Consider the following 57,253-nt stretch of genomic DNA (forward strand, 5'->3'; position numbering starts at 1 on the left):
GCTGATACAAGGCGTTGCGCATCGCCGCACTGGCGGTTTGCGGCAGAATTGCGGCGCTGATCACGGTCGAGCAGAGAATCCCCAGCGAGATCTCCAGCACGCGCCACACGGCGGCCATGAACGCGCCGTCCGGGTGCGCCAGCGCGGGCAACCCGACCATCGCGGCGGTGTAGCCGGCGAGGACAAAACCGTAGGCGCGGAAGTTACGGCAGCGCGCGGCGCCGGCCGAGCAGATCCCGACCCAGATCGCCAGCGCCCCCAGGAACAGTTCGGTGTTCTGCGCGAACAGCGCGATCAGCGTGACCATCATGGCCGACCCGGCCAGGGTGCCGAGGAAGCGATAGAAACTCTTGGCAAACACCTGCCCGCTCTGCGGCTGCATGACGATGAACACCGTAATCATCGCGGTGCGCGGCTGTGGCAGTTCCAGACGCATCGCCAGCCACAGCGTGAGGAACGCGGCGAGCAATACCTTGAAGATGTAGACCCAGGTCACGCCATCGCTGCGTGCCCAGTCGAAGAAACCCCGGCGCCATTCCAGGGAATAGAGCCAGCGCAAAGGTGCGGGCAAGGGAGTCATGAATTCTGCTCAGAAAAGTCGGGTCGGACCGGGATCCTGTGGGAGCGAGCTTGCTCGCGAATGCGGTGAGTCAGGCAACCAATGTGCTGGCTGACACTCCCTCTTCGCGAGCAAGCTCGCTCCCACAGGTTGTGTGTTCAACGCAGGAGAACCGGGGTTTTCGGGGCCTGGGTTTTCTCGGCAGTCGGTACATCGTTGCCAGCCCCGAGACCGCCACCCAGCGCCGTCACCAGCTCGGCATGCGCCGTTAACCGCGCCGCCTGCACCTGCTGCTGCACTTGCTGCTGCTTGAACAGCAACGTCTGCGCATTGAGCACGTTGAGGTAATCGGTGAGGCCACGCTGATAGGCAATCATCGCGATGTCGTAGGTCTTCTGCGCCGTGGCCACCGACTCGGCGGCAAAGCCTTGCTGCTTGTCCATCGACTCGCGGCGGATCAACTGGTCGGAAATGTTCTTCAGCGCATTCACCAGCGTCTGGTTGTAATGCGCCACGGCGATGTCATACCCGGCAGATGCCTCACCCAGTTCGGCACGCAGCCGCCCACCGTCGAAAATCGGCAAGGAGATCGCCGGGCCGACGTTGTAGTTGAGTTTCTTGCCGGTCAAAAACTCCAGTGCCCCGCCGCCGGTGGCCATGTAGCCGAGGCTGCCGACCAGATCGACGTTGGGATAAAACCCGGCATGCGCGACGTCGATCCCGCGCGCCTGCGCTGCCACCTGCCAGCGACTGGCAACCACGTCCGGGCGCTGCCCCAGCAACTCGGCGGGCAATGCCGACGGCAATTTCAACGCAGCCCCCAGCGACAGCGACGGCCGCTGCAACTGCGCGCCCTCGCCCGGGCCTTTACCCGCCAACGCAGCGATCTGGTTGCGGCTCAGGGCGATTGCTTCGTCCAGTGCATCGAGTTGCCGATGGGTTTCCGGCAACGGCGTTTGCGCCTGGCTGACTTCGAAGTGCGTACCGATGCCGCCATCCAGACGTTTCTGCGCGAGGTCGAGAATCTGTTGCTGCTGCTTGAGCGTCGCGGCGACGATGTCGCGCTGGGCGTAATGCAGCGACAACTCGATGTAGGCGCGCACGATGTTGTTCTGCAATTCCAGTTGCGCCAGCCGCGCTTCGGCCGCGCTCATGTGCGCCAGGTCGACAGCCCGCTCGCTGCTGTTGCTTTCACGGCCCCACAGATCGAGGGCGTAGCTGAAACCCAGCGCCGCGTTGTTGTCCCACGTCGTGGTATTGGCCAGCTCACCCGGCCCATAGAACTGATCGGTTGGCCAGTTGTGCCGTTTGAGGGTCGACTCACCCTTGATCTGTAGCGACTCGGCGGCTTCGGCGACACCGGCCATGGCTTTGGCCTGACGCACCCGCGCGGCGGCCATGGCCATGCTCGGGCTGCCTTGAACGGCAAGGTCGATCCAGCGGTTCAGTTGCGGGTCGCCGTAGGCTTGCCACCATTGTGCGGTGGGCCAGTGGGCGTCACGGGCGGCGTGGGCGATGGCGTCATCGGTGACCAGCGCACTGGCCTCCAGCGCCTTGTCCTGAGGGGCAATTCCTTCGGTTGAAATGCAGCCGCTGAGACCCAGGGAAAAAGCCAGAACACTGAGCGGTAAAAACGCTCTGTTGATGCGACGCGGCACAGCTGCGAATTCCTGAAAGAGGGGGAAAAACCAAAACCTGTGGGAGCGAGCTGGCTCGCAAAAGCGGCACCTCGATTGAACTGACCAACCGGCGTATGCGTCCCGATTCCCACAACGGCGCAATTCTAGGGGGGCGTCCCAACGGCGATAAGCTGGGAATCCTGTGAATCTTTGTTACCGTTAACGAGATAATCCCTTGGTCGGGGGTCTCAGCCCCTGAAACTTCGTGTCACAATTTGCCATCTCCCTTGAGAGCACCCCATGGACACTTTGCAAAACATGCGCGCCTTCAGTTGCGTGGCCGAAGCGGGCAGCTTCACCGCTGCCGCCGTGCAACTCGACACCACTACCGCCAACGTCTCGCGCGCGGTCTCCAACCTGGAAGCCCATCTGCAAACCCGCCTGCTCAACCGCACGACCCGGCGCATCGCCCTGACCGAAGCCGGCAAACGCTACCTGCTGCGCTGCGAACAGATCCTGGCCTATGTCGAAGAAGCCGAAGCGGAAGCCAGCGAAGCCCACGCGCGGCCGGCCGGGCAATTGAAAGTGCACACCATGACCGGTATCGGTCAGCACTTCGTCATCGACGCCATCGCCCGCTACCGCAAGACCCACCCGGACGTGACCTTCGATCTGACCATGGCCAACCGCGTGCCGGACCTGCTCGATGAAGGCTATGACGTGTCCATCGTGCTGGCCCGCGAACTGCCAGATTCAGGCTTCGTCTCGCAACGCCTGGGCATCACCTACAGCATCGTCTGCGCCTCGCCGGCCTACGTGAAAGCCAACGGCTGCGCGCAAAAGCCCAGCGACCTGCTCAACCACGCCTGCCTGCGCCTGGTCAGCCCGGTGATCCCCCTGGAAAAATGGGCCTTCGACGGCCCGGAAGGCCAGGAAATGGTCACCATCAACAGCTCGCCGTTTCTGGTGAACTCGGCCGACGCGATGAAAACCGCGATCACCAGCGGCATGGGCGTTGGCGTGTTGCCGGTGTACGCGGCGATCGAAGGTTTGCGTAACGGCACATTGGTGCGGGTCATGCCGAACTACCGCTCGCAAGAGCTGAACCTGTATGCGATCTACCCGTCACGGCAATATCTGGATGCGAAGATCAAGACGTGGGTTGAATACCTGCGCGGCTCGTTGCCGGAGATTCTGGCGGCGCATCAGGCTGAACTGGCGGCCTACGAATTAAGCGGCAGCCTCGCCGGCGCGCGTGTCGCCAACTGATTTTCAACACACCGCTTTCACTGCAGGCGCTGCCGCAGGCTGCGATTTTTTGTCCTTGATGTTTAATCGCAGCCTACGGCAGAGCCTACAGAAACGGCGATTTCGCGGATGTTTCCGACAGGTTTTGCAGGTTGTCCGTCGGAAGTGCGGTGGCTAGGATTTGGGTGTCGCTGACGCATCAGCGACCGGGTCTGGAAAACCCGCAGGATCACAGCACATGACATAATGCCGCGTTTTTTCGGCGCCGAAGTTTTGTTATGGCGGCTGTACGTGGGAGACCTTCGGGTCTGCCGGGTTTGATCCTTTGCCGGTTTTTCCAGTCCGCGTACAGCTGCCACCCCTTTCGCCTGGAAAACGAAACATGGCAGCTCCATTTTCTTAAAAGGATATTTGCCATGATCAAACACAGTCCCAATCCGCCCGAAACCGACGACACCACCCCCTACGAATTCCCCGGCTCAAAGAAATTCCACGAAGCCGCCGAACGCGCCCTCGACCACTACCTCAAACCCAACGCCCTCACCCTGCGCTTCCACAAACCCAGCACCATGTTCCAGGTCGCCCCCGATCAGGACAACGAAAGCCTGCTGGTCCACGCCTGCGAATCCCTGGCACAGGCCAGCCTGATGACCAGCGACATCGCCGCCTACATTGAGTTGCCGCAACGGCGGACGATTCTGGCGATCCAGCAAATCATCATGCTCGCCGAACTGGCCGTGAATCGGGTGCTGGATAACCACGAAATCCCCCAACCTCCGCCACACAGCTAAAAGCCCCTCACCCTAACCCTCTCCCGGAGGGAGAGGGAACTGACCGAGGTGTTTGGGAGAATGACGCCGACGTGCGATACCGAGTCGAATTCAGATCTTGAAAAGCCCACAAATCGGCCCCCTCTCCTAGGGGAGAGGGGACTGACCGAGGTGTTTGGGAGAATACGCCGACGTGCGATACCGAATCGAATTCAAGTCTTGAAAAGCCCACAAATCGGCCCCCTCTCCTAGGGGAGAGGGGACTGACCGAGGTGTTTGGGAGAATGACGCCGACGTGCGATACCGAATCGAATTCAGGTCTTGAAAAGCCCACAAATCGGCCCCCTCTCCTAGGGGAGAGGGCTGGGGTGAGGGGTAGATTCACCGCAAAATAAAAGCCCTCACCCTGTGCTCTCACAAGCCCAGCACGATGTTCCAGGTCGCACCGGGTCAAGACAACGAAAGCCTCCTCGTCCACGCCTGCGAATCACTGGCACAGGCCAGCCTCATGACCAGCGACATCGCCGCCTACATTGAGTTGCCGCAACGGCGGACGATCCTGGCGATCCAGCAAATCATCATGCTCGCCGAACTGGCCGTGAATCGGGTGCTGGATAACCACGAAATTCCCCAACCTCCGCCACACAGCTAAAAGCCCCTCACCCTAACCCTCTCCCGGAGGGAGAGGGGACTGACCGAGGTGTTTGGGAGAATGACGCCGACGTGCGGTACCGAATCGAATTCAGATCTTGAAAAGCCCACAAATCGGCCCCCTCTCCTAGGGGAGAGGGCTGGGGTGAGGGGTAGATTCACCGCAAAATAAAAGCCCTCACCCTGTGCTCTCACAAGCCCAGCACGATGTTCCCATCGCCAGCAGGCTGGCTCCTACAGTGGGATCGCATGCAGCCTGCAAAACATTGGTCGGCTGTCAGGCCGCCACCGCTGGCAAGCCAGCCCCAACAGTTGGATTGCGCACATTCAATTAGAAATTGATCGGCTGTCAGTTTTGATTTGTGTAAAACCCATGCGGCGCAGCCGCCCCACTCAACAGGATGAGCGCAAGCTCGGCTGCAGCTCTTGATCTTGATCCACGGGCGACATCGGAAGGCTGAGTGGAGGGATTCGTCCGGGGGTGGGAGCGCAGCGACCGTTTGGCGCAGCCAAACACATCGAGAGGAGGTGCAGCGAAGCAAACCGGAGGCGATGCGCCCGGATGGATCCCGGAGCGAAGGAACCCCGAGCCCCAGCGAGCGGGCCGCACGTAGGAGCAAGCGTTTTTGGTTACTTTTTAGGCGTTTTTAAAAAGTGACCCGCCGTAAGGGCGGAACCCTAATCAGCAACACCCGCAGCAACGGATCCCCCCCAAAAAACCCCAAGAACATGGTCGGCCCAGAGGCCGCCAAGACAACCCAAAACAGAAATGTTAGCTTGCTTGGCATCAAGCCCGAACAAGAGCCAAAAACGATGAAAAAGACTGTCCTGGCCTTCAGCCGCATCACCCAGCCCATGATCGAACACCTCCAGCAAGAGTTCGACGTCATCGTCCCCAACCCAAAGAACGGCGACATCAACGCCCGGTTCAACGAAGCCCTCCCCCACGCCCACGGCCTGATCGGCGTCGGCCGCAAACTCGGCAAAGCCCAGCTCGAAAACGCGACAAAACTGGAAGTGGTCTCAAGTGTGTCGGTGGGCTACGACAACTACGACCTCGACTACTTCAACGAACGCGGGATCATGCTCACCAACACCCCGGACGTGCTCACTGAAAGTACCGCCGACCTCGCCTTCACCCTGATCATGAGCAGCGCCCGCCGCGTCGCTGAACTCGATGCCTGGACCAAGGCCGGCCAATGGCAAGCCAGCGTCGGCGCGCCATTGTTCGGCTGCGACGTCCACGGCAAAACCCTCGGTATCGTCGGCATGGGCAACATCGGCGCGGCCGTCGCCCGCCGTGGCCGCTTCGGTTTCAACATGCCGATTCTCTACAGCGGCAACAGCCGCAAGACCGAACTGGAACAAGAACTCGGCGCGCAATTTCGTAGCCTCGACCAGTTACTGGCCGAAGCCGACTTCGTCTGCCTGGTGGTGCCGCTCAGCGACAAGACCCGTCACCTGATCAGCCACCGCGAACTGGCGCTGATGAAGCCGGGCGCGATCCTGGTCAACATCTCTCGCGGCCCGGTGGTCGATGAACCGGCCTTGATCGAAGCCCTGCAAAACAACCGCATCCGTGGCGCCGGCCTCGACGTCTACGAAAAAGAACCGCTGGCCGAATCGCCGCTGTTCCAGCTGAAAAATGCCGTGACCCTGCCGCACATCGGCTCTGCCACCCATGACACCCGCGAAGCCATGGCCAACCGCGCCCTCGCCAACCTGCGCAGCGCCTTGCTCGGCGAACGCCCGCAGGATCTGGTCAACCCGCAAGTCTGGCGCGGCTAAGCGCTGAAACCACAACGGGCAGGCGCTGCGAAACATCTGCCCGTTGTTCCCTTCCGTTGCCTCAGGCCAGTTTGCCAGCAGCGGATACCGGCGCCACCCGCGGTTTGCGAAACACCAACACGTTGCCCAGCATCACCAGCACCAGCCCGACCAGCGCCGGCGCGGTCCACTGGTAACCTTCTGCGAACGCCGAAACGTTCAGTGCCACCACCGGGAACAGCACCGTGCAGTACGCCGCACGCTCCGGGCCCATGCGCCCGACCAGCGTCAGATAGGCCGTGAAGCCGATCACCGAACCCGGAATCACCAGATACAGCAATGCGCCGACGTAGCGTGGCGACCAGTCCATGTCGAACGGAATGCCTTTGACCAGGCACCACACCGAGAGCATCGCCGCGCCATAGGCCATGCCCCAGGCGTTGGTGGTCAGCGGCTTGAGGCCGGCCTTCTGCTGCAGGCTCGAGAGCATGTTGCCCGCCGAGAAACACAAGGTGCCGCACAGCGCCAGACCGAGGCCGAGCAAGGTTTGCGGGCTGGCTTGATGGCCGGCCAGCTCCGGCCAGAACAACAGGCCCAGACCGAACAGCCCCAACGCCCCCCCCATCAGCACGTTACGTGCAATGCGCTGGCCGAAGAACACCCGCGCATTCAGGGCGTTCCACAACGTTGCGGTGGAAAACACCACGGCCACCAGACCGCTGGGAATCCACTGGCTGGCGGTCAGGAAGCACATGAAGTTGACGCAGAACAGGCACAGCCCCTGCGCCACGCAGATCAGATGCCCACGACGGTTCATCGGTTGCAGACGACGGCTGAGCAGCAACAATACAAACAGCACCAGTGCGGCGAGGCCGAAGCGATAGACGATCGACACCGGAATCGCGACCACGCCCAGTTGCCATTTCAGGGCAATCCAGGTGGTCCCCCAGATCAGCACGGTCAGCAGATACAACGACAGATTCATGGCAAATACTCCCTGATGCGACACAGCAAAACGCTTTTGCGTGGCGAGCGAGCTTGCTCGCCACAGGGTTTGCGCTTAATTGAGCGTCAGGGTGCTGCAACACGGGTCAAGGCACTTGCATAATCTTGCGCTTTTGTCTGGCGGCAGGCTGGCAGCGCGAAGGCTACGGAGTAGGATGCAAGGCGTTGAAGAGAACCGATCATGGCAGCCATTGATACCCTGCAAGTCTTTCAAGCACTAAACAGTTCGCCGAACGCACGCCTCGTGCACAGCGCCGAGCTCGGTGACGGCTTGTCTGCCGCTTTGTGGACCAACCACCACGATGCGCAGGATTATGAAGCGCCGAGCCACCACACGTTGTCCTGCTACATCGCCGGAGGCACCGGCACCTTTCGTCGTGATCAACCTGGTCAAAAAGGCGGGCCGGACAAATTGTGCATCCTGCCGGCCGACCATGAATCGGGCTGGGTGATCAATGGCGATATCCGCCTCGCGCATCTGTATTTCAGCGCCGAACAATTTGCCCTCGGTTGCGTGACCCTGCTTGATCGCGAGCCTCGGGAAATGCAACTGCGCGAGCAAACCTTTCTCGAAGACCCGCAACAGGCTCAACGCTTCCGGCAGTTGCTGACGCTGAACTGGGACGAGCCCGGCGAACGCTTATTGACCAGCAGCCTGGCCCATGAACTGATCAGCCATACCTTGCTCAGCCAGGTGGGGGCGCGTCAGGGCCTGCGTTTGAAGGGCGGACTGGCAGCGCATCAGCGTCGGCAACTGGTGGAGCTGATCGACAGTCAGTTGGCCGAGCCGATCAGCCTGGGGCAACTGGCCGGGTTATGTGCGCTGTCGGAATACCACTTTGCGCGGATGTTCCGCACCAGTTTCGGCCTGCCGCCGCATCAGTATGTGTTGGCGCGACGTTTGAGTCGGGCGCGGGAATTGTTGCGCGCGACGGCGTTGCCATTGGGCGAGATTGCGCTGGCGTGCGGGTTTGCTAGCGCGAGTCATTTCACCAATCGGTTCAGGCAGGTTCTGGGCGGGACACCGGGTGAGTATCGGCAGGCGTTTTTGCGTTGAACCCTCCTCCCCTCACCCCAGCCCTCTCCCGGAGGGAGAGGGAGCCGATTGGGGGACGCTCAAGCATTACACCGACCTGAAAGTGCTGTTCTGAATCCAGAATCGACTCGATGTTTCAGGTCGACGTATCGCGCAACACACCTCAGTCAGTCTCCTCTGAGGGAGAGGGGGCCGATTGGGGGAGGCTCAAGCATTACGCCGACCTGAAAGTGCTGTTCTGAATCCATAATCGACTCGATGTTTCAGGACGACGTATCACGCAACACACCTCCGTCAGTCCCCTCTGAGGGAGAGGGGGCCGATTGGGGGAGGATCAAGCATTACGCCGACCTGAAAGTGCTGTTCTGAATCCATAATCGACTCGATGTTTCAGGACGACGTATCACGCAACACACCTCCGTCAGTCCCCTCTGAGGGAGAGGGGGCCGATTGGGGGAGGATCAAGCATTACGCCGACCTGAAAGTGCTGTTCTGAATCCATAATCGACTCGATGTTTCAGGTCGACGTATCGCGCAACACACCTCGGTCAGTCCCCTCTGAGGGAGAGGGAGCCGATTGGGGGAGGCTCAAGCATTACGCCGACCTGAAAGTGCTGTTCTGAATCCATAACCGACTCGATGTTTCAGGTCGACGTATCGCGCAACACACCTCGGTCAGTCCCCTCTCCCTCCGGGAGAGGGTTAGGGTGAGGGGCTTTTGATCTTGCCTTAAAACTCCAGGGTGCTGGACAGCGAAACCTGCCGCGCATCCCCCATCGACACAAAGAACCGGCTCGCCGCCGAGGTGTAATAGGTGCGATCAAACAGGTTCTTCACGTTGAGCTGGAACTTGACCTTCTGCCCTTCGACCTTGGTGTCGTAAGTGGCGAACGCGTCAGCCACGGTATAGCTCGGCAGGTCGAAATCATTCACCGCATTGCCCGCGCGCTCGCCGACATACCGCGCCCCGGCGCCGACACGCAATTGATCGCCGCCGATCACGCTGCCGAAGTCATACACCGCCGACAACGAGCCGGAGTTCTTCGCCACGTTTTGCAGGCGCTTGCCTTTGTAGTCCGGGTCTTCGGTGACTTCGGCATCGGTATAGGCATAACTGCCGATCATGCTCCAGCGGTCGCTGAGCTGTCCGGTCAGGTCCAGCTCCAGACCGCGGGAACGCACTTCGCCGGCCGCGCTGTAGATCGTGGTCGGGCCTTCCGAGTTGGCCACCAGCACATTGCGTTTCTTGATGTCGAACAGGGCGATGTTGCCGGTCAGGCGCCCCGGTATATCCAGCCGCGCCCCCAGCTCCCACGACTTGGCTTCTTCTGGCGCAATGCTGCCGTCGAGCACGGTGCTGCTGCCGCTCAACGGGGCGATGGTCGAGTTGGGTTTAAACGACTCGGTATAGCTGCCGTAGAACGACAACTCGTCGGTGTAGCGATACACCAGACCGGCGCGCGGTACGAACTTCTGTCCATTGCTGTCAGTGTTGGCCTTGAACGGCACGCCTTTGCCGGCGTACTGGTCGTACTCCTGGAAGCGCCCGCCGGCGACCAGAATCCACTGATCATTAAGATGAATCGAGTCCTGCATGAACACCGAATCACTGCGCAGCAAATCAGTCTGGGCGCTGTCCGCCGGGCTGACCGTGGTGCCTTCCACTTCGCGGCCATACACCGGGTTGGTGTAGCTGAAGGTGCTCAGGCTTTTCTGGCGGATCAGGTCAGCACGATAGATCTTGCGGTACTCGTCATCGACACCGAACACCAGATCATGCTGCATGCCCAGCACATTGACCTTGCCTTCGAGGCTGGCAGTGGTGAAGCGGTCGGTGCTGATCGCGCCATGCGTGCCGTCCATGCTGCGGGTCAGCGTGCCTTTCTTGGTGTCGATCGCGGTCACGCGCACCTGACTGGCGTCGTAGGTTTCGCGGTTCCAGCTGTAGCCGAAGTGAGCTTTCCAGTCGTCGGTGAGCTCGTGGTCGGCTTCGAAATGATAAAGGTCCGAGCGGCCTTCCATGTCGTTGAACGGCTCGTCGAGGCGCTGCTTGCGCGAGATGTCCAGCGGGTGGTTGGTGCGCGGATCGATCAACGTGCCACGGTCGAACGGGGTGAGAAATTCGCGATGCTCGTAGCCGAACGACAGTTGGGTGCGCTCGCCGAACCAGGCCAGCGACGGCGCGATCAGGGTCTCGCGGTGGGTGCCGTAATTGCGCCAGTAATCTTCGTCTTCGTGATCGAGCACCAGCCGATAGGCCAGGCCGGATTCACCCAGCGCACCGGTGCTGTCGAAGGTACCGCCACTGCCATTCTTGCCGTCGCCGTAGGTCGAGCCGCGCAGGGTCAGGGCGTTGTATTGAGTCAGTTCGGGTTTCTTGCTGACCAGATTGACCACACCGCCCGGGTCCTGAATCCCGTACAACAACGAGGCCGGACCCTTGAGCACTTCGACCCGATCGACCGTGGCGTTCATGCCCCGCCCCTGAACGATCGGCATGCCGTCGCGCATGATCGAGCCATTGCGGTTATCGCCAAAGCCGCGAGTCATCACCGAATCCTGGGTGCTGCCCAGCGTGTTGCCTTGGGTGATGCCGCTGACATTCGCCAGGGCGTCGTCGAGATTGCGCGGGGTCTGATCGCGGATGACCTGCGCCGGGATGACGTTGACGGTCTGCGGGATTTCCTGCAGCGAGGCCGAGGAACGCATCACCGAACTGGTTTCCGGTGGCTGGTAGCTCAGCGGATCGTCGCGCATCGAGGTAATGGTAGTGGCGCCAAGGTTCAGCGCGCCGGCGGTGGGTTGTGGCTCCAGCGCCAGGGTGTGGCTGTCGGTACGACGGAAGTTCAGCCCGGAACCGGCGAGCAGCCGTTGCAGCGCTTGTTCGGCACTCATTTGGCCATTCACCGCCGGCGCATTGAAGCCATATGGTGCTTCGTCGGTGTACACCACGCTTTGCCCGGTGATACGGGTAAAGTCGCTCAAGGCTTGCGGCAGCGGTTTGGCAGCCAAGGCGAAAGTAAACGGCTGTTGCGCCGGGCTGCTGACGGCTTCAGCCGCCAGCGCCACGCTCATCGGCAACAACGCCAATGCGGAAAAACTCAACGCCGAAACGCCTAACCACTGTTTGACCGAACCCGATTTTGCCCTGGACTTCATTGCTCAATGACCTGTGTAGAACCGCAACGGATGCGAATGACTCGCAGTTTCAGTCACTACACGGATGGGCCTGTGGTTTACCTCACCCCCATTCTGAAAATATTTTCAAAAATTGTGTTGGCGGATCTGGCTTGCGCGCGACCAGACCGAAAGCCTCAGCGCAAAATAATCAGATGCCCCAGCACCTGATGCTGCTCAAACCCCAACACCCCTTGCAGCGAACTCAACACCGCCTGCGGGTCCTTGCTCGGAAAACTGCCGCTGATCTTGCGTGCCGCCAGCTCATCGTCGAGCAGCACAATCCGCCCCGGGTAATAGCGCCGCAAATCCTGCACCACATCGGCCAGCGTGGTTTTGTAATACGTCAGCCAGCCCTGACGCCAGGCCAGTTGCGCTTCGCTGTCCACCGCATGCCATTTTTGCGCAGCGCCCTGGCCATAGGCGACTTGCTGGCCGGCGGTGAGAATCTGTTGCTCGCCCTGACGCTGCGCCGTCACCCCGACTCGCCCGGACAACACCGTGACCTGCGCGCCGTGAGGTTGCAGACGCACTTCGAATTGCGTGCCAAGCACCCGCGCCTCGCCCTGCTCGGCCTCGACCACAAACGGAGCGCCCGTATGGGTGACGCTGAAAAAACCGGCACCACGGCGCAACTGCACATGCCGCTCGCCCTGGCTGAAATCCACGGCGATGGCGCTGTCGGCGTCCAGAGTCACTTGCGACTGATCGGCGAGGGTCACGGTGCGGATTTCGCCGGGCGCCGAGACATAGTCAGCGCCCAGATCAGCAACCCAGCGCTGCGGTTGCCAGCCGGTTCCAAGGCTGACCATCAACAACAGACTCGCCGCCAGCGCCAGCACGCCGGCCCCGCGAACGAGCGACTTGCGGCGCGGGCGATCCATCGCGTTGAGGTAACCCTGCAGTGCGAAAGCCTCTTCATCCGCCAGAGTGCGTGCCGGGCCTTCACTCAGTTCCCAGATCACCTGAGCCTGAGCATACGCCCGGGCGTGGGCCGGATCGGCGCGCAGCCATTGGCTGAACGTGAGTTGATCGCCAGCGCTCGGCCGGTCGTGCAACAGGCTCAGCCAGGCCAGCGCTTCCTGCTCCTGCGCGGGCGTCGGGGGAATCGAATCGGATCGGTTCACGGTGCTTTCCCTGGCAGGCGTGGCGCGGGTTCGCGCAGGCTGGCCTTGCAGGCCTCAAGGGCGCGCATCATATGTTTTTCAACAGCGCTTTGGGACAGGCCCATGGCTTTGGCGATGTCCGCGTACTTGCGGCCGTGGATGCGATTGAGCAAAAAAATCTGCCGGGTGCGCTCGGGCAAGGCGCGCAACGCCGCTTCAACGTGGCGCAGATCGTTGCCGGCTTCAAGTGCGGCTTGCGGTTCGCTGCCGTGGCTGTGCGGTTCCTCCGGTTGCCAGCCTTCGTTGACCCGCACCCGCGTGCCTTCGCTGCGCAAATGGTCGATGGCGATGTTGCCCGCGCAGCGCAACAGATAGGTGCTGAGTTCTTCGACCTGCACCAGCGGCCGCCGCCAGAAACGCAGAAACAGATCCTGCACCAGGTCCGCCGCCGTCGCCCGGCACCCGACGCGGCGGTTCACCAGCGCTTCCATTTGCGAACGCTGGGACAGAAACACCTGAAGGAAATGCGCACGGGCACCCTGCGGTTCGTCGTCGCGCGATTCCGGTGGATGACTGATCAGCATGTCAGACCAACGCCCATGCGGCGGCCGGGCTGGCCAACAGGCTCAGCCAGATCCTGCTGGGCAGCCAGGCCATCAACGGGTGCAAGCCCTCTTTCATGCGTAACCCAGGCCGCGCGCCGCGCCGGAGATGGTTGCGAGCATCACGCTCGGCACCAGCAAGCCGACCCACGCCGACCACGCCGTGCGGCAGGCAAAGCACCAGAGCACGGCAACCAGATAGACCAGGAAGGAAATGGTCATGCCGGTCACCACCGCTTCGGCACGGCTCAACGGCAGCCAGAGGGTCAGGGTGACACTGGCCAGTGCCGCGACCAGATAGCCGCCAAACACCGCGGCCAACACTCGCGAGGTGATAGCCAGACGATAGGACAATGGGAGTGCGGCGAGTTTGCCTTTCATGTTTCGACCCTGAAACGAAAAACGTTCGACCGATCGACCGAACCTACAGGCGAGCAATATTAATGATAAATATTCTCATACGCAAAAGCATCTGATTGCCGGCCGGCAGCTTGAACCCCTACAATGCGAACAGTTCTTGTTCTCTAACGCATGCTCTTTACCGCGTCCCCCAGGCGCCCGGAGTCATACCGTTGTCGTCCGCCCATCCTGTCGAATCGCTTTATCAGGCCCACCACCCCTGGCTGACCGGCTGGCTGCGGCGCAAACTCGGCTGCCCGGACAGCGCGGCGGACCTGGCACAAGATACTTTCATCAAGCTGCTCAGCGCCCGCGAACCGCCGTTGATCATCGAGCCAAGGGCCTTTCTCACCACGCTGGCCAAGCGAGTCCTGTTCAATCATTACCGTCGTCAGGACCTCGAGCGTGCCTACCTCGACACGCTGGCGCAGATGCCGGAAATGCTCGCGCCGTCGGAAGAAGACAAAGCGATCATCCTGCAAACCCTGATGGAGCTGGATCAGTTGCTCGACGGTTTGCCGCGCCCGGTCAAACGCGCCTTCCTGCTGGCGCAGGTCGATGGCCTGACGTATCCACAGATCGCTGGCGAATTGGGGATTTCCGTGGCCACGGTCAAACGCCATCTGAACAAAGCGGCAATGCGCTGCTATTTCGCCCTGTGAATCGCGTCCCGGATTTCTCTTCGCAGGTGGCCGAGCAGGCCGTGCACTGGCTGCTGGAAATGCAGCAAGGCACCTTTACCCCGCGCCAGCAGCAGGCGCTGCAACAATGGCTGGATGCACACAGCGAACACCGCCGCGCATGGGAACACATCCAGCGGGTCAACCAGCGCTTGCGCGGGGTGTCTTCGCCGCTGGCCCACGCGGCATTGAATGCGCCGCCATCCGCCGGCCGTCGTCAGGCGCTGAAACTGCTGGTGCTGCTCGGCGCCGGATCGGCACTCACCTGGGGGATGCGCGAGCACACGCCGCTGCCGGCGCTGCTCGCCGACTACCGCAGCCCGGTGGGGCAGCGGCGCAAGATTTCCCTGGGCACGGGGGATCAACTGCAACTCAACACCGCCAGTGCTGCCGATGTCGACGGTTCGCAGCGATTGATCCGTCTGCTCGAAGGGGAAATGCTGCTGAGCGCCGTGCAGGCATTCGAAGTGCGTACCGCGCAGGGCGTCCTGAAGACCCACGGCGCTCGACTCAACGTGCGCCAGTTTGCCGATCGCACCCAGGTGGCATTGTTTGAAGGCCGGGTCGAACTGACCAGCAACGATCGTGCGCCAATGTTGTTGCCGGTGGCCCGGCAACTGAGTTTCAGCGCGACTGCGGTCAGCGAGGCCACACCACTGGACGCCAACAGCGGCGCCTGGACCGACGGTATGTTGGTCGCGGCGCATATGCGCCTGGGCGACTTCCTCGATGAACTGAGCCGCTACCGTCGCGGGCAGCTGAACTGCGCGGCGACAGTTGCCGACCTGCTGATTTCCGGGACTTATCCCCTGGATGACAGCGAACGGATTCTGGATGTGCTGGAAATCAGTTTGCCGGTGAAAGTCAGGCGTTTTACCCGGTATTGGGTAACCGTAGAAGCCAAAGCCTGAAAAGCTCCCTCGCTGCAAAAACAGTCGAAAAAATGTTTGTAAACCATGAGCCGTTTTTCAGATCTGACGTGACAGAGAAGGAAAGCCCCTAGATTCAACCTTCTCAGGATCATCCGTCATGCACCCCACCCGCCTCACACCCCTGGCCCGCAGCCTGCGCAACCTTGTCCTCGGCGCCAGCCTGAGCTTAAGCGCCCTGCCCGCCCTGGCAGCCGAAACCAGGGTTTACCACATCGCCCCGGCGTCGCTGGAAAATGCCCTCAACCAGTTTGGCCGTGAAGCCGGCGTGCTGATTTCTTTCGGTTCGCAAGTCACCAGCGGTGTGCCAAGCCGTGGCCTGGAGGGCAGTTACACCGCCGCGCAAGGTCTTGATGCACTGCTCGAAGGCACCGGCCTGCAGGCCCGCGCCGAGGGCAACAATGCCTTCAGCCTGCAACCGGTGACCACCGGTGCTATTGAGCTGGACACGTCGAAAGTCGTCGGTGACTGGCTGGGCGATGCGGCGCAGGTCAACGTCTTCGAGCATCCGGGCGCCCGCGACGTGATCCGTCGCGAAGACTTCGAACGCCAGGGCGCGACGCAGGCGCGGGACGTGCTCAACCGCATACCCGGGGTCAACGCCCCGGAAAACAACGGCACCGGCAGCCACGACATGGCGCTGAACTTCGGCATTCGCGGCTTGAACCCACGACTGGCCGCGCGCTCGACCGTGTTGATGGACGGTATTCCCGTGCCCTTCGCACCGTATGGTCAACCGCAGTTGTCCTTCGCGCCGATCAGCATGGGCAACATGGATGCGGTGGACGTGGTACGGGGTGGTGGCGCGGTGCGTTACGGCCCACAGAACGTCGGCGGCGTGGTCAACTTTGTGACTCGTGCCATTCCTGATGAGCCGACGGTCAAGGGCGGTTTCCAGACCGAAACCAGCCCGTCGTCGAGCCATGACGGCTTCAAGACCAGCGCCAATCTGCTGGCCGGCGGCACCAACGCCAATGGTCTGGGTGGCGCTTTGCTGTACTCCGGCACCCGTGGCGGCGACTGGCGTGAACACAGCGACACCGAGATCGACGACCTGATTCTCAAGGGCAAATACCAGCTCGATGAGGCCAACAGTTTCAACGCCATGGCCCAGTATTACGAAGGCAAGGCGGACATGCCGGGTGGTTTGAGCGTCGCCGATTACGACGCCGATCCGTATCAGTCGACGCGGCTGAAAGACCAGTTCTGGGGCCGGCGGACGATGTTCAACTTCGGCTATCGCTATCAGGAAGATCGACGCGAATTCACCGCCAACACCTTCTTCACCAAGACCCTGCGCAGCGGTTATCTCGATCAGGGCAGCTTCCTCTCGCTGTCGCCACGTGAGTATTGGGTGCGCGGTTTCGAAACCCGTTTCGCCCAGGGCTTCGACCTCGGCCCGAGCAGCCATGAAGTCGGCGTTGGCTACCGCTACATCAACGAGGCCGGCCATGAGTTGCGCTATCGCACGCCGATCAGCAGCAACCAGTACCCGACCAGCAACAGCCGCAACGACCGCGACACTCGGGGCGGTACCGAGGCCAATGCGTTCTTCGTCGACGACCGCATCGACATCGGCAAATGGACCATCACCCCGGGCGTGCGCTACGAGATGATCGAGTCGCAGCAGACCAACAACCTGACCAACGCCAAATACCAGGGCGATTACAACACCGCGCTGCCGGCGCTGAACGTGCTGTATCACCTGACCGACAGCTGGAACCTGTACGCCAACACCGAAGGTTCGTTCGGCAGCGTGCAGTACAGCCAGATGCCCAACCGCGTGAGCAGCGGCGAAGTGAAGCCGGAAAAGGCCCGCACTTGGGAACTCGGCACCCGTTACGACAACGGCGCACTGCGTGCGGAAATCGGCGCGTTTTTGATCAACTTCGACAACCAGTATGAAAGCAACCAGACCAACGATTCGGTGATTGCCCGTGGCGAGACCCGCCATCAAGGCATCGAGACCAGCGTCAATTACGCGCTGGATGACGTGAGCCCGGCACTGGCCGGTTTCGATGTGTACGCCACTTACGCCTACGTCGACGCGACCATTCGCGAAGACGGGCCGAACAAGGGCAATCGCGTGCCGTTCTCCTCGAAACACAAAGGCACGATCGGCGTCGGTTACACCGAGGGACCGTGGAAACTCAACTTCGATAGCAGCTTCCAGAGCGACCAGTTCGCCGACAATGCCAACACCTCAAAAGAAAGCGCCGATGGCAGCACCGGCAAGATCCCGGGCTACATGCTGTTCAGCAGCCGTGCGGGTTATGACTTCGGCCCGCAACTGTCGGACCTGAATGTGGCGGTGGGAGTGAAGAACATCTTCAACACCCAGTACTTCACGCGTTCGTTCGATGACAACAACAAGGGCAAGTACGTGGGTGAGCCGCGCACGGTGTATGTGCAGACTTCTGTAGCGTTCTGACAGCGACACAAACAAAAACGGGCCTGCATTCGCAGGCCCGTTCTCATTCGGTGGCTTATGAAATCAGCGCATCAACTGTTGATCGCTGCCTGTTCATTCTCGTCAAACTCTTCTGCCAACAGCTTGTCGTTGGCCTTGGCGGTGAAGGGCACGATGGCGGCGCGGGGTTTGCCTCGCAGTTTGCCAAACAAGTGCTCCAGCGCGTGTTCCAGTTTTTCGGCTGCACCGTCGATCGCCTGTTCCAGCGAATCGGCTTTATGAGTGACGGAGATCGGTTGATGGCCTTTTGGCCGCGCTTCCAGCTGGCAGCGCATGTCATGGGGACCTGGTTTGTCACCGTTCTCGTCGGCCAGATGGACTTCGACGCGGGTCAGGTCTTCTTCATAACGTTCGAGCGTGCTCTCAATGGTTGTACGTACCCACTCCTCCAGTCGTTGACTACTTTGAATATGGTTATCGCTGTTGACTTGGATTTGCATAGTTCATCCCTTATTTCAGCTAGCTCGCAAGAGGCCTTGAACAGGATTTCGTGACCTCTTGATTACAACAATCGGCCCGACTGACGAACATTTCAACCCCTGGAAAAAGATAAATATTCATTCGCAAAAAAAGCCGGACAACCGAGCAAGTCACTGGTAAGGTCGGGAGTTGGGTCGCCTCGCAACCCTGCAAAATCTGCTCACAATTGCCCGTCGTTCAACGGGTGCAAACTGCGGAAAATCCCCGCCTCTTCCACCAGCCAGTCATGCACCGCACGCACGCCCGGATGGCTCAGCCCCCCCGGCGCGTAGAGCAACACGTAGCGTTTGTGATTGGGCACCGACAGCCCGAACGGCACGATCAAGGTGCCGCGTTCCAGCTCATCATTGAGCAGTGTGCGCCGGGCAATCGCCACGCCCATGCCGGCGATCGCGGCTTCGATCGTCAAGTGATTGCGATTGAAGGTATGGCCGCGCCGGACATCGGCGCCCTCGAAGCCGATCGCGTTCAGATAAAACTCCCATTCCGCATATTCGTAACTGCCGCGCCAGGCCGTGATGTCGTGCAGCAGCGGGAAATGCACCAGATCCGCCGGCCCATGCAGCGGCGGGCGTCCACGCAGCAGACTCGGCGCACACACGGGGAAAATCTGCTCATCGAGCAAGGCTGTGGATAACAGCCCGGGGTAGCTGCCGTCGTTCAGGTCAATCGCCAGATCAAAGTCGCCCTCGTGCAACGGCACGCTGCTGTCCTCGGCCACCAGGCGTAATTGGATGTCGGGATAGCGCTGCTGCAGGCGCGGCAGACGCGGGGTCAGCCATTTGCTGAGGAACGATGGAATCGAACGTACCCGCAGAATCCCGCTGATCATTCCGGCATCCAGTCGGCGCAGTTCGGCATCAATGCTGCCGTAGGCCTCATTGACCGTAATCGCCAGCCGCTGCCCTTCCGCGCTCAGCTCCACACCCCGCGCCCGACGATGGAACAGGCGAAAACCGAGGCGCTCTTCCAGTTGCCGGATCTGCTGGCTGACCGCCCCCGGGGTGATGTGCAGCTCTTCTGCACAGCGGGTGAACGACAGGTGCCGCGCGGCACAGGAAAACACCTGCAGCCAGACATAGGTCTGGGCATGCAATTGACGGCTCATCGTTTAGTCCTGCTAAAGGCTTTCTTAGGAAGTTTCGTTGGTCACGTAGTACCGAGGTAGGCAGTATCGCCGACATTGCGCTTGGCCTACAAAAAATGGCAGCGATTCCTACTCCATTGCTTGTAAGGCTTTAGCATGGCTATCAGTGTTTTCGATCTATTCAAAGTCGGCATCGGCCCGTCCAGCTCCCACACCGTCGGCCCGATGCGCGCCGCTGCGACCTTCGCCGAGGCGCTGATTGATCAGCGTGTGTTGAACGATGTCCGTCGTGTGGAAATCCGTTTGTACGGTTCGTTGTCGGCCACCGGCGTCGGTCACGCCACCGACCGCGCCACGGTCATGGGCCTGATGGGCGAATGGCCGGATCGTATCGATCCGTCGACCATCGACCCACGTATCCAGCAACTGCGCGAAACGGGCCGCCTGTCACTCGCCGGGCAAAGAGAAATTGCCTTCAACTGGCAGACCGATCTCCTGCTGCTCGACGAGAGCCTGCCCTACCACCCCAACGCCATGTCGCTGACAGCCTTCGGCGAAACCGCCGAGCTGTTCGCACAAACCTACTACTCGGTCGGCGGCGGTTTCATCATCGAGGCCGCAGAGGCGGAATCCGGTGTGGCGCCGGCTGGCGATGTGGTGTTGCCGTACGATTTTTCCAGCGCCGCCGAACTGCTGAGCCTGTGCAGGCAGCACAACCTGCGTGTGTCCGAGCTGATGATGGCCAACGAACGCGCCTGGCGTAGCGACGACGAAATCCGCCAGGGCCTGTTGCACATCTGGTCGGTGATGCGCGAGTGCGTCGAACAAGGCCTGCGCCACGAAGGGATTCTGCCTGGCGGTCTGAACGTGCCGCGCCGGGCGGCGAAACTGCACCGCAGCCTGCTGGAAATCGGCAAGCCGAATGTGATCAGTTCGACGCTGTCGGCAATGGAATGGGTCAACCTGTTCGCCCTCGCCGTCAACGAAGAAAACGCTGCCGGCGGGCGCATGGTCACCGCGCCGACCAACGGTGCAGCCGGGATCATTCCGGCAGTTCTGCACTACTACATGAAATTCAACCCGGACGCGTCTGACGATGATGTGGTCGCGTTCTTTCTCGGTGCCGCCGCCGTCGGCATTCTGTGTAAGAAAAATGCCTCGATCTCCGGCGCCGAAGTCGGTTGCCAGGGCGAAGTCGGTTCGGCCTGCGCCATGGCCGCAGCGGGCCTGGCCGATGTGCTCGGCGCCACCCCGGAGCAACTGGAGAACGCCGCCGAAATCGGCCTGGAACACAACCTCGGCCTGACCTGCGACCCGGTCGGCGGCCTGGTGCAAGTGCCGTGCATCGAGCGCAACGCCATCGCGGCGGTGAAGGCGATCAACGCCACGCAAATGGCCCTGCGCGGCGACGGCAAACACTTCATTTCCCTCGACCGGGTGATCCGCACCATGCGCGATACCGGCGCCGACATGCATGACAAATACAAAGAGACTTCACGGGGCGGCCTGGCCGTGAGCTGGGTGGAGTGCTGACGCGCATTCCCTGACCGCCCCGGCAGACCGCGCACAACGGTCTGCCAAACGTGAGCCCGAGCAAAAATAATAACGAGGCAAAAACGATGACCGATGTACGCACACCTGCTGCCGAAAATCCCGCTGTAGATCGCACACACAACACCGAAACGGCCCACAAGGGCTGGAGCAAATCCGACACCACCTGGATGCTCGGCCTGTACGGCACCGCGATTGGTGCCGGCACCTTGTTCCTGCCGATCAACGCCGGTGTCGGTGGTTTCTGGCCGCTGCTGATTCTGGCCGTGCTGGCCTTCCCGATGACGTTTTTCGCCCACCGTGGTTTGACCCGTTTCGTGTTGTCCGGACGCTCCGGGGACATCACCGAAGTAGTTGAAGAACACTTCGGTATCGGTGCCGGCAAGCTGATCACGCTGCTGTATTTCTTCGCGATCTTCCCGATACTGCTGGTGTACAGCGTCGCGCTGACCAACACCCTGAGCAGTTTTCTCGAACACCAGTTGCACATCGCTCCACCACCCCGGGCCATCCTGTCGCTGGTGCTGATCCTCGGCCTGATGGCGATCGTGCGTTGCGGACAGAACGTGATCGTCAAAGCCATGAGCGTGCTGGTCTATCCGTTCGTTGCCGCCCTGTTGCTGCTCGGCCTGAGCCTGATCCCCAACTGGAACGGCGCGTTCTTCGCCAGCGCTCAAGAGGCGATGCCGCTGTCGGTGTTCCTCAAGACCTTGTGGCTGGCGATCCCGGTGATGGTGTTCTCGTTCAACCATTCGCCGATCATCTCGGCGTTCGCGGTCGACCAGAAACAGCGCTACGGCGCACAGGCCGAGCGCAAGAGCAGCGGCATCCTCGCCATGGCCCACGGCATGATGGTGGTGACGGTAATGTTCTTCTGCTTCAGCTGCGTGCTGGCGCTGTCGCCGACAGATCTGGCAGCGGCGAAGGCGCAGAACATTTCGATCCTGTCGTACCTGGCCAACCACTTCCAGACTCCGGTCATCGCTTACGCCGCGCCGCTGATTGCGCTGGTGGCGATCACCAAATCCTTCCTCGGCCACTACATCGGCGCCAGCGAAGGCTTTCAAGGCATGATCGTCAAAAGCCTGCGCAGCCGTGGCAAGGTGATGTCGGCGAGCTGGCTGAACCGGGCGACCGCGCTGTTCATGATCCTCAGCTGCTGGGCCGTCGCTACGTTCAACCCGAGCATTCTGGGCATGATCGAAACCCTCGGCGGCCCGGTGATTGCCTGCCTGCTGTTCCTGATGCCGATGTACGCCATCCGCCGTGTGCCAGCCTTGCGCCAGTATTCGGGACAGGTTTCGAACGTGTTTGTGGTGCTGATCGGCCTGATTGCACTGTCGGCGATCATCTACTCGGTTATGCCCTGAAACGGGCCATAAATGACAAAGGCGAGCCAAGTGCTCGCCTTTTTTATCCCGTATCCATTGTCCAACAATTTTCCCGGCACAGCCCTTGCTACATCCCTGCGGCAGCTCCTGCACAAAGCAACACACAGGCCACGGAATGGCCGATGGTCCGGTATGGCGAACCAACCCGATCACGGCCGGTCAACAACTGCACGTTCAATCAGGCGGTGACGCATCATGGACAATCCTTTTCAGATCATTACCGATGCCTTCGCGCCGGACTATCAGATCAACCTGAGCATTCAGGGCCTGGACGGCAGCATCATGCTGACCCTGTCGAACAGCGGCCGCATCGTGGCCAAACGCATGATCAGCAGCGAACAACGCAATGATCCACAACGCTTGCGACGGCTGGTGCAAAGTATTCAATTCGGCATCGCCATCGAACAGGGCCACAGCGCCATGGCGATCCTCGAAGCGATGACCAGCGGCGACGGGCTGCCGCCGCCACCGCAGCAAATCGACAGCCAGTCTCGACCGTCGGCGGGCCTTTAGAGTTCGCCTTTTTCGATCTCCGGGTGTTCACCGGAACCGGCGCCCAGCTTGCGCTGCGGTTTCTCGATCTTCACCGAAGGAAATTGTGACGAGGCGTAACGCACCACCAGAATCGAGAACGCCAGCAGCAGAATGCCGCCGCACAGGTAGATGATGCCCATGTCCGGCGGATTGTGGTGCGAGACGTTGGAGATCAGCAAACGGGTCAGCGCAGTGATCGCCACGTAGATCAGGAAGCGCACAGGCATGTGGTTGGTCTTGAAATAAATCCCGACCATCGCCCCCAGTTCGAGATAGATGAACAGCAAAAGAATGTCATCAATCTTGATGTGGCCTTCCTCGAGCATCCCGAGAAACTCCATCACTGCCGCCCACGCCGTGACCGCACCGATGGCGAACAGCGCCAGGTAGTGGAAGGTTTCGACGAACAGGTTGCCCAGGGACTCGGCCAGTTGATGCACGTTTTGCCGCAGTTTCTCGGCCCAGTTGATTTTCACGATGATGTTCCTTAGCCCGACTCGGGCGGATGATGCGTGTTGGACGTGACGGTTTTTCTGCACGCGCTCTGTTTCATGCAGAAACGAGGCCACGCCATCATGGCGAGCCCCCGCAAAAGCCGCGCCGTGGCGTTTGGTCGCACATGCCAGCCTGCACCGAAGCCTGTGGGAGCGAGCTTGCTCGCGAATGGCCACCACGCGGTCATCCCCTGACAAACCCCGAATCCGGTCTACATTAAAAAGCCACTACCCAAAGCGCAGGGATTCGCTTATCCTTTCGCTGTATATAAATACAGTAGTCGCTAAGACAACTAAATGTGAAGGCATGTGAGGTGGTGAATGGCCGTCGAAGTGGTATACCGCAGCAGCCGAGATCTGGAGCGCTTGTTCATGGATAAAGCCGAAGCTGACCGTCATGACAAAATGCTCGAACTGGCTGAGATGCTGTCCGAAGTGTTGCAGAAAGCCGTGCCGTCGCTGAACGAGCAGCAGGTTGAAGAAGTCGGGATCTACATGGCGAAGAACCGCGATGTGTTCGCCAAAGCCTTCAAGAGCCAGCCTGATGCGTTGTCGGAACTCATCAATGCACCGGCTGAGCCAGTGGCTGAAGTGGCTGATACGGCAGAGTCTGCTGAAGCACCGGCCAAACCCGCAAAAGCGGCGAAAGCTGCCAAGTAATCATCGCCTGATCAAAAGATCGCAGCCTTCGGCAGCGCCTGCAGGGAATACGTATTCCAATGCAGGCGCTGCCGAAGGCTGCGATCTTTTGCGTTTCAGCGATACAGAACCTTCTCCGCCAACTCATCGGCCACCCGCGCCGGCGAACGCTTCTCGGCCTGGGCATGGGCGAACACTTCGGTCAGTCGCGAGGAAATCTTCGACAGGTGCGCGGTGATCGTCCCCAGCTCTTCACCGCGATGCTTGAGCGAGACGTAGATCAGGCCACCGGCGTTGATTACATAATCCGGCGCATACAAAATCCCGCGCCGCTCCAGCTGATCGGCGACATCCAGGTGCGTCAGTTGATTGTTCGCGGAGCCCGCGACCGCCGAGCAACGCAATTGCGTCACCGTGTGACTGTTGAGCACCCCGCCGAGACCGCACGGGGCAAGGATGTCGCACGGCGTGCTGAGCAATGCATCGTTGGCAATCGGATGCGCATTGAGTTGCTCCATTGCCAGTTGCACCTTGCCATGGTCGATGTCGCTGACCAGCAATTCTGCTCCGGCCGCGTGCAGTTGTTCGGCCAGTGCATAACCGACATTACCCAGGCCCTGAATGGCGATGCGCAGACCTTCGAGGTTGTCGCTGCCCAAGCGCGCCATCGCCGTTGCCCGAATCCCGGTAAACACGCCCATCGCCGCATGCGGCGCCGGGTCACCGGCCGACGTGGTGCTGGTGACATGCTGAGTCTGCTGGGCGATGCAATCCATGTCGGCGACCGAAGTGCCGCTGTCGATCGCCGTGATGTAGCGGCCATCAAGCTGTTCGATGCAACGCCCAAAGGCTTCGAACAGTGCGCCACGGTTTTCCACATGGGCCGGGCGCACGATGACCGCCACCCCGCCACCCTGCGCCAGCCCCGCCAGCGCAGCCTTGTAGCTCATGCCCTGAGCCAGGCGAATGGCATCTTCGACCGCGGATTCATCATTGGGATAGGCAAGATAACGGCATCCACCCAAGGCTGGCCCGAGGCGACTGTTATGGATGGCAATGACCGCCTTCAACCCGGTAACCGGGTCAACGCTAAGGTGCAGCGATTCCAGGCGAGTGCTTTGCATGAGCGCAAACATCGTTGGGCTCCCGAATCACTTCTTGTAGAACGCCAGTATAGGCTCGCGCCCAAAAATTGCTGAAGCGCACCGGAATAAGCACCCGCGCAGACCGCGGCTTTGCGGCATAACCCGAGACTGGCATGGCCCGGCACTGGACGAATGCCACGGACGGGGCTAAAACGAGGCATGCCCCGGAGATTTCGATGAGTCCGCGCCAACGCTTTTTCGACTGCCTGCACCGTTCACCGCCCGCGCTGTTCGAAGCCGCGCTGTGGATCGCGGCCGAACACGAAAAAGAGCTCGACCCCGAGGCGCTGCTGCAGGATTTCAAGGAGCTGCAACAACGGGTCAGCTACGGGCTACCGATGCTGCCGGTCAATGAACTGGCCCAGCCCCTGTTGCGGCGAATGATTGAACTGGGGTTTGCCCAGGACGATTTCCTGCCGTTGCGCCCCCAGGCGGCGCTGCTGCACAAAGTGCTGCACACCCGACGCGGGCAGCCGCTGACACTGGCGCTGATTGCGCTGGAACTGGCACGCGGGCTGGAGATTCCCTTGGTCGGCGTCAACTTTCCCGGGCATTTCCTGCTGCGCGTGCCCGGCGCCGATCATTTGCTCGATCCCTGCGGTGGTCGACGTCTGTATCCGAATGACTGTCGCGAGCTGCTACAGCGTCAGTACGGGCCGAACATGCAACTCAACGGCGAGCATTTGCTGACGGCGACACCGGTGCAAATGCTCCAGCGCCTGTCGCGCAACCTGCGTCAGTTACACCTGGCCCACGATGACTTCATCGCCGCGCTGGTCGATGCCGAGCGCGTACTCGAACTGGGGAATGCGGCGGCCGCCGATTATCTGGCCCGGGCCAGTCTGTATCAGCGACTCGACTGCCCGAATGCCGAGCGTTTCGATCTGGAGCACGCGCTGCTGCTGAGCGACGACCCGATCCAGCGCCTGCGTCTGACGGAGCGGCTCGGACACCTGCCGCCGAACTCCGTGGTGCACTGAACGCCTTTGCGGAGCGCGCGCCTGCTCGCAAAGCAGGCACTTCCGTTTGTCCTGTCAGATCGCGTTATCGTTCTTTGCGAGCAGGCTCGCTCCCACAGGGGGCAGTGCGGCCTCTGCGGGCGATCGCACCTGAATGATCAACAACGCCGCCAGCACCGCCGGTATCGCGCAGAAGAAGAAAATCTGCGCCACTGGAATGTGCATCGCCAACAACAGACTGCCGAACAGCGGCCCGAGAATCGAACCGAAACGCCCCACGCCCAACGCCCAGCCGGTGCCCGTGGCGCGCACCTGTGCCGGGTAGAAATTACTGGCGAAGGCGTTCAGCGTCAGTTGCCCGCCGATGATGCAGAACCCGGCGGCAAACACGCAGGCCACCAGATAGCGCGGATTGTCGTGATTCAAGCCCAGCAGAATGGTGCACAGCGCCGCGCCGGCCAGCACGCCGGACAGCAACCGCACCTTGCGTTTCAGGCGGTCGGCGAACCAGGCCATGCAGATGGCGCCCAGGGTACCGGCGAAGAGGAACATCGACGTCACCAGGTTGGCCTCGTTGAGTTTCAGGCCACTTTCGAGCAGCAGCGACGGCAACCAGCTGATCATGAAATACAGCAGAATCAGGCTGACGAAAAACGTCGCCCAGATCAGTAAGGTCGGCCGTGCATAACCGTTGCGGAACAACTCGACCATGGTCAGTTTGCTGCCCTGCTCGCGCTCGTTCTGCGCGGCAGATGCAGGCGGTGGCTGCCAGTCCGGCAGCATCCGTGCGGTGACGTTGCGCAAGCGCGTATAGGGCGGCGCGTCGCGCAACAGCCGTGGCAGGGATTCCGGCAGCATCCACCAGAGAAACGGAAACAGCAGCAATGGCGTGACGCCACCGGCGAGGAACACCGCTTGCCAGCCAAACTGGTCAATGAAACCCGCCGCGACGAAACCACCCGCCGCACCACCGAACGAGAACCCGCACGCGGCCAGCGTCACCATCAACGTACGCAGGCGTGGTGGCGAGTATTCCGACATCAGCGCCATCGCACTCGGCATCGCCCCGCCCATGCCGACACCGCAAATGAAGCGCGCGATCATCAGCGTATTGAGGGAGTCGGCGAACACCATCAGCACTGTCAGGCTGGCGTAGATCAGCACGCAGGCGAGCAGAATCCGCCGCACACCGAAACGGTCCGCCAGGGGAGTAACGGCAAGCGAACCGATAGTCAGGCCCAGCAGGTTGGCGCTGAAAACAGGCCCGAACGCGGCTTTCTCCAGGCCCCAGTCCTGAGCCAGTGCGGGCACGACGTAACCGAGCACCTGGGCGTCGTAGCCGTCGGTGACCAGCAACAAGGCGAGCAAGATCAAGAGCAACCACTGATAACGGGACACCGGACGGGCGTCGAGCGCCGCCCGGAAGCTGGCAATCTGGTTGTGCATCGCAAGGTACCTGTGTTGTTTTTATGATTTTCAGGCGTCGCCGAATCCCCACATTGGCATGGCTTGAAGCTTTACGGGGTATCTGGCTGGTTGGCCGGATGCGCCTTGATGAACGCCGGATGTTCAGCAGCCAGTGCGGCAACACGGCGGATTTTTGGATAGTCGTCCAGACTGACGTTGAACCGCTCGGCCGCATACAACTGCGGAATCAGGTACACATCCGCCACGCACGGCCACTCGCCGAAACAGAAACCGCTGTCGCCAATCAACTGTTCCACTGTTGCCAGCCCCTGGCTGATCCAGTGACTGATCCACTCCACCACCTGTGGTTCGTCGTACCCCGATTGGCGCAGACGGTTGAGCACGCTGACATTGTGCAGTGGATGCACATCGCAACCGATCACCGCCGCAACGCCACGCACATGCGCGCGAGCGGCGAGGTCGGCTGGCAACAGCGGCGGTTGTGGATAACGTTCTTCCAGATACTCGATGATCGCCGGCGACTGGATCAGCAACTCACCCTCGTCGGTACGCAAGGCCGGCACCCGGCCCTGTGGGTTGATCGCCAGATACGCCGTTTGCCGATGCTCGCCACCCGGCGGCGCGATCAGGTTGACCGGCAATGCCTGATAGTCGACGCCCTTCAGTGCCAGCGCGATGCGCACCCGGTACGACGAGGTCGAACGGTAATAGGTATAGAGATCCATCAATCGCTCCTGTCAGCGCGCCGCCAGCACGGTGCCGCGGCATTCGCCGAAACCGATGGAGGCGAAACCGTCACGGGCGCAACGGGCGCGCAGGATGATTTCGTCGCCGTCCTCAAGGAATTTGCGCACTTCGCCGGAGGCCAGTTCGATCGGCTTTTTGCCGCCCTCGGTGATTTCCAGCAAGCTGCCGAACTGACCGTTTTCAGGACCGGACAAGGTGCCCGAACCGAACAGGTCACCGGCCTGCAACTGGCAACCGTTGACGCTGTGGTGCGCGACCATTTGCGCCACGGTCCAGTACATGTAGCGGGTGTTGCTCAGGGTCAGGCGATGGGCCGGCAGATTCTGTTCGCGCATTTTTTCGGTGAGCAACAGCACTTCCAGTTCGATGTCGAACGCACCGCCCGCCTGATCGCGGTTGTCGAGCAAGTACGGCAGAGGTTGCGGGTCACCTTCCGGACGCGCCGGTTGTGGCGTGCGGAACGGCGCCAGCGCTTCGGCGGTGACGACCCACGGCGAGACGCTGGTGATGAAACTCTTCGACAGGAACGGACCCAGCGGCTGGTATTCCCAGGCCTGGATGTCACGGGCGGACCAATCGTTCAGCAGGCAGAACCCGGCGATGTGCTCGGCCGCGTCGCCAATGGCGATCGGCTCGCCCATCTCGTTGCCCTGGCCGATCCAGATGCCCAGTTCCAGCTCGTAGTCCAGACGCGCACACGGGCCAAAGATCGGCTCGCTGGCGCCGGCGGGCAAGGTCTGGCCTTTCGGACGACGCACGTCGGTACCGGACGCCCGCACAGTGGAGGCGCGACCGTGGTAACCGATCGGCACGTGCTTGTAGTTCGGCAGCAGCGGATTGTCGGGACGGAACAGTTTGCCGACGTTCTGTGCATGCTCGATTCCCACATAGAAGTCGGTGTAATCGCTGATACGGGCCGGCAGATGCAGCTGGCAATCGGCGGCCAGTGGCAGCAGTTTTGCGCCCTGGGCTTCGATGGCACCGCGATGGCTGCTGCCCTCGCTGAACAACTCCAGCAAGCGTTCGCGCAAGGCTACGCGAGCTTCGCGACCGAGTTCGAAGAAAGCATTCAACAGCCCGCCATGCATGGCTTCGACGGCACTGCGTGCGACGCCGTCGAACAGACCGGCCTCCAGCGCCACTTGCAGGTCGAAGATGTGCTCACCGATCGCCACGCCCGCGCGCGGTGCCGAACCGTTGAGGCTGAACACCCCCAACGGCAGGTTCTGCAACGGGAAATCAGCGTGGCCATTGGCCGAAGCGACCCAACTGCGATTAATCGAATTCTGAGTCATGGGTTATCTCCGGGTCGGGTCGAACGTGGCGGGCAGCGTGGCCCAGCAGGCGTCGTAATTGGATTGCAGTTGCGGGCAGTCGAGGGCGAAGCGGCTTGGGCGCAGCACCTGACTGGTCTCAAACATGAAGGCCATGGTGTTGTCGATCTTCGCAGGAGCAAGCTCGGCGTTGATCGCTTTGGTGCAGGTCTCACCGTCCGGGCCGTGGGCGCTCATGCAGCTGTGCAGCGACGCACCGCCGGGCACGAAACCTTCGGCCTTGGCGTCGTACTCGCCCTGGATCAGGCCCATGAATTCGTTCATCAGGTTGCGGTGGAACCACGGCGGGCGGAAGGTGTTCTCAGCCACCATCCAGCGTGGCGGGAAAATCACAAAGTCGAGGTTGGCCAGACCGTGGACGCTGGTCGGCGAAGTCAGCACGGTGAAGATCGACGGATCCGGGTGATCGAAACTGACCGTGCCGATGGTGTTGAAACGGCGCAAGTCGTATTTGTACGGCACGTTGTTGCCATGCCAGGCGACCACATTCAGCGGCGAGTGATTAAGCTCGGTGGCCCACAGCTGACCGAGGAATTTCTGCACCAGTGTCGTCGGTTGCTGCAGGTTTTCGTAAGCGGCGACCGGGGTCAGAAAATCGCGTGGATTGGCCAGGCCGTTGCTGCCGATCGGCCCCAGATCCGGCAGGCGCAGCGGCGCGCCGTGGTTCTCGGCGATGTAACCGCGGGCTTGCGCGTCGAGCAGCTCGACGCGGAATTTCAGGCCGCGTGGCAACACGGCGATTTCCAGCGGCGCGACTTCCAGCATGCCCAGCTCGGTAGCGATGCGCAGACGGCCGAGTTGCGGCACCAGCAGCCATTCACCATCGGCATTGAAGAACACGCGCTCCATCGAACGGTTGGCGGCGTAGCTGTAGATGCTGATGCCGGCGGGTTTATCCGCACCGGCATTGGCCGCCATGCTCACCAGACCGTCAATGAAATCGGTGGGCTCGGCCGGGATCTCCAGCGGGTTCCAGCGCAGCCGGTTGGGCGTCACTTCACCCAGCGGGCCGCCGGCCAGTTGCCGTTCCAGTTTGACGAAAGCCGGGTGATTGGCCGAAGGCTGAATCCGGTACATCCAGGTCCGCCGCGCTTCACTGCGGGTCATGGTGAATGCGGTGCCGGAAAACAATTCGGTGTAGAGACCGTAGGGGGCTTTTTGCGGAGAGTTCTGGCCGACAGGCAGCGCGCCGGGCAACGCTTCAGTACTGAATTCGTTGCCGAAACCGGACTGGTAAACCAGCGTCGACGCGGTTGAATCGAGGTTCATGGAGCCTCCTGAACAGGGAGTCGGCAGTGGCCCATCGCTCTGGCTCAGAGGTTTCGGCACGCCGGGGTTGTTATTATCGTAATTCGATTACGCATAACGTAATTTGCTCGCTATCCAGCGTCAAGCTATAAAGACGCCCATTCGTATCGGAACCCGGCCGCACCATGGAAAAAACCAGCGACAGCAACGGCAAACAGAAAGTCCGCTCCGCCGAAGTCGGCACCGACATCCTCAAGGCCCTCGCCGAGTTGTCGCCGTCCACGTCGCTGTCGCGCCTGGCCGAACATGTGCAGATGCCGGCCAGCAAGGTGCATCGCTATCTGCAAGCCTTGATCGCATCGGGATTTGCCGAGCAGAACACCGCCACCAACCATTACGGCCTGGGTCGTGAAGCACTGCGTGTGGGCCTGGCCGCCCTCAACAGTATGGACGTGCTGAAAGTCGCCGCCCTGCCGCTGGCCGAGTTGCGCGACGAGTTGAACGAAACCTGCTTCCTCGCGGTGTGGGGCAATCAGGGTGCGACCGTGGTGCATATCGAACCGGCGGTGCGCGCGGTGACGGTGGTGACACAATTGGGCTCGGTCTTGCCCTTGCTCAGTTCATCGACCGGACTGGTCTTCAGCGCGTATCTGCCACACCGGGAAACCGATGAGCTGCGTGAGCAGGAAACCACCGTTGCCGATCACCCGCTGGCGGATGAAAAGGCCTATGCGACGTTGTGTGAACAGATCCGCGAACGCGGTCTGCATCATGTGCATGGTTTATTGATGCCGGGTGTGGATGCCTTGTCTGCCCCGGTGTTCAACGCCGTCGGGCAGATCGCCGCCGTATTGACCATCGTCGGCCCGACCTCGCTGTTCCACGCCGACGAAAACGGCCCGGCGGCGCAGCGCTTATTGGCTGCGACGCGGGCCGTGAGTTGGCGGATGGGCTATGAGTCCGAACATGTCTGAACCGTGCCAACAGCACGAATGACCGAGAGCGGTGATTCGTGCTGTTTATCGCCTCAGTTGAGCAAGCGGGTCGTGCTATTCACCACCATAGGCGGCGCGGCCACAGCCGTGACATAGCTGATACTGACCTCAACGCCGGTCACTGCGCTCACCACGTCGGCAAAGTCTCTGACATTCGACAGTAAGGCAAGCGGATTCACGGGAGAACCAATGGCGCCGACCTTACCCACATACAGCATGATCGCGCCTCTCCAGGCCGATGCAAAATAAGCATTGGCCGCATCGTCGAGACCTTGGCTGGAGGCCACAATGCCTTGTACAACCGATGTCGTGATACGCAACACCGACGCTGCAAGACCAAGGGGCGGGATAAACATTGAAGCCACGTCCAGTGCGAATTCAGCAAGAATCCTCGCATCTTTCCAGAATGCTTCTGATGGGCTGGTCGTCTGGAAGTCCGTATCGGCAATAAGATGGCTGATCTTTGCCCGGTACTGTTGTCGGAAACTAAGTATCGGATAGCTATTTGTCAGATCAGGCGTCGATGTGACCAAGGGCTTCGCGTCCCAATAGTTATCAATCAGACTTTTGACAATCTGCTGGTGCTCCAGACGCACCAGACCCATGACAACCTTCCTGAAGGCAGAACCAGTCAATCGAGCAGCCAGCTGTTCAAGCGGGAAGAAGTCTTTGCCATCCGGAGTATTGGGCACGTAGACCATAAACTCGTCTCGGTTGTTGACTCTGCGCCCGAACACATAGGCGCCAGTCAGGGCCCGACCTTGGAGCGTGAACTCATAAACACCGATTCCCGGCTTGCCTCCCACAGCGATGACGTTTTCGCGAGGCAAATCATGATCAAAACCATCAATCAACCGCTGCAGCCAGTTGAACTGCTCTTGCGACAGCTCGCCCTTGATTTTCTGAATCAACGCGGCCCTGAGCATTTCATTCTGTTTTGTCTTTCGAAACAGCTTCACCTTCAAGTCGACATCAGATGGCTCAAGGAAGTTTTCTCTCAGATACTGAAGGTATTTTTCACCTGGCGTCAGACCGATCAGATCGTTGATGACTTTGGCATTCAACTGCTCGACAGGTTGGCCAGTAAACGTCCAGAAGCTTGCGGTTCTCAACTGTTCTGCGAGCGCAGTCAGATAGTTACCTGCGGGAGAAACCCAGGAAAAGAACTTCTGGAAGACGCTTACATCACTGCGCCACAGCTGCCACTGAACGAACAGTTCAGTAAGGCTGATTTTCGAATCCGCATGAAATTTCACCCAGACTTCATCTGGATTAATTTCAGCAACAGTCCCCGAACGACCTAAGTATCGGTTGAGCTCCTGGCTGACCAACTTCCTCGAAAACTCTTTGAAAGGCACGATTTCGAGCTTTTCTTTAGCATGGTGGTAAACAGCCTTGAAATCATAGTTCAAACGATTAAGCAGGCGCTGATCCGCGACTTTGGCTTTTACATACCATTGCGGTGTAGCAACTTCAGCCTGATCGGCATCCCAACTGATCTGATTCTGAACCGCGCCCTTCAACGGACCATCTTCGGAAAAGCTTTTCACCTCGATAGCCGACCACCACCATTCTTGAAGCATCTCATGAAGGCTATCGTGCAGGTAGTACCGCTCTATATTCGCGCTATCGCTTGCGTATGCCTGATCTTTCAAATAGGCCCAGCTTTCCTTGTTTACTACCCAGCGTGCAATCTGATGCTGTAAAGATTTCAGATCAGGAAACTGATACCACTCCTTCCCTGTGGTAAGTCCCGGCATATGAAGGACATGAAGGTTTCGTTCGGCATCGACACCTTTCCTGCGATACACCAGCAAATTCTTAAAGGGTTTAATCCAGCCCCGGAGTGACACGCCCATGGTTTCGATAGAGTCGTCACCAAAGTTATAACGCATTGCCAGATCCTGAGCGATCGAAGTCACATGTTTTTGCAATACAGCGGCAAACAATGTGAGTGCGGTCTTTCGCCCGAAAACTTCCCGCATGGATTCGACAACATCGGATTGCGAGTAAAGCAGGCGGCGCGCCGTGTTATAGGCCACACGGATGTTCAGCGTCTGAATCGCACGCATCAGATTCGTGGGTGTCATTTTTGGATTGTCAGTGAATACTCGCGGGATAATTTTATAACTCCCCGCATCATCATTGGCGCCGTGCATGAAAACCTGCGTCAGCGTTTTACGCTCAGTGAGCTCAATCTTCTGCCCGTTCACCAACGGTACGGTATGAATGATGTCTACGGGTACATTGTCCGGATTAACGCGCTCATCATCACCCGGGGATAAAAAATCCTCCACGGCCACACGAGAATAGTCCTTGAGCGACGTTATGCCATGGGTGGTCTGATGATGTTTTACTTCGGCTTCGAGAAGTCGCTGTTGCAGTGCAACGTACACTTCCTGATTGGTATCCGAAGTAGCTTTCAACCAGTCTGGCCATGCATTCCGCTCCACAACCTTCAGAAGACCGGCCTGCCTTTTTTTGGCGTGATGAGTAATTTCCGGCAAGGACTGCGTCGACTCCACGGTCGCCATGCACCCATCCAGATCCGAACTGCCCCTGTTGAGTCGATCCAGGTGGTATTCGACGTCTCTGTAGGCCTTGTGCAACGTCTGCTCTGCGTAACGTTCGAACAGATTCCCATGGACTTTCAAAAAGCGAACATCGTAACCATAGGCAAACCCTTCTCGCTCATCGAGCGGCAGCGCCTGCAGAAACTCCTCCCGCGTGTCCGTCCACTTCAATCGCGAGACCAGGGCTTGCTGAAGTATCAGCGAGGAGGCGAACTTCTCGATCCCTCGATCTGGCGAATAGAGAACAACGGCACCCTCGCTTGCTGGAATCAGTTGTTCGTGAACCGGATTAGTCAGTGGCACCACAAACATTGAGTTTTGCTCAACATAACTGCCATTCCGGCCTTCGATATGGACGCTGTAACCCATGCCTGTCAAACCCGCTTGAACAGTACTACTGATGCGCGCCCTTTCCTCCTGAGTAACTTCACCGTGCGCCGTCCATGAATCGAGCTCCCGCTCAAACAAGACCGATTGAAGAACAGCCAACGCAGACTTGCGCGAAAGTTTTGGATACGCGTAGCCACTTTGGGAAACCTCGTTAATTTCCCAGTATCTTTTTAACGCGGAAACGTAACGGGTCGCAATATTCCCCAACAAATCAGACAGTATATTTTCGACCGCCGTAACATCCAGGCCCTTGATGATATCCCGTGAATCGGTAGAGCCAGGATAATCGTAAATCGCATAGATAGCCGGAGAGTAAACAGGTACTTCGCCACGCTGCAAACACTCCAGAAAAACCTCAAGTAAACGTCCCATTGGCGCGTTTGCTTTTTGGCTGCCCCCCTCAAGAACATTGATATGAATTTTGCTAACCAATACTCCTGGCGCAATCTTCGCAACAGCTTCCCGCAAACAATCCTGCACGATCACTTTGAAAGCAGGTACCAGTTCCAACTCTTTCACAATATTGGACAATGCTTCGCCCTGGCGAGCAAGAGCCGTATTTTCAACTTTTTCAAAGTTCATCAATAAAAATCCCGATCAGTTTGATAATTGCAACGACTGCCTGTCGACTGCATTCGCAAATCAAACTAATACCGGCACACATACAAAAGATAGCTCGAAAACTTTTCCAAGCGTGTTTAACCCGACACGCCAATATACATCTGAATACAAAGCCACTCTGCCGTGTTTTATTTACAACTTAAAGCCAAGCAATCTCGCCTTGGCTACTGCGTGAGTCCGGCGTTCCACCGCCAACTTTGTATATATTCTTCGCACATGAGTTTTTACAGTATGCAACGAAAGGAAAAGTTTCTCCGCGATTTGCCGATTGGAATCACCCAATGCAACAAGCTCCAACACCTGTTGCTCTCGCCGACTGAGCACGCTGGCACACTCAAAACTTTCGGAACAGGCTAAAGAAACCTCTTTTTCTTCAGGAAAAAAATTCGAAGGAAGTAAAGAGAACTGATGCCGCACGCCATCCAGGTTCGCTCGTTGCACAATCCTGCAACCATGCTCCCGGTGTTCGATCAGCCGGAATGGCTGTTGCTGCAGCGATGCCACTTCGGCCAACGCAAAATGCAATTCCGCTTCCAGTGTCAAAGCTCCGCCGCTCTGCGCTTGTTTCAGTAGCGGCTCGAGCTGGCCCAATAGATCTTCTTCACAATGCATATAAGCCTTGGCCAGTATCAACAAGTATTGAATGCGCGGGATTAACTCCACAGTGGCGGGAGGCGCCTGCAGCGCCTCGGGTGGTTGATAGTGCCGCAATACCCGGCTCAACGCTTCTTGCGCCAACTGCGGCCGCCCCTGCTGCAACCAGAACTGGCTGCTGAGTTGCAAAAGCGCTCCGCGGTAGACCGTGTCCGGTATCTGCCGTTGCTGCATCACCCTCTCGGCCTCATGCAGACGTTCGAACGCCTGGGCATAGTCCATTCGATTGGCCGCCAGTTGTGCCTGGCCCAAATAGCCATACAACACGCGTTTGTCGTGACTGCGCAGGCAGTCCTCTATCCCCTTGCAAAAAAAATCTGCTGCCTGTTGCTCGCGCCCCATGTACAAGGCCAGCCGACCTCGACGCAATGCGATGCGGCCCAGCAATGGCGTGGGGCGCTCGGCTCTGTGAGAAAGCAATTGCTCGATGCTCAGTAACAGATTTTCGGCCCTTGCCGGCGCGCCACGCTGCTCAAGCACCTGAGCATGGTCGAGTTCGAGCAGACCTTCGAACAGCAGCGAGCCTTGAGCACGGGCCAGGCATAGGGCCTCCCGATTGATGCCATGGGCCAGTTCGAGGTCACCACACAACAACGCCTGTTGGGTCTGCCCCGACAGGCACAGCAACCTTGCCGGCCAGGCATCGACAGCCAGTTCCTCCAACGCTTGTCGAAAATATTCCCGCGCCGGAGCCATTTGTCCCTGCAAATGCATCAACCACCCTTGCAGCATCTGCCAACGCGCGATCAGTTGTTTCTCTTGTTGAGCCGAGGGTTGCGGCATGAACCGCGACAGCTGCCCGATACAATGTGCCGCCTGTTCAAAACGACCGGCGAAGAGCAAAGCGGCGGTGATCAAACCGATCAACTGGGGGGTGCTCAGGGTCAGCTCTTCGCTGTGGCATTCATGCAGGCGCAGCAACAGCACCACCGTCTGTTCTTCGAACAGGTGCTCGAAGTTGAAATGCTGCAAAAGGCTGACCGCCGTCTCGTACTCCTCGGCCAGGAGCGCTTGCTCGAAGGCCGAGCGCCAGTCCTGCTCGGCACTGAACCACTGGCAGGCCCGACGGTGCCAGGAGCGGGCCGAGGGCCATTGTTCCTCGCGCATGACCCGGGCCAGCGGCGCAAAGATCTGTAACCAGTGCGGCGAGTCATTCCACGGTTCGATAAAACAGCCAAGCGCATGCAGCGTCCGCAGGTGTTGCGCGCCCTCCCCGGCACCCAACAAGTGCTCACACAGTTCGGCATTGAAGCGCGGCAGATGTGCCAATACCCGCCACGCCTCGGTCAACTCCGGGGTGAGGCTGCTGAAGAGTTCGTGTTGCAGATAATCGAGCAAGGTGTCGACGCGCTGTTGCGGCTGAATGCTTTGCGACCAGTCGCACTTCTGCAGCAGTGCCATGCGCACACCGGCGCACCAGCCACCGGTGCGCTGGACGATGCGCGTGGCGACATGGCCAGCCTGTTCCGGCGCCAGATGCCGCAAGGCACCGGCGATCTCGTGTTGCGTCAGCGCCAGTGTCGTGCTTTCGCACTCGTACAATTCATCGCCAAGCAGCAGTCGCGGCCAGTTGCATTGTGGACGTCGGCGCGTACCGATCCACCAGATCAGCGCCGGACTGCTGACAGCCAACAGGCGATCGAGCAAAGCGTCCAGCGCCGGATCCGGCAGTCGAGCGTAGTCATCAATAAACAGCCATGTGGGTGTCGACCAATGCGCCAGGGTCGCGATCAAACCCGACTCATCAACGCACTCCGCCAGCCCCAGCGCCTGGGTCAGACGCTGGCAGAATTCGCCGACACTCAGCGTGGCGCCCGCCATTGGCAACCAACGCACCTCGCACGCCACAGGTGCCTGGAGCAAGCACTCGGTCAGCAGCGCGCTTTTGCCACTGCCAGCAGGGGCGCAAATCAGCCTGACCCGCGCCACCGAGGCCAGCAATGGCTCACTCAAGCGCGGACGCGATTGATGATGGGAGGAGAGTCTGGGTAAAAATCCGGGGCGATCCAGACACAGCGTCATGGCGGTCATCGGGTGAGCCTTTTTATAGTTGTGGGTTCACCCTAGCCCTCTCCAGACCGCTTGTTGACGAGTATTCAGCACGCTGATTGGCGGCCATAAAAACGCGACCACCTGGTCTTATTCTGATCATCTGAAACGAACCGCTGTGGCGAGGGAGCTCGCCACAGGTTCACGGCTGTATTCGACGAATTACCGTACACCCTCAGCGCGCAGGGCCGATGGCGTGTAGTCGGCCGCCTTGGCTTCGAAGCCGAATTCGAAGCTGTGCTTCTCTTCGTTCTTCATCCCCAGTGCAATGTAACGGCCGGCAATGATGTCGTAGAGCGCCTCGAGGGTGTAGGCCTGGGCCTGGTGATCGTAGTAGTACTGAGCATGCCCCTCGGCGACACGCCACAGTTGCCCGCGACCGTCATAGTGGTCGGCAAGAGCCACCTGCCAGCTGTCTTCGTCGATGTACATGTGGCGCTTGGCGTAGATGTGCCGCTCGCTCGGTTTGACCGTGCCGATCACTTCCCACACGCGGTGCAGTTCATAACGCGTCAGATCCTGATTGATATGCCCGGCCTTGACGATGTCGTCGTACTTGAGCTTCGGCGAATCGAGCTTGTAGCTGTTGTACGGAATGTACATTTCCTTCTTGCCGACCAGTTTCCAGTCGTAGCGATCCGGGGCGCCGGAGAACATGTCGAAGTTGTCCGACGTGCGCAGGCCATCAGCCGCAGTGCCCGGGCCGTCATAGGCCACTTGCGGTGCGCGGCGCACCCGGCGCTGACCGGCGTTGTAGATCCATGCCAGACGCGGCTCCTTCACCTGATCGAGGGTCTCGTGCACCAGCAGTACGTTACCGGCCAGACGTGCCGGCGCGGTCACCGACTGCTTGAAGAAGGTCAGGACATTGGCGGCTTTTTCCGGATCGAGATCTTTCATCAGTTGCGGCACGGCGATCTCCTCTTCGAAGCGGATCGGCGTGTAGCTGCCATTGGTCTGTGGCGTCACCTGAGTGATGATCCGCCGCAGGTTGCCGCCGTGATAGCGGGTGATGTGGTTCCACAACACCTCAACGCCATTCTTCGGAATCGGGAACGCGTAGTAACGGTTGCCGGTGAAATTGGCCAGGCCGTTGCCCTCATTGATGCTGGTCACGTTGAGTGCGCTGCGCTTGGCCGACTCATAGATTTCCGGCGGCACCGCGACCGTGCGGTGGGTCGGGTAGACCGGGATCCTGTAGGTTTCCGGGTAACGTTTGAACATCGCCACCTGGCCGTCGGAGAGCTTGCTTTTGTACTGATCGACGTTCGCCGCGGTAATGGTGAACAACGGTTTTTCATTGGCAAACGGATCAGCGAGGAAGCCTTTGCTGTCTACCGCCCCGGCATTTTTCGGAATGCCGCCGGTCCAGGCCGGAATCGAGCCGTCAGCGTTGCCGGCCTTCTCGGCACCCAGCGGAGTGAGGCTGGTACCCAGCTTGTTGGCCTCATCCGGCGACACCGCCGCCATCACGTTGGCCGCCAGCAGACTGAGGGCGAGGACACCACATTGCAGAATCATTTTGCGCATTGCATTCATCCTTCTCGGGCAGATCAGAAGTTCACGCCGAAGCTCAGGGCCACGAAGTCACGGTCTTCGAGGACGTTGTAGTCACCGCCGAAAAAGTCGGTGTAACTCAGGCTTGCGGTGTAGGTGTTGCGGTAGTCGGCATCGACGCCGACGCTGATCGCTTTCGCGCCTTCGTTGAACAGGCCGTTGGGGCCGTAACCGGCAACGTCATGCGACCAGGACAGGTTGGGTTTGAGGTTGATCCCGCCGATCACGTTGGCGTAATCGAGGATGGCCCGCGCGCGATAGCCCCATGAGGTCGAGGTGACGAAACCGTCGGTGTCGCCGCCGAAACCGTACTGCCCATACACCGAGTCACGGCCATAACGCAGCTTGTTGCGCGACTCCAGGCCGCCGACCCGCACCACCGCGGCTTCACCCACCAGGGTCAGACGTTGAGCGCCCCAGACCTGATCGAAGAAGTGCGTGAGCGTGCTCTGGATTTGCGTGACTTCTTTACGGCGATAGCCCTTGTTGTCAGAACCCGGTGTGGTGGCGATCGGTGACGCGGCACCGCCGGCAATCGGGTTTAGCAGCGCCAGTGTCAGGTCGTTGGTGTTGACCTGCACCGGAGCGTTGGGCCGGTAGCTGATCTCGCCGGTCCACGCGGTGCCGGTCGGCAACGTGGTCGAAAAACTCGCACCGTACAGACGAATGTCTTCAGGGTATTCGAGGTAGTACTGGCCACGTCCGAGCATCACACTTTGCGCCAGTCCCGAACCGCTGCCGGGGGCCAGACGGTTGGCGATGCCGACCATACCCGGCAATGCCGCCAGGGTCGAAAGCCCCGCGGTGGTGGTCCCCACCGTGGGTGTGCGGCTGTGGTAATTCATGAAGTAGAGGCCGTACTCGGTGTCGTCACCGAGCCAGCGCAATGCCGTGCCCCACTGGCCGGAATCCCGTGCATCGCGGTCGCCGCCACGGGGTACCACCACGCCTTCGCGAGTTACCTGAATGCCTTGACCAAAGGCTTGGGTCAACGGCACAAACGGTGCAATCGCAGGGCTTCCGACGGTGTAGTTGTTGTTGCACCCGTCCGACGCCACATCGACACCGAAGAACGTGCCGCAGTTGTCGAGAACCGTCTGATCCCACTCCAGTTGATAGAAACCTTCCACCGAGAGTTTGTCGGTGAGGCTTTGCGAGCCGAACAGCATGTTCACCGGAATCAGGCCTTCCTTGATCTCGGCACCGGGGCGCCGAAACGCCGAAACGTCGATCGGGTTGATGCTGTTGATCGAGTTGCCGATGAAGGTACTTTCACCCCAACTGACCACTTGCTTGCCGGCGCGCACAGTGCCCGGCAAGTCCGCGATGGAATAGTTGTGATAAACGAACGCATCGAGAATCTGCGCCCCGGAGGACTTCGCGCCTTCCTTGCGGCCGCTGTCGCTGATCGGCTTGAACTCGCGGTCTTCGTCCTTGAGTTCGAAGTCGTACCAATACTTGCCACGCACGAACACACCGGTGTCGCCGTACTTCAATTCGAGGTCGTGGATGCCTTTGAAGATTTTCGAAAAGGTCTCACCCTTCTTGAAGTTCAAGCGTCCGTCATCACCGGTCGAGGATTGTCCGGTCCCACCGTTGACTGTGCCGACCAGCGACTTGTCGGCATCGCGCATGCCCCAACTCGCACCGATCGACAGCGACGAGTCGAACGTCCCCTCGATTTCCCCGATATTGAACGAAACCGCCTGCGCCTGAGCACAGCAACCCAAAGCCACCGCGGCTGCCAGCGCCTGCGGTGTGAAGATGGCGCGCATTGTTTTTGTTGTCATGCGTCTTCCCCGGTGAGTGACAGAAGGCCCCACCCTACTGCCGGGTGACCGGGTCGATAAGCGCACCAAGGAGGTATTCGTGTTGTCGCTCGAAAGGATGAATGCCCTTGCGGAACGGGCCTTTGCGCGAGCCATGGATTGGCTGGATGGAGGATCATCAGTACCGCGCATGAAGCCGGTGGGGCGAGATGACTGTTACATGCCCCGTAACAGTGCATGTCAGAGATCGGTATTTTTCCTACAGGCTCAACACCTTATTCTGAGCGCGCTTTCAGGCAATACGCCGAAAAGCACGAAGCCAGCTACGCTGAGTCATGGAAGCGACTGGCAACAGATTTCAGATGAATCGAGATGTCGGTTCATCGCCCCGGTGTTCACTGACGTTGATTTGTAGCTCCTTGATCCAACGTCTTACCTTGGCCGCTGCGTTTGCAGCGGCCTTTTTTATGGCTGTTGAAAAACCATTCCCTAAGACTTGCAAACACTTTCCGAGAACAACGTCGGACCTTTCCTGCTGCGTAGGCGAATTCTCCCCACTTTGTGATTAGTCGGCGAAAATCCTCTCAAAACAACACCCTGTTACTTACGGGCTTCTCAGATTTTTTAACAGCGACTCTGATGTAACTTGAAACACCTCAATCACTCGCTGGTGACACAGACGTCACTATCGGCCGCGCTGACCTGCCAGCAAGTTATCACGCACATTCAAAAGGACATGAATATGCAAAGACCTCCACCCCTGATGCTTGATGAAATCCGTATTACTGCCACTGCTCCGGATAACTACGAGCCCATTAAAGAATCCAACCTGGGCTATTCCTATAGTGGAATGTTTGGCCCGGCCGGCGCTAACCACAAAACCCGCGAATTGATGTACGAGACACAGATCGCTGTGGAACAGGAGTTCAGCGCAAAGTCGACCTTGCTGCCTCAATCAATTGAGGCAGAACTGGCTGCAATACGGCTGCAAGGCCCGACTAACCCTCTGCCACCAGCGGCGGCAATAGCCCGCGAACTTGATGTCAGAAGTACGCTGATTCAGCGCAAGACGGCAGAGTTCCACGGGCAAACCGCACTCGCCCACCGCTTTTTTGGAAGTGATCCGCTGGGCAAGAACTTCAAAGACTATCTGAATCAGGCTTCGGCCAACCGGCGGACGGGCCAGTCTGGTCCTGGATCACGGGCGTTGTGGAGCCAGTCCTATCGGGCAGCTCATGAAGCGAGGTTGCTGAACCAGACCCTACAGATTCTCCATCAGCAGCAAATCAATGTGCAGAACTGGCTGGCGACTGTGCAAGCCAATGATCGAGCGCAAGCGGCAGCGGCAGAAGCCCAGCGAGTGGCCGCAGAACAAGCGCAGATAGCGGCCGTACAGCAACGACAGCGAGAAGCTATCGAGGCTGCACGTGAAGAGCTGGAGCGGATTCGCATAGGTGAACAGGCACGACTGGCTGCATTGGCAGAGAAACAACGTCAGGAAGCCGAAATCGTACGAATCAAGGCTGAAGATGAAGCACGGGAAAAAGCACGCATCGCGGCATTGTTGAGCGCGGAGGCCGAAGCAAAGGCAAAGGCCGAAGCCACAGCCGCGAAACGCGCGCTTGACGCCGAGCAGGCACGTCTGCAAACAGAAATGGAGCAGCGTATCGAGGCGTTACAGCAACAGGAGCGCCTGGCACCAGAAGTCCAGCATGTTTACCCGGCTTCAGGCGCAACGGCCTCAACCAGTCCGGTGTTGTCATTTGCCTCACAAGCCACTCGTCTTTCTCCAGCAGCATCATCGGCAATTCTCAGCGGACTGCGGACAGGACTACAGACCCTGAAAGCGGCAGGGTCGGCGCTGATCAGCGGTCCGGTACTGGTAGGTTTTGCGGCCCTGCTCGCACCTTCACGCTTGGGCAATGGCGAGCGCTTTTCCATCAGTGTTCCCCTGGCCGAGTTGTCGCCGGAGTCTGCACAGACACTGCGCGAAATAGCAGATCGGCAAGGCACGCTGGAGCTGCCCGCAGGCTTGGGTGTAAGGCCGCTGGGGGCGGGCGCGGAGGTCTTCGTCGCCACCAGCGATGACTTCCATATCCGTTCGAGTGTGCTGGTTCTGAATGCGGCCTATGACTTGCTGAGTGACGTTTACGAAGTGGCGTTGCCAGATTCGCCAACGGATTTTCTGACCTGGACCCCCGCAATCTCGCCGGGTGACAGCTCGACTGCATCGCCAGTGGTTGATGTCGATTACCCAGCGTATTCAGGCGCTCCAATTGTTCCGATTGAAGGACGACTGGATCTACATCCCGTGCTGATTGAGGGCTGGGAACGATTCATCATCGTGTTTCCCGATGATTCGGGGATTGCACCGCTGTATGTGGTGTTCAGCAGTCCTTATGCGGGGGCAACCACCAAGGGTAAATACAGTGGCCGCGATTTCAATCCAGAGCAGGCAGGTGGCCCAATACTTGATCTGGATTGGCGAACAGCGGTTATCACTCAAGCCGGAATTGATGCTGTGAAACTGCATATAGCTAGACTTGACCAATCAGATGCCAACGAAATCATGATTCAACGTCTGGAAAAAATTCTCAGCGGGCACTGGATGCTCACCGATACGGATTTACGCTATTACACTCATGAGATCAGGGAGCTGGAAAGGTTTCGAGCAATGGGGCTTAGCGATGAGTTCAAACCTGAAAGCGGATCTCCTGCCTGGAACAACGCGCACACCGCAACACTGGAGGATTACAAACTGGGTAGTGAAGACTATTTGTTGTACTCACCAGACGCGGTTCAGGCAGTAAACAGCCAGATAGATCGCATATATGAACAACTGCTTAAAGGAACCTACCAATGAGCCCGATCGAGCAAATCGTAAAAAACGAACCCATCGCAGACGTTCTGACAGCCTTTGGTATCGGACTGGCGTATCCATCGCTGGATAGAATGATTGGTCGCTACAAATTCGAACTCATCGCCAATGGCGAACTGCTGAAAACCTATGCACAACTTTTCGAACAGGGTGTGTTGGCCAATGGCGACGGACCCGTTGCCGTCAAAGGACCTAACTGGCGAGCTCCCAGATTTATAACTGACAACACGTATTCTTAAGTCGCAATTCAAGCCACCAAGCCCAAACCTGGTGGCCTCCCCTCTTAAAGCGAATACTTCTGCAAATTCGCCATCATCTCTTTCAGCGCCTCAATATTGTCTTTCGGATGCGCCGCCCCCTCGAAATCGCAAATCTGCTGCCAGTGCGCCGCGACATCTTCCGGCGAGAAACCCACCCGCGGATCAAACCCGGCCCCGAGGCTGCGCTCCCAGCGCACCTTGCCCATCCAGCCGCCACCGACCTCGAACAGCCCGGAGGTTTCCTGGCATTGCTCGCTGGCCAGATACACCACCAGCGGGCTGACCAGTTCTGGCTTCAATTGCTCGAACACTTGCGGCGGGATCAGCCCCTCGGTCATCCGCGTGCCGCCGGTAGGCGCGATGGCGTTGACCAGGATGTTGTTCTTGCGACCCTCGATGGCCAGCGTGCGCGTCAAGCCGTAGAGGCCGAGCTTGGCCATGCCGTAGTTGGACTGGCCAAAGTTGCCGTAGATGCCCGAGGTCGAGGCGGTGAAGATCACCCGGCCGTAGTTTTGCTCGCGCAGGTGCGGCCATGCGGCGCGGGTGACTTTGTAAGCGCCTTCGACATGGACGCGATAGACCAGATCCCAGTCGGCATCGTCCATCTTGTGAAAGGTCTTGTCGCGCAGGATCCCGGCGTTGTTGACCACCACATCGACGCGACCGAAGGCATCGAGGGCGTTCTGCACCAGTTTGTCGCCGTCGGTGACGGAGTCGTGGTTGGCTTCGGCAATGCCGCCGGCCTCGCGGATTTCCGCCACCACGCGATCAGCGGCGGAAGCGTTGGCGCCTTCGCCCTGAGTCGAGCCGCCAAGGTCGTTGACCAGCACTTTGGCGCCTTGTCTGGCGAACAGCAGCGCGTGAGCCCGTCCGAGGCCACCACCGGCTCCGGTGACGATCACGACTTTATCTTCGAAACGCACAGACTCATTCATCGGGGCAACTCCAGCAGGCCAATGGGACATTGACCCCGAGTGTCAGGCACGGGGCTTCGGGTCACAATGAACACGGCTGAGGCTGAATGGTGCGCGATAAGGTTGGGGGATAGTGAAAAGGATGAGACACCCTGTGGCGAAGGCGCTTGCTTCCGCTGGGGCGCGGAGCAGCCTCCGATCCTGAGCTCGCAATTGAAAAGGGCCAGAAGATTACGACGGCGGCGCAGCCGAGCGGGACGGTGCGGCAAGCTCCCTCGCCACAACCGTTCGCTCAAGCGAACGGAGATTTCATGAACACGCCACCTTGCGCGGCGGCAACACCAGGCGATCACGGAACGCCAGATAGTGCTTGAGCACCTGCACCGGCGCCTCGGTCTGCGGATAGTGGCCGATGCCTGGCAGCAACACCGTGTCGGCGTCCGGAATCAGTTCGCGGTAACGCTCGACCATGTGCGCACCGGAGATCGGATCGAACTCGCCATCAATCACCCGCATCGGGACTTCACCACGTTGCATCGCAGCGACCCAGCGATCACGTTGCACGCGACGTTCGGGAATGTAGCCGATCAGCTTGTGCATGATCCATGGCCCATGATTGCTGTCGATCAGACTCCAGAAATCGTCCAGCTCACTTTCACTCGGAGCGGTCTGCGGACCGAAGATCTGGCGGAAGCTTTTCACCAGTGCGTCGCGGGTGAACGCGCGCCCGATCATCCAGCCCAGTGGGCTGAGCAGTAACTTCTGCATCAACACCGGGCGATGGGTTTCCGGGAACAGGCCGCCGTTGAGAAATACACAACTGGCCATTTCGAACGTGCCTTCGCCATGGCGGGCGAGCAGTTCCTGAGCGACGCTGTCGCCGTAATCGTGTGCCAGCACATGCACCGGTTGCTCGACCTGCAAATGCACGAGCAAGGCCTGCTGCAGATCGGCCTGCTCCAACAGGCTGTAGGTGTGATTCAGGGGTTTGGCCGAGTCGCCGAAACCGAGCATGTCACAGGCAATTACCCGATATCGCTGAGCCAATGGCTGCCACAGGTAATGCCAATCCCAACTGGCGGTCGGAAAACCGTGGATCAACAGCAGCGGTTCACCCTGCCCCGCCACCCAGTAGCGGATCGAATGCCCACGAAAGACAAACGTCTGGCTGCGTTTACGCCAGACACACAGAGGAATCTCGGCAAGAGGCATTAGAGTTTATATCCGGGGTCTTGTTTATCGAGTTTGCGTAGCAGCGCCGGCCAGGCCAGCGCGCCACCCATGCCTTGAGCACTTTTGGTGACGCCGGCGATCATCGCTTTGGCGCCCGCCAGAATCTGCGGTTCGATGGCGATCAGTTGCGCCCCGCCGGTCTGCGCCATGACCTGAATGTCGCAGGCGCGCTGGAAGGTGAACATCATCAGAAAGGTATCGGCGATGGTGCCACCGCAGGTCAGCAGACCGTGGTTATGCAACATCAGGAAATTGCTTTCGCCGAGGTCGGCCTGCAACCGCGCCTTCTCTTCGTGATTCAGCGCGACCCCTTCATAAGCGTGATACGCCAGGCTCGAGAGAACAAACAGCGACTGCTGACTGATCGGCAATACGCCCTGCTTTTGCGCCGACACCGCAACACCGGAGGCGGTGTGCGTATGCAGCACGCAAACCACATCGTGCCGCACTTCGTGCACGGCGCTGTGGATCGTGTAGCCGGCCGGGTTGATTTCGTAGGGACTGTCCATGAGTTTGTTGCCGGCCTGGTCGACTTTCACCAGGCTTGAGGCCGTGATCTCGTGAAACATTAGGCCGAACGGATTGATCAGGAAATCTTCGGTGCCCGGGACCTTGGCGGAAATGTGGGTGAAGATCAGATCGTCCCAGCCATGCAGCGCGACCAGACGATAACAGGCGGCGAGATCGACACGGGTCTGCCACTCGGCAGCACTGACCTGGTCTTTGACATTAAGGGACGATTGGACGGGGGCTACGCTCACTGTATGCACCTCTGCGTTCTTATTGTTCTGCACGTGTCAGCAGTCTAGTCAGGCGCAAAGGATCGTGTAGTTGCATTGCCAGCCAGCTTGATGACTGAGCGGGTCAGCCATGCAAACACCTTGGATCCATGTCAAAGCAACGACGCCAGCAAAGGCGCGGCAAACAGATTCAACAGCCCGGTAAGCACCATCACCAGCCCGGCGACAGAACCTTCTTCACCGCCGACTTCGTGCGCCCGGCTGACCCCGGCACCGTGGGCGCCGACACCGAACAAGGCGCCGCGTGCGAGCGCACTGCGCAACGGCAACCACTTCAACAGAACGCCGCCGAGCATTGCGCCGAACACGCCCGTAAACATCACGAACACCGCCGTCAGTTCCGGCACGCCACCGAGATCCTGCGCCAGTGGCATGGCGAATGGCGTGGTGATCGAACGAGGCACCAGCGACAGGGTCACCGAGCTGTCCAGCGCCAGTGCCCTGGCCAGACCGAACGAGGTGGCGATCGACGCCGCACTGCCGGCGACCATGCCGAGCAGCAACGCCGACCAATGCCGCATCAACAATCGCCGTTGCTGCCAGATCGGCACGGCGAAGGCCACAGTCACCGGCCCCAGTACAAGCATCAGCCAATGGGTGTTGCTCGCATATTCGGAGTACGCGGTGTGCAGCGGCACCGCAAGCGCCAGCAACAACCCCGGCACCAGAATCAGCGGCGACAGCACGTAACGTCCAGTGCGTCGATAAATCCAGCGGCTGAACAGGTACGCCAACAGAGTGAAAACGAGCCAGAACATCGGCATCCATTCAAGCTTCATGGGAACGCCTCATGCGCACGGCCAACTCCACGGTGAACGCGGTGACCAGCATCACCATCAAGGTACTGGCGGCGATCACCAACAGGATGCGCCAGCCGTCATGGCGCAGCAGCGCGCCGTAATCGAGCAGGCTCATCAACGCCGGAATAAAGAACAACAGCATTTCCGCCATCAACAATCCGGCGCCCAATTGCAGCGCCGCCGGTTTTACCCAGCCGCAGGCGAACGCCAGCAGCAACAGGGCCATGCCGATGACGCCACCGGGAATCGGCCACGCCAGCCACGCGGCCAACTGGCAACCGAGCAGATAAAGACTCAGCAACACGGCGAGTTCGGCGAGCAGACGGAAAAGGTGTTTGAGGGCGACGGTATTCATGCTTTTGCTCCTGACAGGCCGTTATTTTACGAACCGGCCTGCCATCCCAAAAGCGAATTGTTAGACTTGCAGCCATTCCACTTTGGAATCACAGCTATGGAATTCAAACAACTGCGCAGCTTCGTCGAAGTCATGCACCAGGGCGGTTTTACCCAAGCCGCAAAAACCTTGCACATCAGCCAGTCAGCGGTGAGCAAGCAGGTGGCCCAACTGGAACAGAGCCTTGGCACTCCGCTGCTCGAACGGCTCGGTTCACACCTGCGCCTGACAGCCGCCGGCAGCGTGGTGCTGCAACGGGCCGAAGGCATGTTGCGTTTGCGCAATGAACTGCTGAACGAACTGGATGATCTCAGCCATCTGGCGCGCGGCGAGTTGCGCCTGGGCTTGCCGCTATTGGGCAGCGATGCGCTGTTTGCCGGGGTGTTTGCCGAATACCGGCGGCGTTATCCGAACATCAGCATTCAGTTGCTTGAAGGCGGTAGCCGCCATATCGAGCAAGCGGTGTTGAACGGTGAACTGGAACTGGGCGGCAGTCTGTTGCCCAAGGATCCACAGTTCGACTGTCAGCCGTTTTGTGATGAGCGACTGGACGCCTTGCTGCCCGCTGATCACCCATTGGCTGCGCGCGGCGAGATTGGCCTGGAAGAATTGGCCGATACGCCCTTCCTGCTGTACCAGCGCAGCTTCGTGCTCAACGACCGTTTACTGCAGGCCTGCCAGCAAATGGGCTTTACCCCGAAAGAAGGAGGCCGCAGCGGTCAGGCGGATTTTCTCGCCGCACTGGTGGCCGCCGGACAAGGCGTGGTGCTGTTGCCCAGCGTGGTGGCGCGCGGTCTGGTGCGGCCAGGCGTGGTGCGCCTGACCTTGCGGGCGCCGGATTATCTGCGCTGGGACATCGCGTTCATCTGGCGCCAGGGGGCTTATCTGTCAAAAGCGGCTCAGGCATGGCTGGCGCTGTTGCGCGAGCGCGGGATCAACCCTTGAGTGCAACGATCAACTCCGCCAGCCAAGGCTCTGAGTCGGTTTCCGGGGTGACGCTTTCGCTGGCGTCGATGCGCAGCATGTCTTGCACTTCACGCACGCCCAACTCGGCAAACAACTCACGTATTTGCTCACCGCCGCCGCAGAACGTGTCGCCATAACTGGCGTCGCCCAAGGCGATCACCGCGCCCGGCAAACCACGCCACGCGGCGGGCAATTGATCGCGAATCGTCGAGTACAGCGGTTGCAGGTTGTCTGGCAACTCGCCCATGCCGGTGGTCGAGGTCACGGCAAGAAACGCTTGCGGGCCGAACGCCTGGATATCGGCCAGACTGGCGCGGGCGTTGTAGAAGGTTTCAAAACCGGCTTCTTTCAGCAAGTTCTGCACGTGGCGGGCGACTTCTTCGGCGGTGCCGTAGACCGAACCGGAGAGGATGGCGACTTTCATCAATCTGATCCTGAAACTGAAAAAAAGAGCGGCGATAGTAACAGTCTGGACGCCGAAGTTACGATTGGCTCTCAATAGGAGCTGATGGCCTATAGACAGCCTCTACCGATCTTCTAGAATGCCTGCCACTGATAACTCTGAAAGGATTCAAAGATGATCAACGCCAGTTTGCTGCAAATGGTGATCAACGCATCGAATGACGGGATCGTGGTCGCCGAAAAGGAAGGTGAGCAGGACAACATCCTGATTTATGTGAACCCCGCTTTTGAGCGCCTGACCGGCTACACCAGCGAGGAAATTCTCTATCAGGACTGCCGCTTCCTGCAGTCTGGAGACCGTGACCAGGAAAACCTGGCGCTGATTCGCGACACCCTGCGCAACGGTGGAGCGTGCCGCGAGATCCTGCGCAACTATCGCAAGGACGGCACGCCATTCTGGAATGAACTGTCACTGTCGACGGTGAAAAACGCCGATGACGGGCAGACCTATTTCGTCGGCGTGCAAAAAGATGTGACGGTGCAGGTCAAGGCGCAACAGCGTGTTGCACAATTGGAGGCCCAGGTCGCCGCTCTGCAAACCGAACTGGCAGCGGTGAAAGCGACGAACGGCGCAAACAAAACTGCGAACTAATGGTCATTAACTACAATCACCAATGACTTTGTAACTATTCCCTTCGAGCTAACCATGCAGCGCGACGCCCTCCTGACCCAGGATGAGCTGGATTTCATCCAGACCATGCAGCACAACCCGCAACTCAATGTGCGGGATGCAACGTCGAGCCTGCTGGTCAATGGTGGTTCGCAGATTCGTGATTTGCTCACGCGCCTGGCCGCTCATGAGCAAGTCACCATTCAGGCCAACTTCGAAAACCAACAGATGACCTTCCCGTTGCATCTGGTCGAAGACGAGTTTCACGCGCTGCATCTGCGTCTGGGTGTGCCGAGCATTTACGAAGACGGACCGATGGTGCGCCCGTGGCGCCTGACGCTGGAAGAACCGGTGGCTCTGGAAAACGCCAAAGGCCAGCCGGGAACGATGTGGGTGCATGAGGTTTCGCACAAAGGCGTGCTGCTGGAGATGCGCAACAAGACCAAACCGCCCAAGCATTTCGCCCTGTGGTTCAGCCCTTCGGGGTATGAGCGGATTTCATTGCGTGGCAACTTCGAGCGTGAAACCGAGCACGGTTTCTACGCCTACGAACTGAGTCAGACCGATGCCGATGAAACCGAGCGTCTGCGCCAGTTCATCCTGCAACAACATCGCTTGACCCACCCCGCCCTGCACACCTGATTTCAGGTATCGAGCATCCCCGAGAGAAACTGGTTCAGACGCTGACGCATGGTTGCCCCTTCGTTGCCAATACAGCCGATCGAGCTGCCCGCCAGACTGTCCTGCGCCAGATCCGATGCATCCCCCGCCAGCAGCAACTGACAATCGAGACTCAATGCCAGGCGGTTCAAACGCCTTGGCAATTCGGCACCCGGCGCGTGATTGGAAAACAGCACCAGAACCTGCGGTTTGATTTTCTCGCAGACCAGGGTCAATTCGTCGAACGGCTGGCCGGTGGTCAATACCCGCACACCGGATTCACTGCTGCTGAGAAACAGCGCGGCCACCAGCAACTCGAGTTCGCGACACTGACCGGCCAAGGCACTGACGATGATCTTGCGCGGTTGTGAGCCACGCAACACGATGATTCGCTGCAACACCCGTGAGCGCAGATAACCATCCAGAAACAGCCACTCGCTGGTTTGCCCGAACGCTTCCTGACGCTGCAACAGTTGCCGCCACAGCGGCATCAGAATGTCCTGGAACACCACCGGCAACGCGTACGAGGAAAAGATCTGCCCATAGACCCGATCCAGCTCGATGTCGTCGAACGCACTCACGGCACTCTGCAACTGGTGCTGCCATTGCTGGTAGTCGGCCTGGACCAGATCATCGGGAATAATGTGCGCCAGCGCTTTCAAGGGCTCGGTCTTGGCGAGGATCTTGCCGATTTTGCTGACGGCCACCCCGCGGTCGATCCATTCGACAATGTTGCGAACACGCTCGATATCGGTCATCGAATACAGCCGATGCCCACTTTCGGTGCGCGTGGGCTGAATCAGACCATAGCGCCGTTCCCAGGCACGCAGGGTCACCGGGTTGACGCCCGTCAGGCGCGAGACCTCACGTATGGGAAACAGGTCTTCGCGCTCAAGCGCAACAGATGCCTGGGAAACAGGGCTAACGTCCGTCATGACAGGCATTCTGCATCTACGTCCATGCTATTGAATTGGATCCTATTCTAACCCCGCACACCTGATTGCGTTCAAGTGTCGATCTGCGACGAAAGTCACTGGTTAAATCACTAAATTCAGGAATAATCCTTGCTTGTTGCAGAACGCAGGCCTCTACCCCGGCCTGCGTCAGGCGAAACTCCTACCCGGAGTGACGCAATCGAAATACGGAGATACATAATGTCTACTTCCCCCGTCACGCTAATGGTCGCACGTCGTGTTGCTGATGGTCGCTATCAGGACCTGATCGCCTGGCTTCGTGAAGGCGAACAACTGGCAACCGACTTTCCCGGTTACCTCGGCTCCGGTGTATTGGCGCCGCCACCCGGCGACAACGAATTCCAGATCATTTTCCGCTTTGTCGACGAGCAGACCCTGCATGCATGGGAGCACTCGGCGTCGCGCACCGCCTGGCTGGAACGCGGCAGCGATCTGTTTGCCCACCCGAAAGAACACCGGGTCAGCGGCATCGAAGGCTGGTTCGGCGCCGCCGGCCAGCGTCCGCCGCGCTGGAAGCAGGCTGTCGCCATCTGGCTGGCATTCTTTCCCGTGTCATTGCTGTTCAATTTCGTGCTGGGTCCTGCGCTCGCGCCAATGGGCCTGCTGCCGCGCGTATTGATCAGCACAGCGTGCCTGACGCCATTGATGGTTTACTTCTTCATTCCGCTGTCGACGCGGTTGCTGGCCGGCTGGCTGAATAGCATTCCGGCACGCCGACTGCCGGTGGAACCGGTATCTGAAAACCGTTGACTCCCCGCTGCCACTCAAGCCACAAAGCTCGTCCTGCAATAGGAGTACAAGGCACGTCGCTGTTATAGTTTTTGCTCTGACTGCGACGTGAGCCGTTCATGACCTCAACCTCCGCCCCGATTCTCATCACCGGTGCCGGCCAGCGTGTCGGTTTGCACTGCGCGCAACGTTTGCTTGAAGACGGCCACCGCGTCATCTTCACCTATCGCACTGAACGTCCGGGGGTGCAGGCATTGCGGGATCTGGGCGCCGTCGCAGTGTTTGCGGACTTTTCCAGCGAAGCCAGCATTCTCGCCTTCATCCAGGCACTGAAAACCCACACCGACCGTCTGCGCGCCATTGTCCACAACGCCTCCGAATGGCGGGCGGAAACCCCGGACCACGCAGCCGAAGCCTTCGTGCGGATGATCAACGTGCACATGCTTGCGCCGTATCTGATCAATCTGCACTGCGCTGATCTACTCAAGCAATCGACGCCAGCGGACATCATCCACATCAGCGACGACGTCACCCGCAAGGGCAGCAGCAAGCACATCGGCTATTGCGCGAGCAAAGCCGGGCTCGACAGCCTGACCCTGTCGTTCGCCGCGCGTTATGCGCCGGCGATCAAGGTCAACGGTATCGCTCCGGCCCTGCTATTGTTCAATCCCGACGACGATGCGGCGTACCGTGCCAAGGCACTGGCGAAATCCGCGCTGGGCATCGAGCCCGGCAGCGAAGTGATCTACCAGAGCCTGCGCTATCTGCTCGACAACCCTTATGTCACCGGCACAACCCTGACCGTCAACGGCGGAAGGCACGTCAAGTAAGCCTTGCTGCGAGGATGATCCATGACCCGCTCCCTGCCCGAGCACTACCGCGACATCCTCATTGGCCTCGGTGAAGATCCCGACCGCGAAGGATTGCTCGACACACCGGTGCGTGCGGCCAAGGCCATGCAATACCTGTGTCACGGCTATGGGCAGAGCGTCGACGAGATCGTCAACGGCGCGCTGTTTGCCTCGGACACCGACGAGATGATCATCGTCGCTGACATCGAGTTGTACTCATTGTGCGAACATCACCTGCTGCCCTTCATCGGCAAGGCCCATGTGGCTTATATTCCGACAGGCAAGGTGCTGGGGCTGTCGAAGATTGCGCGACTGGTGGACATGTTCGCCCGACGCCTGCAGATTCAGGAAAACCTCACCCGGCAAATTGCCGATGCGGTGCAACAGGTCACCGACGCCGCCGGTGTCGCGGTGGTCATCGAGGCCAGACACATGTGCATGATGATGCGCGGTGTCGAAAAACAGAATTCAACCATGAACACCTCGGTCATGCTCGGCGCCTTTCGCGACTCGAGCAACACCCGCCAGGAGTTCCTGCAATTGATTGGACGGAGCAAGTAAATGCCACAACTTCAACCAGGAATGGCGCGCATCCGGGTCAAGGATCTGCGCTTGCGCACCTTTATCGGGATCAATGAGGACGAGATCCTCAACAAGCAGGATGTGCTGATCAACCTGACCATCCTGTACGCCGCGCAGGAAGCGGTACGCGACAACGATATTGATCACGCGCTGAACTACCGCACGATCACCAAGGCGATCATCGCCCACGTCGAAGGCAACCGCTTTGCGTTGCTGGAGCGCCTGACCCAGGAATTGCTCGATCTGGTGATGAGCAACACGTCGGTGCTGTACGCCGAAGTTGAAGTCGACAAGCCGCACGCGCTGCGCTTTGCCGAATCGGTGTCGATCACCCTCGCGGCAAGCCGCTGAGCTTCAAGCTTCGAGCTGCAAGCGTTAAGCTAACGGCCGACCCCGATCCAATCTTGCAGCTTGAAGCTTGCCGCTCAAAGCTGTCTCGCAGAGATTCCCATGACTGAGCAACAACGCCTCGAACTCGAAGCCGCCGCCTTCCGCCGGCTGGTCGCCCACCTGGACGGCCGCAAGGACGTGCAGAACATCGACCTGATGAACCTCGCCGGGTTCTGCCGCAACTGCCTGTCCAAGTGGTACAAGGCTGAAGCCGACGAGCGCCAGATCGAGGTCAGCCTCGACGACGCCCGTGAAGTGGTTTACGGCATGCCGTACGCCGAGTGGAAAGCCCAATACCAGCAAGAAGCCAACGCCGAACAACAGGCGGCGTTCGCCAAAGGAAAAACCCATGAGTGATTTGAATACCCTGCGCGCCAGCCTCAAGAGCGGCGAACACGTTTTCGCCGACACCCTGGCCTTCATCGCCGCCGGTTACGACTACCAGCCGCAAGCATTCAACAACGGCGGCGTGGAAAACGCCGCCGGGCAGAACGAAGGCTCGTGCAAGACCCTGGGTCTGGCGCTGCTGGAAGGTCTGAGTGACGAAGAAGCGCTGCTGGCGTTCGGCGAGCATTACCGCTCGGTGCTGGCGACGCCTGAGGGCAGTGATCACGGCAATATCAGGGCGTTGATCCAGCACGGGCTGGCCGGCGTCAAATTCACCGCTCAACCCCTGACCCGCCGCTGATTCCTACAATGTAACTGCGTTGCCCCATAAATAACGGGCATAAAAAAACCGGCCGAAGCCGGTTTTTTTGTGCCTGCGATTTAGAACGAAGCGTTCTGCAGACCGTCCAGGTAACGCTCGGTGTCCAGTGCCGCCATGCAGCCGGCGCCGGCCGAGGTGATGGCCTGGCGGTAAACGTGGTCAGCCACGTCACCGGCGGCGAAGATGCCTTCAACGCTGGTGGCAGTAGCGTTGCCATCGCGGCCGCCCTGCACCACTAGGTAACCGTCTTTCAGGGTCAACTGGCCTTCGAACAGCGAAGTGTTCGGGGTGTGGCCGATGGCGATGAACACGCCGTCGACCTTGATTTCGTCGAAGCTGCCGTCGTTGTTCTTCAGGCGCGCACCGGTCACACCCATGTTGTCGCCCAGCACTTCGTCGAGGTTGGCGTTCAACTTGAGGATGATCTTGCCTTCGGCCACACGGGCGTTGAGCTTGTCGATCAGGATCTTCTCGGCGCGGAAGGTTTCGCGACGGTGGATCAGGGTCACGGTGCTGGCGATGTTGGCCAGGTACAGTGCTTCTTCAACAGCGGTGTTGCCGCCGCCGACCACTGCAACAGGCTTGTTGCGGTAGAAGAAGCCGTCGCAGGTCGCGCAAGCCGAAACGCCTTTGCCCATGAACGCCTCTTCCGACGGCAGACCCAGGTAGCGAGCGCTGGCACCGGTGGCGATGATCAGGGCGTCGCAGGTGTAGGTCGCGCTGTCGCCGGTCAGGGTGTACGGCTTGGCGGCAAAGTCTACGGCGTTGATGTGATCGAAAACGATCTCGGTTTCGAAACGCTCGGCGTGCTCGCGCATCCGCTCCATCAGCGCCGGGCCGGTCAGGCCGTGAACGTCACCCGGCCAGTTGTCGACTTCGGTCGTGGTGGTCAGTTGACCGCCGGCCTGCATGCCGGTGATCAGCAGTGGCTTGAGGTTGGCACGGGCGGCGTAGACCGCAGCGCTATAACCGGCAGGGCCGGAACCGAGAATAATCACTCGCGAATGACGGACTTCAGACATGACCTGCTCCTGTTGACCGGGCCGAAACACTGGCGCGGAACGCCGGACTGCCGGCGGGAATAAAAAAGGACTGTGGATAACCTTGGGGAAGGCATGAGCTCGACAGTCCTGTAAAAAGTTGGGTGCAGCGTATCGAGGGGGGCAAGATTAAGGAAATACGGTTTAACAATCCAGCTCATAGGTGGTCTCTATGCGCAGACACTGACGAGATGGACGTCTTTGTTACAGTGAATGTCGATCGCTCTGCCGCGCTTTCCCGCTTGGTGCAAAGTCGGTAAGGTCGGCGCGTTTTCCCTTGCTCGGAGCACCTTATGCCCGCACCCGTTCTGTCCGGCCCGCAATACCTGCGCGAAGGC

At 59.6% G+C, this 57,253-nt stretch carries 51 protein-coding genes and 2 pseudogenes (2 of these 53 only partly in view); 26 read left to right on the plus strand and 27 right to left on the minus strand.

The features are described 5' to 3' along the window. Together K5Y35_RS02660 and K5Y35_RS02665 are read right to left on the minus strand one after the other, a co-directional pair. Positions 1 to 580: the start of an FUSC family protein gene (locus K5Y35_RS02660; RefSeq protein ID WP_222833624.1), read on the minus strand. Its footprint begins 1,613 nt before the window's first position; 580 of the gene's 2,193 nt are visible here — the first part of the coding sequence; it begins with the start codon at positions 578 to 580; the stop codon falls past the left edge of the window. 137 nt (positions 581 to 717) lie between these two features. Continuing rightward, positions 718 to 2,217 carry an efflux transporter outer membrane subunit gene (locus tag K5Y35_RS02665; RefSeq protein ID WP_222833625.1) on the minus strand — a complete coding sequence of 500 codons (1,500 nt, stop codon included), beginning with the start codon at positions 2,215 to 2,217 and terminating at the stop codon, positions 718 to 720. A 261-nt stretch (positions 2,218 to 2,478) separates the two neighbouring features. Between K5Y35_RS02665 and K5Y35_RS02670 the strand changes: the two genes are divergently transcribed. From K5Y35_RS02670 to K5Y35_RS02685, 4 genes and pseudogenes are all read left to right on the plus strand, one after another. Beyond that, a complete protein-coding gene (locus tag K5Y35_RS02670; RefSeq protein WP_103305180.1) occupies positions 2,479 to 3,447 on the plus strand; it encodes a LysR family transcriptional regulator in 969 nt (322 codons plus the stop codon). 395 nt (positions 3,448 to 3,842) lie between these two features. After that, positions 3,843 to 4,217 (plus strand): DUF6124 family protein, encoded by a 375-nt coding sequence (locus tag K5Y35_RS02675; RefSeq protein WP_123464809.1) that lies wholly within the window; start codon positions 3,843 to 3,845, stop codon positions 4,215 to 4,217. A 391-nt stretch (positions 4,218 to 4,608) separates the two neighbouring features. Continuing rightward, positions 4,609 to 4,848: pseudogene (locus K5Y35_RS02680) on the plus strand (DUF6124 family protein); the annotation flags it as partial. Positions 4,849 to 5,660: 812 nt separating this feature from the next. Continuing rightward, entirely contained in the window at positions 5,661 to 6,635 is a 975-nt protein-coding gene (locus tag K5Y35_RS02685; RefSeq protein ID WP_222833626.1) for a 2-hydroxyacid dehydrogenase, read from the plus strand. 61 nt (positions 6,636 to 6,696) lie between these two features. Here the strand turns inward: K5Y35_RS02685 and K5Y35_RS02690 are convergent, their stop codons facing one another. After that, on the minus strand, positions 6,697 to 7,599 hold the full coding sequence (locus K5Y35_RS02690; RefSeq protein WP_222833627.1) for a DMT family transporter: 903 nt from the start codon (positions 7,597 to 7,599) through the stop codon (positions 6,697 to 6,699). A 201-nt stretch (positions 7,600 to 7,800) separates the two neighbouring features. Here K5Y35_RS02690 and K5Y35_RS02695 point away from each other — a divergent pair, with 201 nt between their 5' ends. Next, positions 7,801 to 8,676, plus strand: coding sequence for an AraC family transcriptional regulator (locus K5Y35_RS02695; protein ID WP_123464801.1), 876 nt, complete (start codon positions 7,801 to 7,803; stop codon positions 8,674 to 8,676). Positions 8,677 to 9,384: 708 nt separating this feature from the next. On the opposite strand, the gene K5Y35_RS02700 is transcribed toward K5Y35_RS02695, so the two are convergent. The 4 genes from K5Y35_RS02700 to K5Y35_RS02715 all read right to left on the minus strand — a co-directional run bounded on the left by K5Y35_RS02700 (position 9,385) and on the right by K5Y35_RS02715 (position 13,921). Beyond that, on the minus strand, positions 9,385 to 11,814 hold the full coding sequence (locus tag K5Y35_RS02700; protein WP_222833628.1) for a TonB-dependent siderophore receptor: 2,430 nt from the start codon (positions 11,812 to 11,814) through the stop codon (positions 9,385 to 9,387). Between the two features lie 155 nt (positions 11,815 to 11,969). Further along, complete coding sequence (locus K5Y35_RS02705) at positions 11,970 to 12,959, minus strand: FecR family protein (protein WP_222833629.1); 990 nt, start codon at positions 12,957 to 12,959, stop codon at positions 11,970 to 11,972. Then, a complete protein-coding gene (locus tag K5Y35_RS02710; protein ID WP_128616494.1) occupies positions 12,956 to 13,522 on the minus strand; it encodes an RNA polymerase sigma factor in 567 nt (188 codons plus the stop codon). Before K5Y35_RS02710 ends, K5Y35_RS02705 begins: the two co-directional genes overlap by 4 nt. A 93-nt stretch (positions 13,523 to 13,615) precedes the next feature. Continuing rightward, a complete protein-coding gene (locus K5Y35_RS02715) occupies positions 13,616 to 13,921 on the minus strand; it encodes a DUF3649 domain-containing protein (RefSeq protein WP_128616495.1) in 306 nt (101 codons plus the stop codon). A gap of 191 nt (positions 13,922 to 14,112) precedes the next feature. Here K5Y35_RS02715 and K5Y35_RS02720 point away from each other — a divergent pair, with 191 nt between their 5' ends. The 3 genes from K5Y35_RS02720 (at position 14,113) to fecA (ending at position 17,979) form a co-directional block, all read left to right on the plus strand. Next, positions 14,113 to 14,601, plus strand: coding sequence for a sigma-70 family RNA polymerase sigma factor (locus K5Y35_RS02720; protein WP_123464791.1), 489 nt, complete (start codon positions 14,113 to 14,115; stop codon positions 14,599 to 14,601). Continuing rightward, positions 14,598 to 15,530, plus strand: a complete 933-nt coding sequence (locus K5Y35_RS02725) for a DUF4880 domain-containing protein (RefSeq protein WP_222833630.1) — start codon at positions 14,598 to 14,600, stop codon at positions 15,528 to 15,530. Before K5Y35_RS02720 ends, K5Y35_RS02725 begins: the two co-directional genes overlap by 4 nt. A 118-nt stretch (positions 15,531 to 15,648) precedes the next feature. Next, the gene (fecA, locus tag K5Y35_RS02730) at positions 15,649 to 17,979 is read left to right on the plus strand and encodes a TonB-dependent Fe(3+) dicitrate receptor FecA (protein WP_222833631.1); all 2,331 of its coding nucleotides are present in this window, start codon (positions 15,649 to 15,651) and stop codon (positions 17,977 to 17,979) included. Between the two features lie 71 nt (positions 17,980 to 18,050). Here the strand turns inward: fecA and K5Y35_RS02735 are convergent, their stop codons facing one another. Then, on the minus strand, positions 18,051 to 18,458 hold the full coding sequence (locus K5Y35_RS02735; protein ID WP_123464785.1) for an HPF/RaiA family ribosome-associated protein: 408 nt from the start codon (positions 18,456 to 18,458) through the stop codon (positions 18,051 to 18,053). 200 nt (positions 18,459 to 18,658) lie between these two features. Continuing rightward, positions 18,659 to 19,606 (minus strand): LysR substrate-binding domain-containing protein, encoded by a 948-nt coding sequence (locus K5Y35_RS02740; RefSeq protein ID WP_222833632.1) that lies wholly within the window; start codon positions 19,604 to 19,606, stop codon positions 18,659 to 18,661. Positions 19,607 to 19,741: 135 nt separating this feature from the next. Here K5Y35_RS02740 and K5Y35_RS02745 point away from each other — a divergent pair, with 135 nt between their 5' ends. From K5Y35_RS02745 to K5Y35_RS02755, 3 genes are all read left to right on the plus strand, one after another. Next, positions 19,742 to 21,118, plus strand: coding sequence for an L-serine ammonia-lyase (locus tag K5Y35_RS02745; protein WP_222833633.1), 1,377 nt, complete (start codon positions 19,742 to 19,744; stop codon positions 21,116 to 21,118). A gap of 86 nt (positions 21,119 to 21,204) precedes the next feature. Continuing rightward, positions 21,205 to 22,506 (plus strand): serine/threonine transporter, encoded by a 1,302-nt coding sequence (locus K5Y35_RS02750; protein ID WP_222833634.1) that lies wholly within the window; start codon positions 21,205 to 21,207, stop codon positions 22,504 to 22,506. A 216-nt stretch (positions 22,507 to 22,722) separates the two neighbouring features. Next, positions 22,723 to 23,040 carry a DUF3509 domain-containing protein gene (locus K5Y35_RS02755; RefSeq protein WP_123464779.1) on the plus strand — a complete coding sequence of 106 codons (318 nt, stop codon included), beginning with the start codon at positions 22,723 to 22,725 and terminating at the stop codon, positions 23,038 to 23,040. Here K5Y35_RS02755 and K5Y35_RS02760 read toward each other — a convergent pair. Further along, the gene (locus K5Y35_RS02760) at positions 23,037 to 23,537 is read right to left on the minus strand and encodes a phosphate-starvation-inducible protein PsiE (RefSeq protein WP_003221775.1); all 501 of its coding nucleotides are present in this window, start codon (positions 23,535 to 23,537) and stop codon (positions 23,037 to 23,039) included. The genes K5Y35_RS02755 and K5Y35_RS02760 overlap by 4 nt on opposite strands. Before the next feature lie 339 nt (positions 23,538 to 23,876). On the opposite strand from K5Y35_RS02760, the pseudogene K5Y35_RS02765 reads away from it, so the two are divergent. Next, positions 23,877 to 24,131 (plus strand): annotated as a pseudogene (locus K5Y35_RS02765) (YebG family protein); the annotation flags it as partial. A gap of 179 nt (positions 24,132 to 24,310) precedes the next feature. On the opposite strand, the gene K5Y35_RS02770 reads toward K5Y35_RS02765, so the two are convergent. Further along, the gene (locus K5Y35_RS02770) at positions 24,311 to 25,330 is read right to left on the minus strand and encodes a Glu/Leu/Phe/Val dehydrogenase family protein (RefSeq protein ID WP_123464767.1); all 1,020 of its coding nucleotides are present in this window, start codon (positions 25,328 to 25,330) and stop codon (positions 24,311 to 24,313) included. Positions 25,331 to 25,515: 185 nt separating this feature from the next. On the opposite strand from K5Y35_RS02770, the gene K5Y35_RS02775 reads away from it, so the two are divergent. Next, positions 25,516 to 26,319, plus strand: a complete 804-nt coding sequence (locus K5Y35_RS02775) for a SirB1 family protein (protein ID WP_123464765.1) — start codon at positions 25,516 to 25,518, stop codon at positions 26,317 to 26,319. A 54-nt stretch (positions 26,320 to 26,373) separates the two neighbouring features. Here the strand turns inward: K5Y35_RS02775 and K5Y35_RS02780 are convergent, their stop codons facing one another. The 4 genes from K5Y35_RS02780 to hmgA all read right to left on the minus strand — a co-directional run bounded on the left by K5Y35_RS02780 (position 26,374) and on the right by hmgA (position 31,076). Beyond that, a complete protein-coding gene (locus tag K5Y35_RS02780) occupies positions 26,374 to 27,744 on the minus strand; it encodes an MFS transporter (protein ID WP_123464763.1) in 1,371 nt (456 codons plus the stop codon). Between the two features lie 71 nt (positions 27,745 to 27,815). Continuing rightward, positions 27,816 to 28,451 carry a maleylacetoacetate isomerase gene (gene maiA, locus K5Y35_RS02785; protein ID WP_186745550.1) on the minus strand — a complete coding sequence of 212 codons (636 nt, stop codon included), beginning with the start codon at positions 28,449 to 28,451 and terminating at the stop codon, positions 27,816 to 27,818. A gap of 12 nt (positions 28,452 to 28,463) precedes the next feature. Continuing rightward, positions 28,464 to 29,768, minus strand: coding sequence for a fumarylacetoacetase (gene fahA, locus K5Y35_RS02790; protein WP_222833635.1), 1,305 nt, complete (start codon positions 29,766 to 29,768; stop codon positions 28,464 to 28,466). A 3-nt stretch (positions 29,769 to 29,771) separates the two neighbouring features. Next, on the minus strand, positions 29,772 to 31,076 hold the full coding sequence (hmgA, locus tag K5Y35_RS02795; RefSeq protein WP_123464757.1) for a homogentisate 1,2-dioxygenase: 1,305 nt from the start codon (positions 31,074 to 31,076) through the stop codon (positions 29,772 to 29,774). 164 nt (positions 31,077 to 31,240) lie between these two features. Between hmgA and K5Y35_RS02800 the strand changes: the two genes are divergently transcribed. After that, entirely contained in the window at positions 31,241 to 32,029 is a 789-nt protein-coding gene (locus tag K5Y35_RS02800) for an IclR family transcriptional regulator (RefSeq protein ID WP_123464755.1), read from the plus strand. A gap of 53 nt (positions 32,030 to 32,082) precedes the next feature. Here the strand turns inward: K5Y35_RS02800 and K5Y35_RS02805 are convergent, their stop codons facing one another. The 4 genes from K5Y35_RS02805 to K5Y35_RS02820 all read right to left on the minus strand — a co-directional run bounded on the left by K5Y35_RS02805 (position 32,083) and on the right by K5Y35_RS02820 (position 41,684). Beyond that, positions 32,083 to 35,595, minus strand: coding sequence for a dermonecrotic toxin domain-containing protein (locus K5Y35_RS02805; protein WP_222833636.1), 3,513 nt, complete (start codon positions 35,593 to 35,595; stop codon positions 32,083 to 32,085). 171 nt (positions 35,596 to 35,766) lie between these two features. After that, on the minus strand, positions 35,767 to 38,319 hold the full coding sequence (locus tag K5Y35_RS02810; RefSeq protein WP_222833637.1) for a LuxR C-terminal-related transcriptional regulator: 2,553 nt from the start codon (positions 38,317 to 38,319) through the stop codon (positions 35,767 to 35,769). A gap of 180 nt (positions 38,320 to 38,499) precedes the next feature. Further along, positions 38,500 to 39,867 carry a DUF1329 domain-containing protein gene (locus K5Y35_RS02815; protein ID WP_123464749.1) on the minus strand — a complete coding sequence of 456 codons (1,368 nt, stop codon included), beginning with the start codon at positions 39,865 to 39,867 and terminating at the stop codon, positions 38,500 to 38,502. A 23-nt stretch (positions 39,868 to 39,890) separates the two neighbouring features. After that, on the minus strand, positions 39,891 to 41,684 hold the full coding sequence (locus tag K5Y35_RS02820; RefSeq protein WP_123464747.1) for a DUF1302 domain-containing protein: 1,794 nt from the start codon (positions 41,682 to 41,684) through the stop codon (positions 39,891 to 39,893). Positions 41,685 to 42,309: 625 nt separating this feature from the next. On the opposite strand from K5Y35_RS02820, the gene K5Y35_RS02825 reads away from it, so the two are divergent. Then, entirely contained in the window at positions 42,310 to 44,526 is a 2,217-nt protein-coding gene (locus K5Y35_RS02825; RefSeq protein ID WP_261991233.1) for an S-type pyocin domain-containing protein, read from the plus strand. Next, positions 44,523 to 44,780: an immunity protein gene (locus tag K5Y35_RS02830; RefSeq protein WP_222833638.1), complete on the plus strand. Its 258-nt coding sequence runs from the start codon at positions 44,523 to 44,525 to the stop codon at positions 44,778 to 44,780. Before K5Y35_RS02825 ends, K5Y35_RS02830 begins: the two co-directional genes overlap by 4 nt. A gap of 44 nt (positions 44,781 to 44,824) precedes the next feature. On the opposite strand, the gene K5Y35_RS02835 is transcribed toward K5Y35_RS02830, so the two are convergent. From K5Y35_RS02835 to K5Y35_RS02855, 5 genes are all read right to left on the minus strand, one after another. Then, a complete protein-coding gene (locus K5Y35_RS02835) occupies positions 44,825 to 45,736 on the minus strand; it encodes an SDR family oxidoreductase (protein WP_123464741.1) in 912 nt (303 codons plus the stop codon). Between the two features lie 288 nt (positions 45,737 to 46,024). Continuing rightward, positions 46,025 to 46,927 (minus strand): alpha/beta fold hydrolase, encoded by a 903-nt coding sequence (locus K5Y35_RS02840; RefSeq protein ID WP_222833639.1) that lies wholly within the window; start codon positions 46,925 to 46,927, stop codon positions 46,025 to 46,027. Beyond that, positions 46,927 to 47,709 carry a class II aldolase/adducin family protein gene (locus K5Y35_RS02845; RefSeq protein ID WP_128615108.1) on the minus strand — a complete coding sequence of 261 codons (783 nt, stop codon included), beginning with the start codon at positions 47,707 to 47,709 and terminating at the stop codon, positions 46,927 to 46,929. The genes K5Y35_RS02840 and K5Y35_RS02845 overlap by 1 nt, the downstream gene beginning before the upstream one ends. A 131-nt stretch (positions 47,710 to 47,840) precedes the next feature. Further along, positions 47,841 to 48,527: an LrgB family protein gene (locus tag K5Y35_RS02850; RefSeq protein ID WP_123464735.1), complete on the minus strand. Its 687-nt coding sequence runs from the start codon at positions 48,525 to 48,527 to the stop codon at positions 47,841 to 47,843. Next, positions 48,517 to 48,903, minus strand: coding sequence for a CidA/LrgA family protein (locus K5Y35_RS02855; RefSeq protein WP_123464733.1), 387 nt, complete (start codon positions 48,901 to 48,903; stop codon positions 48,517 to 48,519). The genes K5Y35_RS02850 and K5Y35_RS02855 overlap by 11 nt, the downstream gene beginning before the upstream one ends. A gap of 96 nt (positions 48,904 to 48,999) precedes the next feature. On the opposite strand from K5Y35_RS02855, the gene K5Y35_RS02860 reads away from it, so the two are divergent. Beyond that, positions 49,000 to 49,887, plus strand: a complete 888-nt coding sequence (locus tag K5Y35_RS02860; RefSeq protein ID WP_128615110.1) for a LysR family transcriptional regulator — start codon at positions 49,000 to 49,002, stop codon at positions 49,885 to 49,887. On the opposite strand, the gene K5Y35_RS02865 is transcribed toward K5Y35_RS02860, so the two are convergent. After that, on the minus strand, positions 49,877 to 50,332 hold the full coding sequence (locus tag K5Y35_RS02865) for a flavodoxin (protein WP_123464729.1): 456 nt from the start codon (positions 50,330 to 50,332) through the stop codon (positions 49,877 to 49,879). The genes K5Y35_RS02860 and K5Y35_RS02865 overlap by 11 nt on opposite strands. A 153-nt stretch (positions 50,333 to 50,485) precedes the next feature. Between K5Y35_RS02865 and K5Y35_RS02870 the strand changes: the two genes are divergently transcribed. Both K5Y35_RS02870 and K5Y35_RS02875 read left to right on the plus strand, forming a co-directional pair. Beyond that, on the plus strand, positions 50,486 to 50,962 hold the full coding sequence (locus K5Y35_RS02870) for a PAS domain-containing protein (protein ID WP_186745569.1): 477 nt from the start codon (positions 50,486 to 50,488) through the stop codon (positions 50,960 to 50,962). A 54-nt stretch (positions 50,963 to 51,016) separates the two neighbouring features. Then, positions 51,017 to 51,622 carry a hypothetical protein gene (locus K5Y35_RS02875; RefSeq protein ID WP_123464725.1) on the plus strand — a complete coding sequence of 202 codons (606 nt, stop codon included), beginning with the start codon at positions 51,017 to 51,019 and terminating at the stop codon, positions 51,620 to 51,622. A gap of 2 nt (positions 51,623 to 51,624) precedes the next feature. On the opposite strand, the gene K5Y35_RS02880 is transcribed toward K5Y35_RS02875, so the two are convergent. Further along, on the minus strand, positions 51,625 to 52,584 hold the full coding sequence (locus K5Y35_RS02880; protein WP_222833640.1) for a MerR family transcriptional regulator: 960 nt from the start codon (positions 52,582 to 52,584) through the stop codon (positions 51,625 to 51,627). Positions 52,585 to 52,794: 210 nt separating this feature from the next. Here K5Y35_RS02880 and K5Y35_RS02885 point away from each other — a divergent pair, with 210 nt between their 5' ends. The 6 genes from K5Y35_RS02885 to K5Y35_RS02910 all read left to right on the plus strand — a co-directional run bounded on the left by K5Y35_RS02885 (position 52,795) and on the right by K5Y35_RS02910 (position 55,854). Next, positions 52,795 to 53,364 carry an antibiotic biosynthesis monooxygenase gene (locus tag K5Y35_RS02885; protein WP_128615112.1) on the plus strand — a complete coding sequence of 190 codons (570 nt, stop codon included), beginning with the start codon at positions 52,795 to 52,797 and terminating at the stop codon, positions 53,362 to 53,364. A 98-nt stretch (positions 53,365 to 53,462) separates the two neighbouring features. Continuing rightward, entirely contained in the window at positions 53,463 to 54,173 is a 711-nt protein-coding gene (folM, locus tag K5Y35_RS02890; protein ID WP_222833641.1) for a dihydromonapterin reductase, read from the plus strand. A gap of 21 nt (positions 54,174 to 54,194) precedes the next feature. Continuing rightward, positions 54,195 to 54,755 carry a GTP cyclohydrolase I FolE gene (gene folE / locus K5Y35_RS02895; RefSeq protein ID WP_123464717.1) on the plus strand — a complete coding sequence of 187 codons (561 nt, stop codon included), beginning with the start codon at positions 54,195 to 54,197 and terminating at the stop codon, positions 54,753 to 54,755. Beyond that, positions 54,756 to 55,127 (plus strand): dihydroneopterin triphosphate 2'-epimerase, encoded by a 372-nt coding sequence (gene folX / locus K5Y35_RS02900; protein ID WP_123464716.1) that lies wholly within the window; start codon positions 54,756 to 54,758, stop codon positions 55,125 to 55,127. 99 nt (positions 55,128 to 55,226) lie between these two features. Beyond that, the gene (locus tag K5Y35_RS02905; protein WP_222833642.1) at positions 55,227 to 55,523 is read left to right on the plus strand and encodes a DUF1244 domain-containing protein; all 297 of its coding nucleotides are present in this window, start codon (positions 55,227 to 55,229) and stop codon (positions 55,521 to 55,523) included. Beyond that, positions 55,516 to 55,854 (plus strand): HopJ type III effector protein, encoded by a 339-nt coding sequence (locus tag K5Y35_RS02910; protein WP_128615114.1) that lies wholly within the window; start codon positions 55,516 to 55,518, stop codon positions 55,852 to 55,854. The genes K5Y35_RS02905 and K5Y35_RS02910 overlap by 8 nt, the downstream gene beginning before the upstream one ends. Before the next feature lie 80 nt (positions 55,855 to 55,934). Here the strand turns inward: K5Y35_RS02910 and trxB are convergent, their stop codons facing one another. Then, a complete protein-coding gene (gene trxB, locus K5Y35_RS02915; RefSeq protein WP_003221727.1) occupies positions 55,935 to 56,897 on the minus strand; it encodes a thioredoxin-disulfide reductase in 963 nt (320 codons plus the stop codon). A 311-nt stretch (positions 56,898 to 57,208) separates the two neighbouring features. Here trxB and cysZ point away from each other — a divergent pair, with 311 nt between their 5' ends. Then, on the plus strand, positions 57,209 to 57,253 hold the beginning of the coding sequence (cysZ, locus tag K5Y35_RS02920; RefSeq protein WP_186745575.1) for a sulfate transporter CysZ. It continues 711 nt past the right edge of the window; 45 of the gene's 756 nt are visible here — the first part of the coding sequence; it begins with the start codon at positions 57,209 to 57,211; its stop codon lies off the right edge, out of view.

Origin of the sequence: Pseudomonas sp. SC3(2021), assembly GCF_019856535.1 — a bacterium.
GTDB lineage: Bacteria > Pseudomonadota > Gammaproteobacteria > Pseudomonadales > Pseudomonadaceae > Aquipseudomonas > Aquipseudomonas monsensis.

Coding starts and splice junctions, on each gene's coding strand:
- K5Y35_RS02715 (WP_128616495.1), bottom strand. CDS start 13,921: ATGAAAGGCAAACTCGCCGCACTCCCATTGTCCTATCGTCTGGCTATC.
- K5Y35_RS02770 (WP_123464767.1), bottom strand. CDS start 25,330: ATGTTTGCGCTCATGCAAAGCACTCGCCTGGAATCGCTGCACCTTAGC.
- K5Y35_RS02910 (WP_128615114.1), top strand. CDS start 55,516: ATGAGTGATTTGAATACCCTGCGCGCCAGCCTCAAGAGCGGCGAACAC.
- K5Y35_RS02870 (WP_186745569.1), top strand. CDS start 50,486: ATGATCAACGCCAGTTTGCTGCAAATGGTGATCAACGCATCGAATGAC.
- folE (WP_123464717.1), top strand. CDS start 54,195: ATGACCCGCTCCCTGCCCGAGCACTACCGCGACATCCTCATTGGCCTC.
- fahA (WP_222833635.1), bottom strand. CDS start 29,768: ATGACTCAGAATTCGATTAATCGCAGTTGGGTCGCTTCGGCCAATGGC.
- K5Y35_RS02820 (WP_123464747.1), bottom strand. CDS start 41,684: ATGACAACAAAAACAATGCGCGCCATCTTCACACCGCAGGCGCTGGCA.
- K5Y35_RS02800 (WP_123464755.1), top strand. CDS start 31,241: ATGGAAAAAACCAGCGACAGCAACGGCAAACAGAAAGTCCGCTCCGCC.
- K5Y35_RS02830 (WP_222833638.1), top strand. CDS start 44,523: ATGAGCCCGATCGAGCAAATCGTAAAAAACGAACCCATCGCAGACGTT.
- K5Y35_RS02885 (WP_128615112.1), top strand. CDS start 52,795: ATGTCTACTTCCCCCGTCACGCTAATGGTCGCACGTCGTGTTGCTGAT.
- K5Y35_RS02855 (WP_123464733.1), bottom strand. CDS start 48,903: ATGAATACCGTCGCCCTCAAACACCTTTTCCGTCTGCTCGCCGAACTC.
- K5Y35_RS02675 (WP_123464809.1), top strand. CDS start 3,843: ATGATCAAACACAGTCCCAATCCGCCCGAAACCGACGACACCACCCCC.
- K5Y35_RS02880 (WP_222833640.1), bottom strand. CDS start 52,584: ATGCCTGTCATGACGGACGTTAGCCCTGTTTCCCAGGCATCTGTTGCG.
- K5Y35_RS02700 (WP_222833628.1), bottom strand. CDS start 11,814: ATGAAGTCCAGGGCAAAATCGGGTTCGGTCAAACAGTGGTTAGGCGTT.
- K5Y35_RS02735 (WP_123464785.1), bottom strand. CDS start 18,458: ATGCAAATCCAAGTCAACAGCGATAACCATATTCAAAGTAGTCAACGA.
- K5Y35_RS02775 (WP_123464765.1), top strand. CDS start 25,516: ATGAGTCCGCGCCAACGCTTTTTCGACTGCCTGCACCGTTCACCGCCC.
- K5Y35_RS02695 (WP_123464801.1), top strand. CDS start 7,801: ATGGCAGCCATTGATACCCTGCAAGTCTTTCAAGCACTAAACAGTTCG.
- K5Y35_RS02850 (WP_123464735.1), bottom strand. CDS start 48,527: ATGAAGCTTGAATGGATGCCGATGTTCTGGCTCGTTTTCACTCTGTTG.
- K5Y35_RS02815 (WP_123464749.1), bottom strand. CDS start 39,867: ATGCGCAAAATGATTCTGCAATGTGGTGTCCTCGCCCTCAGTCTGCTG.
- K5Y35_RS02670 (WP_103305180.1), top strand. CDS start 2,479: ATGGACACTTTGCAAAACATGCGCGCCTTCAGTTGCGTGGCCGAAGCG.
- K5Y35_RS02740 (WP_222833632.1), bottom strand. CDS start 19,606: ATGAGCCGTCAATTGCATGCCCAGACCTATGTCTGGCTGCAGGTGTTT.
- K5Y35_RS02750 (WP_222833634.1), top strand. CDS start 21,205: ATGACCGATGTACGCACACCTGCTGCCGAAAATCCCGCTGTAGATCGC.
- trxB (WP_003221727.1), bottom strand. CDS start 56,897: ATGTCTGAAGTCCGTCATTCGCGAGTGATTATTCTCGGTTCCGGCCCT.
- K5Y35_RS02860 (WP_128615110.1), top strand. CDS start 49,000: ATGGAATTCAAACAACTGCGCAGCTTCGTCGAAGTCATGCACCAGGGC.
- K5Y35_RS02685 (WP_222833626.1), top strand. CDS start 5,661: ATGAAAAAGACTGTCCTGGCCTTCAGCCGCATCACCCAGCCCATGATC.
- fecA (WP_222833631.1), top strand. CDS start 15,649: ATGCACCCCACCCGCCTCACACCCCTGGCCCGCAGCCTGCGCAACCTT.
- K5Y35_RS02810 (WP_222833637.1), bottom strand. CDS start 38,319: ATGACCGCCATGACGCTGTGTCTGGATCGCCCCGGATTTTTACCCAGA.
- K5Y35_RS02905 (WP_222833642.1), top strand. CDS start 55,227: ATGACTGAGCAACAACGCCTCGAACTCGAAGCCGCCGCCTTCCGCCGG.
- K5Y35_RS02690 (WP_222833627.1), bottom strand. CDS start 7,599: ATGAATCTGTCGTTGTATCTGCTGACCGTGCTGATCTGGGGGACCACC.
- hmgA (WP_123464757.1), bottom strand. CDS start 31,076: ATGAACCTCGATTCAACCGCGTCGACGCTGGTTTACCAGTCCGGTTTC.
- K5Y35_RS02745 (WP_222833633.1), top strand. CDS start 19,742: ATGGCTATCAGTGTTTTCGATCTATTCAAAGTCGGCATCGGCCCGTCC.
- folX (WP_123464716.1), top strand. CDS start 54,756: ATGCCACAACTTCAACCAGGAATGGCGCGCATCCGGGTCAAGGATCTG.
- K5Y35_RS02875 (WP_123464725.1), top strand. CDS start 51,017: ATGCAGCGCGACGCCCTCCTGACCCAGGATGAGCTGGATTTCATCCAG.
- K5Y35_RS02805 (WP_222833636.1), bottom strand. CDS start 35,595: ATGAACTTTGAAAAAGTTGAAAATACGGCTCTTGCTCGCCAGGGCGAA.
- K5Y35_RS02710 (WP_128616494.1), bottom strand. CDS start 13,522: ATGCTGATCAGTCATCCACCGGAATCGCGCGACGACGAACCGCAGGGT.
- K5Y35_RS02755 (WP_123464779.1), top strand. CDS start 22,723: ATGGACAATCCTTTTCAGATCATTACCGATGCCTTCGCGCCGGACTAT.
- folM (WP_222833641.1), top strand. CDS start 53,463: ATGACCTCAACCTCCGCCCCGATTCTCATCACCGGTGCCGGCCAGCGT.
- K5Y35_RS02840 (WP_222833639.1), bottom strand. CDS start 46,927: ATGCCTCTTGCCGAGATTCCTCTGTGTGTCTGGCGTAAACGCAGCCAG.
- maiA (WP_186745550.1), bottom strand. CDS start 28,451: ATGGATCTCTATACCTATTACCGTTCGACCTCGTCGTACCGGGTGCGC.
- K5Y35_RS02780 (WP_123464763.1), bottom strand. CDS start 27,744: ATGCACAACCAGATTGCCAGCTTCCGGGCGGCGCTCGACGCCCGTCCG.
- K5Y35_RS02865 (WP_123464729.1), bottom strand. CDS start 50,332: ATGAAAGTCGCCATCCTCTCCGGTTCGGTCTACGGCACCGCCGAAGAA.
- K5Y35_RS02835 (WP_123464741.1), bottom strand. CDS start 45,736: ATGAATGAGTCTGTGCGTTTCGAAGATAAAGTCGTGATCGTCACCGGA.